Here is a 55,729-nt window from a genome sequence, read left to right on the forward strand (position 1 = left end):
ATTCCGTTCTGGCAGGCGGCTGTCGGAATCGGAATCACACTGCTCACCATTGTCATACTGGCCGTTATCGGCGCCAGAATTTATAAAGGCGGTGTATTAATTTACGGCAATTCAAGCGCGTTCAAAGCGATCAAACAAGCGCTTCGTTTAGCGAAAAACTGATTGGAAAACAGCCTGGGGATTCTCAGGCTGTTTCTTTATTGACAGAACGTGCATTCGTAAGAATTCGGTGCTAAAATAAGGGTACTTCATCCTGGAAAGGAGCAGAATGTTGACTGATCTAACCTTTATTCATGCGGCAGATCTTCATCTTGACAGCCCGTTTTACGGGATATCGCATCTGCCGGAGCCGATTTTTGCCCAGATTAAAGAAAGCACGTTTGCAAGCGTGAGACATATGATAGACGCCGCAGTGAGAGAGCACGTTGATTTCATTTTACTTGCGGGAGATCTGTTTGATGAAGCCAATCGAAGCTTAAAGGCTCAGCTCTTTTTGAAAAAACAGTTTGAAAGACTCAGAGAGTGCGGAATTTCGGTATACGTCATCTTTGGGAATCACGATCATCTTGGCGGGGAGTGGACGCCGATTGAATGGCCTGAGAATGTCCATATTTTTTCGTCCGCTGTTCCAGAAGAAAAATCATTTTTTAAAGAAGGCAGGCGCATAGCAAGCATTTACGGCTTCAGCTATCAAGCCAGAGCAGTGACGGAAAACCAAGCCGCCCGCTATCGGAGATCAACTGACGCACCGTTTCATATCGGCATGCTCCACGGCACGCTGTCAGGATCTGAAGGACACGATCCGTATTGCCCGTTTACACATGACGACCTCGTGAAAAGCGGGATGGATTATTGGGCGCTTGGCCATATACATAAACGCCAGGTTCTATCTGCCGAGCATCCGGCAGTCATTTACCCGGGAAACACGCAAGCACGCCATATGAAGGAGACGGGAGATAAAGGCTATTATCTCGTTCATGTGACAAACGGAGATATATCTTATGAATTTCAGAGAGCGCATGATGTCCTGTGGGAAAAAGAGGCGGTTGATGTAACGGAGGCAAAGAATATGACCGCCCTCTTCCAAATGGTGGAGAACACGTTTTCGAAGCTGCGGAAAAAGGGGAGCCCTGTTTGTGTAAGGCTTGTTTTACAAGGGACGGCGCCGGAATGGCTGCTGGAGGCGCCAAAAGGCACCTTGGATGAGTTTCTTGAAGCTCTTCAGGAACAAGAAGCGGAGGAGGAACTTTTCGTTTGGCCTCTTAGATTGGACGATGAGACAGAAAACGAAGCAAACCTAACAAACCTTGATCCTTTTTTTGGCGGTTTATTTGAAGACATTGATCGCAGCGATCTGTCAGACGTGCTGGAAGGGCTTGAGCGGCATCCAGTGTATAGAAGGCACGCGGACCGGTTTAGCCAAGAGGAAGTAAAGGAAATAAAAGAGCAGGCACAGATATTATTGAAAAAACAGCTTAAGGTGCTTGATACATGAGGCGGTGACAGCTTTGCGAATTATATCTTTACATATCTACCAATATGGAAAATTTTCCAATCGGACCTTTCACTTTTCCGCCTCTCCTGTCCAAGTAATTTACGGATTAAATGAGGCAGGAAAAACGACGATGATGTCATTTATTGAAAGTATGCTGTTCGGTTTTCCAAAAACAAAAAAATATGAACCGAAAACAGGCGGTGTCTACGGCGGTGTTCTTGAAGCTGAACATCCTGAATATGGGGTGCTGAAGATCGAACGGACGAAAGGGACTGCCGAAAAACTAAGCGTGTACACAGAAAAGGGCGAAGTAAAGCAGGGAGATGTTTTAAAGCAGCTGTTCCAGGGCACAGACAGGTCGTTGTACAAAGCCATATATTCGTTTGACGTATTCGGGCTGCAGGAAATTCACGCCTTTAATCGGGATAAGATAGGGGAATTTTTGCTCTTTTCCAGCTTGTTTGGTGCTGAAGCCGTATCAAAGCTTGATTCAAGGCTGACGAAGGAAAGCGAAAGGCTCTATAAACCAAATGGGCGAAACCCTCAATTGAATCAGGAGCTGGAAACGCTTAAGCAGCTGGCAGTGAAGCTAAAACAGGCTGAAGCAGAGGAAGCGGGCTATCATCAGCTTCTCGGGGAAAAACGAACGCTTGAAGCCCGCCTTGCAGCCGCGGAAACCGAATTGAAAGAGACGGCGGGACATATCCGAATGATTGAGGGAGCGATTGAGCGAAAACCATTGCTAAATGAAAAAGCGACACTCGAACAGGTGATTGCAGAATTTCCGGAACATGTAGGACAATTTCCTGCTGACGGACTGCATCAGCTGGAAAAATATGAATCCCATCTGCACCCGAAATCAGCACAGCTTGAGGCGCTTCGGGTGAAGATGGCGGAGTTGGACAAACAGAGGCAAAAGCTTATCCCCAATAAAGAACTATTGGCGAAAGAAACGCTGATACAAGAGCTTTCGGCAGCGTTTCATATGTACCAATCCTGGGGAGAACAGCTGGCAGCCATTCAGGCACAGCTGCGCCAGACGTCTGCGCAGACAGCGGCAGGACTGGAACAGCTTAATAAAACGGATGAAAATGAGCTCCTGAATATGAACACCTCATATGATTATGAATGGCAGCTTCAGCAAGCGGTGCAGCAATATGTACAGGCAAGAGACAGAAAACGGCAGCTTGACGAGACGTTTGAACTTGCCCGGCAAGAGCTGGAAGACGCGGAAAAGGCCGTTCGTGCCGCTTCGTCCGCGATTCTTGAAAACAGCCAAAGAAAAGATAAAGAAGCAGCTCTTAGAGCATATGATGAAACACAGGGGCAGCACCAAGAGCAAGCGAAGCTCAGAGAACAGCTAACGTTTTTTGAAAGACAGCAGGCTAAACAGAAAAAGACTATCATTGCAGCTGGTATGTTGTTCATCGTTCTCTTTTCTCTGCTGCAGCAATGGATTCCCGCCATAAGTTTCGGCGCTGCACTTATTGTGTATTGGCTTGTATCAGGAAAACCGTCTTCTCGAAACAGCCGAGAGACAAGACAGCCCATGACGGATATTTCACCAGCAGAAGCTGAAATGCTTAGAGGAGCGTTATGGGAGGATGACCGCAATAAGCAGCACCTTCTCACACAGCGTGCAGCGCTCCAGCAAAAAGAGGCGGCGTATGAAAGGGTCATCCAGCAGTTTGAACAGTGGGAAGCCGAAATGGCGCCGTCTTTTACACAGGTTGAGCGTTTTATGAATGAGCTCGGATTTAAGGAAGATCCATCATTTTTGCTTGATGCATACAGCTTAATGAAGGATGTTAAAAAAGAAGTGAAGAAAAAGCATGAGCTGACCATTGAAGCAGGCAGGCTGAAAAAGCACCGGAGAACATTCGAAGAACGCGTCAGTATGCTTCGTCCCGTGAATCAGAGTCAGGATATCTCCATTTCGGACGCCCTTCACACATTGCGGAAAAACATTGAACGTGAAAAAGAAATTGAGAAGCAAAAAAAGGAAATTGAAACAGATATTCATTATACAAAGGAACAGATGCTTGAACTTGAGCAAGAAATACAGTATTTCCACGCACAGATCGAACAGTTATTTGCCGCGGCTGCTGCAAAAGACAGAGATGCGTTTTTTGCCATAGCCGACATCAGCAGGCAATTGAAGGATACGGAGAACAAGCTTCATCACATAAACGCACAGCTTCAAGGCGGACACCCGGAGGAACTTGAACTGGCAGATTCCAATACGCTTTCTGAATTGAAAGATAAGCAATTTGTTGAGAATGAAAGAAAAGAGCGGCTGACTGAGGAGATCGAGCGGCTCCGCAGCCAAATCGCACTGCTCTCAGTCAAACAGGAACAATTAGAGGCCTCGGGATTGGTCTCAGATCTCAAGCTTCAAACCGAAATGCAAAAAGAACGTGTAAAAGAAACGGCTAAAAAATGGGCCTCCATACAAATGGTCAAACAGGTGATCAGAAACAAATTGGAGCGGCATAAAAAGGTTGAGCTTCCGCGCCTTCTGGAGACGGCAGGAGAATTCTTCCGCCCCCTGACTGACGGAAGCTACCAAACCATTTATTTTTCCGAAACGGATGATTCGATCATGGTTATGCATCGCGATGGAACTGTCTATCATGCGGAAGAGCTGTCACAAGGGACATGTGAACAGCTGTATACAGCGATCCGATTTGCTTTGGCCGTTACGCGCCAGGATGGGTCAATGCTTCCGTTTCAGCTTGATGACAGTTTTGTTCATTTTGATCAGGAAAGGCTGAAACGTGTATTACATGTTCTGTATGATTTATCCAAAGGCGGTAGGCAGATTTTGTATTTTACATGCCATGAGCACGTAAAAGATGCATTTCATAGCAGCCAAATCATCCATTTGGTGTCATAAAAGAGGTTCTATAGCTGAAAATCGGTATGTGATATACTGGTATTATGTAAGATACGGAGGGAGCTTTAATAGAATGGCTAAAGGGATTATGCTACATGAGGTTGGCGAACAGGTGGACCAGTATCTATTGATTAAATCCTCGACGAAAGGGATTGCAAGCAATGGAAAACCGTTTTTGACGCTGATGCTGCAAGACCAGTCAGGCGATATTGAAGCGAAGCTGTGGGATGCCAAGCAAAGTGATGAAGTGACCTATGCGCCGCAGACGATTGTCAAGGTCGTCGGCGATGTTCACCATTATCGCGGACGCACCCAGCTGAAGCTGAGAAATATCAGACCGGTAAGCGAGCAAGAAAACGTCAATATTGATGATTTTTTAGAAACCGCGCCGATTCCGAAAAATGAAATGATGGACACCATCACTCAATATATATTTGAAATGAAAAATCCGAATATCCAGCGAATCACAAGGTTTTTGGTTAAAAAACACGAAGCTGAGTTTATGGATTATCCGGCGGCTACGAAAAACCACCATGAGTTTGTCTCAGGTTTGGCGTATCATGTTGTCTCTATGCTGAACCTGGCGAAAGCAATAGCAGATTTATATCCGTCTCTTGATCGTGATCTGCTTTATGCCGGTGTCATCCTGCATGATCTTGGAAAAGTGAAGGAGCTGTCCGGCCCTGTTTCCACTTCATATACGGTTGAAGGCAATTTGCTCGGCCATATTTCAATCATGGTGACAGAGCTTTCAAAAGCGGCTGAGGAGCTTCAAATCGATTCTGAAGAGGTGTTAATTCTTCAGCATTTGATTTTGAGTCACCATGGCAAAGCAGAATGGGGCAGCCCGAAACCGCCGATGGTGAAAGAAGCGGAAATTCTTCACTATATAGACAATCTGGATGCAAAAATGAATATGATGGACAGAGCGCTTGAGCGCGTGAAGCCTGGCGAGTATACTGAACGTGTATTTGCACTGGAAAACCGTTCCTTTTATAAACCGACATTTCATAATTAACTTAAAAAGGACTGATGCTGACATATTCAGCTCAGTCCTTTTTGATGCGTCTTTCCCGCACATAACTCGTCTCATTCCCGCATATGCTTAAGAATAAAGAATCTATGCAAAGGGGGAGGAGCCCGTGTTATTTTTTCCGTGGTGGGTGTATCTTTGTATTGTAGGCATCATTTTCAGCGCATATAAACTTGTGGCGGCAGCCAAAGAGGAAGAAAAAGTAGACCAGGCTTTTATTGAAAAAGAAGGGCAGATTTATATGGAGAGGATGGAAAAGGAGCGAGAACGCCGCAGTTCTCAGCAGCATGAAGAAGAAAATCAAAACCATTCCATCGCATAAAAAAAGCTGTGCGGCTCAATGAGCCTGCACAGCTTTTTTATTATTTGGAACTGCTTGAAGATGAAGAAGTGCTGTTGCTTGTTGAAGATGTATTAAATGTGTCTTTCAGATCTTTATCTTTTACTTCGATGTCAGCCTTCTTCATGACTTTTTGAACAGCTTCCTGAACGGCATTGCTGTCATTTAGTTTTTGTTCAAGCACTTCAGATTTCAGTTCTTTTTTCATATCATCGTATTTGCCGCGTTCTTCTGTCTTTTTAATGATATGGTAGCCGTATTGCGTTTTGACAGGGTCACTGACTTCACCTGTTTTTAATTTGAATGCAGCTTTGCTGAATGTTTCGTCCATTTGGCCTTCTTTTGCAAACCAGCCTAGATCTCCGCCTTGTGAAGCAGAGCTGTCTGTTGAGTATTCTTTCGCAAGATCTTCAAACTTCTCGCCTTTTTTCAGCTTTTTCTCTACTTCTTCAGCTGTCTTTTTATCAGCAACAAGGATGTGGCTTGCACGGATTTTGCCTTTTAAGCCTTCCCAGTACTCTTTGATATCGGCGTCTGTTACTTTGATGTTATCTTTAGCCGCTTTTTGTGTCAGCAATTCATATTTTACTTGTTCTTTTAGGTAATCCTTGCCATATTGCTTTTCGAGGGCAGTATATTGATCGCCAAGCTGCGTTTTGTATTCTTTCAGCTTGTTGTCAATTTCTTTATCCGAAACTTTATACTTCTTGTCCAATACTTTTTCTTGCACTAGCTGTGTCAGTACGCTTGCGCCAGCTGTTTTCTTCATGTTTGTGTAAAGCTCGCCTTTTGTGACATCGCCTGCGTCTGTTTTTGCGATAACTTCTTTGTCGCCGCTGCTGCAAGCACTGAGAGCGAGGATGCTTGTAGCAGTGATAGCTGCTATTGCGATTTTCTTCATTGTTTTCAAACACTCCTAATCATTCCAAATTAAATTACCTATGCGTATCATAACATATTGTGGCTTTCTGTAAAAAGATTTTAAATAAAGGGCATTCGTCTAGTCAAACTTTTGCTGATGACATACTTATATATTGATCAAGAAAAGGAGGTATGTAACATGAGCGGAGGATACTCTAACGGATTCGCGTTGCTCGTAGTACTGTTCATTTTGCTTATCATCGTAGGTGCAGCTTACATCTACTAAGCAGCCCGAGGATCGCTTGCAACATAAGCGATCCTTTATTTTCACTAGCGCCTAATCGTTTCAAACATGAATTGCATAACATGTAATTGGTAAATAAAGCTTATTACAGGAGGTGCTTTTTAAGATGGGTGAAGTATTTGCAGGCGGATTCGCTTTATTGGTTGTGTTATTTATTTTATTGATTATCATCGGCGCTTCTTGGCTGTACTAATCAACATAAAAAAGCATAGCTGCTTAATCAGCAGCTATGCTTTCTTTCGTATTTACACTGTAAAGGAGATCTCCACAAACGAAGAGATCAGTAAAATTAATATAGATACATTAATAAATCGGAATACCTTATCTTGCCGCTCTTCAGGAATCTCTCTGACAAGGCATAATGTATTGGTGAGCCTGTTTATGAAATATAAAATAAACACGGCAGCCACGATAAAATAGAATAAAATGATGGGAGATTCCCCCTCTCTCTGAACTGTCCCATATTACATTACCAAATATTTATTAAAAAAGATAGAATGCAAATTGAAAAATCGCCATCAGCACCAGGGTTTGACTACTTTTCAACAAGAATATCCAAGCCGTCTGCTTCCTGATCAATAAAAGCGGTTTTCGGTGCTTTTACCAGCTTGAGAGCCAGCAGGAAATCAGGCAGACAGTAGCCGGCGTGAATGCCCGAGATCATGCAGAAATAATGAGCATGATTCGGAAATGCCAGTGCTGCGTAAAACAATACCGGTGTAATTAGCAAGAACGGGCTTACTAGTGAAATGAGCATTGTTGTTTTTGGTATACGTTTCCATGTGCGCATGCGCAATATGTAAAACTTTTTTTCTATTTTTCTTTTTTTGCAGATGATTGGCAGGACATGGATGACTTTATGTACAAATAAAATAACGACGAGCAAACCGCCGAATAAAGATACATATTCATCGCTTAAGCTTGTGCCAGGCCGCAGCAGCTCAAAAGCTAAAAAGGTAGATATAAAAACCAAAATCATAAAACATACAGCAGTTAATATTATGCGAACGGCGCCATAATCCTTCATGAGATTTATGGTCTTCCAGCAATTCATCAAAGTCATCCTTCCATACATCTTGAATAGAATCTCAAAATAATTTACTCCTCCCAAGAGAAAAAATCAATGCTTTTTTAAGAAAAAATATCATCCGGCAGGTATTTTTTTGAAACAAGCAAACAAACTGCGAAATATGGGGTTAGAACTTTCTTCTCAGTGAATTATCAGCTAAAATAAGATTAAAGATAGAAAGAAGTGGTGTGGATGGATTCGATGGATCATCGCATTGAGCGATTAGAATATTACATACAATTATTAGTGAAAACAGTAGATATGGACAGGTACCCCTTCTATGCGCTTCTCATTGACAAAGGGCTGAGCAAGGAAGAAGGGGAAGCGGTTATGAGGATATGCGATGAATTGTCGGAAGAGCTGGCAACACAAAAAGCGCAAGGATTTGTAACCTTTGATAAGCTCCTTGCGCTTTTTGCCGGACAGCTGAATGAAAAATTAGATGTTCATGAAACGATTTTTGCCCTGTATGAGCAGGGGCTTTATCAAGAGCTGATGGAAGTCTTTATCGACATCATGAAGCATTTTGATTAACTGTTTACAGGTTCAAGCTCTTCAGCCGGTTCATCCGCCGCACTGTCCTTTGCTTTTTTCTTCAGTTTTCCGTTTACGCTTTCAAAGTCATTGTCAATATTGGTGAGTGACGTTTCGAAAATTTCCATAAAATCATCGCCGTAGATATGGCGTATCATACACATCATTTCTGCCACTTCAGGAAATTTTCCGAATAAATGATACAAAGGCTGTGACCCTTTAAAAACAGCGTTGCGTGTCGGATCAAATTCCTCAAGCAAGCTCCAGAATACCTCGGTACCTTCCTCAGTCAATTGGACATATGTGTTCCGTTTATCATTCAGCCGTTTGGAGAACCTTAAATATCCCCGTTCTTCCAGCTTTTTTGAAAAGTTGAATGCGGTTGATACGTGCATGACCCCGAACTTCGCGATTTCAGAAATGGAAGCTCCATTCAATTGATACGCAATCCATAAAATATGATGCTCATTAATATTCAGGTCATACGGTTTGAGCCATTGCTGCCAATCCTTCTCGATTGATTTCCAAAGAGCCTTGCTAAGCTGAGCCATTTTCTGGGTGAAGACTAGAGCTTCTTTCACATCATAGGGCGGTTCCACTCGATTCATTACGTCACCTGCTTCTCTTTTTCTTTTTCTCTATTATGCCAATAAAATAAAGATTAATAAAGATGAAAATGTAAGAATTTTTTAATAAATTCACAAACCATTGCGACGAAAGGGTTTTTCGGCCAAAAAAAATACGGGCCCACTTTTGGCCCGCATTTTTTTCTTTTGAATAGGATATTAGTTTTGTAAGGTTTTCTCCAGCTGTCTGATTTTCTCTTCGATATCGGCAATTTCTTTTTGCAGATCCTGCTGGTGAGGCTTGATCTCTTCCTGCCATTTTTTAATTGACGTTTGGAGCTCGCCGCCCACGTCTTTAATAACATCCGTGCTTTCTTTTGCCGCTTTGATCAGCTGGTCTTTTAATGCAAGCCCGTCTGACTTTAAGCGTTTGATTGTTTCTTCAAAAGAATCATAATTGGTTTTCATTTTTTCACGCAGCTGCTTTCCTGAGGAAGGTGCAGTAAGAAGAACCGCTGCTCCTCCAATGATGCCGCCTACGAATAGTCCTGTTAATAGAGAACGTCCGCTCGCCATTACAATCACCCCGTCTTTTTCTTCAAAATAGGATTCATTCAGCATTTTTCATTTTTGTTGAAAGCCTGAACTTCTATACATAGCTTGCTTTATTTTAGCATATTTTTTAAGTGAAAAGGAGGGAGAAGGTTGTCTGTCTTTTTGATTGTATTATCCTGCATCACACTTGCCTTCGCTTCAGGCGCTGTTTACTATATCAAACTTCTCAGCCAGGCTGCTTCTTATCCGCCCAAGAGGGTTATCCGGCAGAAAGCGCTTGTTTGTTCAACCGGAACCGCCTTTACACTATGTCTTATCTTTTTCACAAAACTCCTCGCTTAAAACATGCTGACATGCTGCGGGCGCTCTGTTCAAAAAAACCTCTCCCGGAAGCGGAAGAGGTTTTGTGTGACAATTATTTAGCAGCTTCCATAAAGCTTGAACGCCTTAAAATGGTTTGCACAATCGGATAAATAATGATCATTGAGATTGTATTCAGCACAGCGGCCGGCAGAACAACAGCCGCAAACAATGCGGCGAAACCGCCCGGCAAACCGACGATCAATAAAGCTGACGATAGAAACACAATTCCCGATAAGATGGTCCCGATCACTGTCAGCACAGCGGCTGCACCTGTTTTTCGGCTCTTTCTGAACAAGAGAAACAGGGAGAAGAACAGAAACGCTGATACGGGTTTATCAATGATGTTAGGGATCTGTCCGGCTGGAAACGCGGTTGTAAGCGCGGAAATGATTCCGGTCACAATCCCGATGACGAGTACATTTTGCACCCGCGGGAACAGCAGAATGCCCATGAACATCATGATCAGCATCATATCTGGTTTCATGCCGCCTAAAAAGGGCGGAATAATGGAATGAAGCGCTGCGCCGATTGCGGCAAACAGAGCCATAATGACTAACTCTTTTGTTTTCATAACTATGCTCCCCTCTGCTAAGCTTTTTGCCCTCCAATAATATGCTCATCATTTATTGCGAAGGCTTTACAGAATGTATTATGCAAACAGTATACCAAACGGACGGTTTGCATAGCCAGACTTTTTACTCATTTTCCTGCTGGAATTTCTTCATGAACGCAGCTAATTTTTCACAGTCTTCGAGAGAGACCGCGTTATAAATAGAAGCGCGGCAGCCTCCAACCGAACGGTGTCCGCCAAGGCCGATCATCTTCGCATCTTTTGCTTTCTGGACGAATGTTTTCGTTAATTCGTCATCCCGAAGCGTGAAGGTGACATTCATGCGTGAGCGGCTGTCCTTTCTGGCATGTCCTTTATAGAAGCCGTTGCTTTCATCAATACAGCTGTAGAGAACCTGCGCTTTTTGTTCATTGCGCTGTTCAGCAGCTTCCACACCGCCGTTTTCCTTGAGCCATTCCAGAACGAGGCTCAGCATATAAATCGCAAATGTCGGCGGAGTGTTGTAGAGTGAATCCGCTTTGACATGTGTGGAATATTTCAGGATTTTTGGGACGTTCGCATTTTCATTTTTCAGCCAGTTTTTTTTCATAATGACTACAGTCACGCCGGAAGGGCCGAGGTTCTTTTGGGCGCCTCCGTAGATCACATCAAATTTGGACACATCGATTTTTCTGCTTAAAATATCGCTGGACATGTCGGCTACGAGCGGAATAGGAGAATTCGGAAACTCCTGCCACTGAGTGCCGAAAATTGTATTGTTGGATGTGATATGTAAATATGCGCCGTCTTTTACATCCGTAAGGTCAACCTCAGGAATATAGCTGTAATTGTCTGTTTCACTTGTAGCGGTGATAGACGTGTTCCCGAACAATTTCGTTTCAGCCAGTGCTTTTTCAGACCAAGCGCCTGTCATGACAAAATGTGCGGTTTTTTCAGGTGTTAAAAAGTTCATCGGAAGCATTGAGAATTGAAGGCTTGCCCCGCCTTGAAGAAACAAGATATCGTAATCTTCCGGAATGCCCATCAGTTCGATTAATAGGCTTTTCGCTTTTTGGTGCACCGCTTCATACTCTTTGCTGCGGTGGGAAAGCTCCATAACAGACATGCCGGATTCGTTAAAATCAATAAATTCTTTCTGTGCTTTTTGCAGAACTTCCAGTGGCAGCGCTGCAGGACCTGCGTTAAAATTCGTTGTACGTTCCATTATGATCTCTCCCTGTTTTCCACGTTAATGTATAAAATAATACAATTATCCTATCACAAAAATTCAGTTTTTTGATAAAAAATTAGAATTATCAAAAGAAATTGACGGATGTTTGCGAAATGTTCACAAAATAAAATAACCTCATCTTATGATGAGGCCAGGCGTTTTGCGATAGAGGAAGAGATGTTCTGCAGATCCTCCGGTTTATAATCATCAGCATGCGTTTTCCAAACCGCTCCGAATCCATCTCCTTTTCCGTAGCGAGGGATAATATGCATATGGTAGTGGAACACAGATTGTCCAGCTTTTTCGCCGTTATTGTTCAGCGTATTTAAGCCGATCGGTTCAAATTCATCCCGGATAGCGCGGGCGATTTTCGGAACAGCATGGAAATATTGTTTTGCTAATTCATCTGTAAATTCATATACATTCTCAATATGTGTTTTCGGAATGACAAGCGTATGGCCTTTTGTAACTTGGCTGATATCAAGAAAGGCAAGTACATGTTCATCTTCATACACCTTTGCGGATGGAATGTCGCCGGCGATAATTTTACAAAAGATACAATTCTCTGCACAATGCATGAGGGTTCCTCCTTATGAAATTGTTTAGTATGTATACACTCATCGTACCACAGAAATGCAGAAAATAGAAAACAGGATGAACGGCGAGCGTTCACCCTGAATGCAGAGGAAGAGCTTATATGAAGAAAATGTGTTATGCCTTTGGTAAGCACCTCATTTGTCAATAAAATGAAGACTTGTTTAATGCCTAACGATTCCTGCGATAAACACCTCATTTGACAATTTGCTTCATACATGAAGAATTCATCAATTCAGTGAAGAGAAATGGTTTGAGCATTGGACATGTTTATTTTCTATCCAACTGTTTCTAAGACGTCTTTGACAAACACCTCATTTTTCAGTTGATATGCTTTTCCTCTACAACTTTTATGATGTCCAGAACCCTGTCTCTTTATGACAGCAAATTCATCATTTGTTAAAAGGGAATTGTTTCAAATCAGGCCTTGTTTTTGGTACTATGAAGAAAAACACTATAAGGGGAGAAACTATGTCTCTGCTATCGGTAAAAGACTTGACCGGCGGATATACAAGGAATCCGGTTTTAAAAAACGTATCATTCACCCTTGAACCGAATCAAATTGTCGGCTTAATCGGGCTGAATGGTGCTGGTAAAAGTACAACAATCAGACACATCATCGGGCTGATGGACCCGCATAAAGGTTCAATCGAATTAAACGGTAAAACGTTTGCTGAGGATCCGGAAGGCTACCGTTCACAATTTACCTATATACCTGAAACACCTGTTTTATACGAAGAATTGACGCTGATGGAGCATCTTGAACTAACAGCCATGGCATATGGACTGTCAAAAGAAACGATGGAGAAAAGGCTGCCTCCGCTTTTAAAGGAATTCCGAATGGAAAAGAGGCTGAAGTGGTTCCCGGCCCATTTTTCTAAAGGAATGAAGCAGAAGGTTATGATTATGTGCGCATTTTTGGCAGAGCCTGCGCTCTACATTATTGATGAGCCTTTTCTAGGGCTTGATCCGCTTGCCATTAACGCGCTGCTTGAACGGATGAATGAAGCGAAAAAAGGCGGGGCGAGCGTGCTGATGTCAACACACATTTTGGCAACGGCAGAACGCTATTGCGATTCGTTTATTATTTTACATAACGGCGAGGTGCGGGCGCGCGGCACGCTGTCAGAGCTCAGAGAGCAGTTTGGAATGAAGGACGCGGCGCTGGACGATTTGTATCTTGAGCTTACAAAGGAAGACGCTGGCCATGAATAATATGCTTGATATTTGGCAGTCGCGGCTGCAGGAGCATATCAAAGAAACAAGAACATACATGAAATATATGCTCAACGATCACCTCGTCATTGTTTTGATTTTTTTTCTAGCGGGCGCTGCAAGCTGGTACAGCAAATGGATACGGGACATTCCCGCTCACTTTCCGTCCTTTTGGGTGATGGCCGCGCTGTTTTCGCTCGTGTTGACAAGCTCTTATGTGCGAACGCTTTTGAAGGAGGCTGACCTTGTTTTCTTATTGCCTCTTGAAGCAAAAATGGAGCCTTACTTGAAGCAGGCGTTTGTCTACAGCTATGTGTCTCAGCTGTTTCCGCTTATTGCGCTGAGCATCGTTGCGATGCCGCTTTATTTCGCAGTCACACCGGGGGCTTCGCTCGTATCGTATGCCGCGGTCTTTGTCCAACTGTTGCTGCTGAAAGCGTGGAATCAGGTAATGGAATGGCGCATGACTTTCCAAAACGACCGCAGCATGAAACGGATGGACGTCATCATTCGCTTTGCGGCGAATACACTCGTTCTTTATTTTGTTTTCCAATCTGTTTATATGTATGCGCTTCTCGTCTATGTCATTATGGCTGTTCTTTATCTGTATATGTCTTCCGCAGCAAAACGGAAAACATTTAAATGGGAGAGCCATATTGAGTCCGAATTGAGACGAAAGCAGCGTTTCTATCGGATTGCCAACCTGTTTACTGATGTGCCGCATTTGCGAAAGCAAGCCAAACGCAGAGCTTATCTCGACTTTTTGCTGAGGCTTGTGCCGTTTGAACAGCGCAAAACTTTTGCCTATATGTTCACCCGCGCCTTTTTACGTTCGAGTGATTATTTGGGCATTCTTGTCAGATTAACGATCGTTTTCGCGCTGATCATTATGTATATCTCAGCCAGCCCGCTGATTGCCGCGGTTTTGACTGTGTTTGCCATTTTCATTACGGGCATTCAGCTTCTGCCGCTCTTCGGCCACTTTGACCATCTGGCGCTTCAAGAGCTGTACCCTGTGAAAAAAGAAACAAAGCTGAAAAGCTATTTCTCTCTATTAAAAACTGCACTTAGTATTCAAGCGCTGCTGATGTCTGTTGCATCTGCCTATGCAGCCGGCTTGACCGGTTTTCTGTACGCGCTGATCGGTTCTGCCGTTCTGATTTTTGTTGTTTTGCCTGCTTATATGACAACCAGGCTGAAAAAGCACGGAAAGCTGTGAACTGAAAAGAGGTAATCAAATGACAGATAATCAGCTGCTGATGCAGGAAGCTTTGGAATGGAAAATGCATTTTTTGCGAAAGGATTCCATGTTTGAACGCTTTTCGAAGCGTGTCCAGACGAAGGTGAATGAACGGATTCCTGAAAAAATCCATACGGTCGTCACCGAGAGTGTGAGAAAAATGGTAGAAGCGACAATGGCCGGCTCCAATATCATCACTTATAAAAAGGATACAAGTGCACTGTCGCTCAGTGAAAAAAATGAATTGGCGAAAAAAACGATTGTTTCTTATCAGAAAGTGGCAGCTGCTGAGGGAGTCGGCACCGGAGCGGGCGGCATTTTTTTAGGCATTGCTGATTTTCCGCTGCTGCTTTCAATTAAGATGAAGTGTTTATTTACCTTGTCTTCCATTTACGGCTTTAATGTCAAGGATGCACAAGAAAGGATGTTTTTGCTGCTCGTGTTTCAGCTTGCGTTTTCGAGTGATGATGGCCGTAAATCGCTTTTTTCTGTCATCGAAAATTGGGAGACGGAGAAAAAGAGCATCGACTGGAGAGTGTTCCAGCAGGAATATCGCGATTATATCGACGTCGTGAAGCTTTTTCAGCTTTTGCCGGGCGTAGGAGCGGCAGTCGGCGGAATTGCCAATTATAAGCTGCTTGCTCAGCTTGGAGAGACGGCAAGACATGTTTTTCATCTGAGGATATTAAAGGAAACAGCCGGAGAATAAACACTCCGGCTGTTTTTTTATAGCTGATGATAGGTGATCGCAGCGCCGGCAAGGACCTTGGCCGCTGTCAGCATTGCTTTTTCGTTGATATCAAATTTCGGATGGTGGTGGGAATAGACTCGCTCTGGCTGTTCGGGAGCGGCGCCTGTAAAGAAAAAAGTGCCCTTCACGTTTTGTAAGTAATAAGCAAAATCCTCGCCGCCCATTTGCGGTTCACCGTCAATGACCTGCTGAACGCCCTCGGTATTCTTTGCGGTGCTCACCAAGTGGTTCGTTTCTGCAGGATGGTTCACAACCGCCGGATAACCCTGTTCATAGGTGTACTCATAGGACGCGCCGTGCATGCTGCATATTCCTTTTACAACCGCTTCAATTTCTTTCTCCAGAATGTCCCGGACATTTTCATCAAAAGAACGCGCTGTGCCGATGAGTACTGCTTGGTCTGCGATGACATTAAACGGATTGTCGGCGATGAAGGAGCCTGTCGAAATGACGGCGGATTGAATCGGATTGACTTTGCGGCTGACAATGTGCTGCAAAGAGGAAACGATTTGCGAACCGATCAGGACGGCGTCTTTTGTATCATGCGGATGAGCGCCGTGGCCGCCCTTTCCGAAAACTTTAATCGTAAATCGGTCCGCCGCCGCCATGACGGCGCCGGGGCGGCAAAGAATAGTTCCGAGCGGCTCAGTTGCCCAAAGATGAGTGCCGAATATCACATCCGCGTTTTCGAGACAGCCGTCATCAATCATTGGCTTTGCGCCTCCCGGATAATATTCTTCTGCATGCTGGTGGATCATCACAAATGTTCCCTTCAGTTCATGTCTGTTTTGGTGAAGGACCTTGGCCACTGCGAGAAGAGCTGCGGTGTGGCCGTCGTGGCCGCATGCATGCATGACACCAGGCACTTTGGAGGCGTAAGGGACATCTTTTTCATCTTGAATGGGGAGAGCGTCAAAGTCGGCCCGCAAAGCGACTGTAGGGCCTGGTTCGCTTCCTTCTATATATGCTAAAACCCCTCTGCCGCCGACGTTCGTGCGGATTGGGACTCCTAACGATTCATAATAGGAAGCAATAAATGCGGCGGTTTTTTCTTCTTGAAATGAGAGCTCAGGATACATATGAAAATGGCGCCTGATCTCAACCATTTCTTCAAAACAGCCGTCGAGCTGTTTGTTTATCTCTTTCTGCAGTGTGGATATGGACAAAGCCGCTTCCCCCTTTTCTATGCTTTTCCATGATTGTATAGAAAAAGTCTGAATATTTCAACTCATGCTGTTTCAAAGCATCATCACAGCTGCGAGGGTTGTCACCAAAAGGCCAATCGCGACTGGAATGAAGTTTTTTCTGGCAAGCTCAAAAGGATCAACTTTGCAAATGGCCGCGGCGGGAATCAACGCCCATGGGACCAGTGTGCCTCCGCCCACCCAGATGGCAGAGATTTGTCCGAGCGCGGTCAGAACGGCGGGATCGGCATGGAGAGCGGACGAAAAGAGCTTTGCGATGGAGCCGGCGAGAGAAATGCCAGAAAATCCTGAGCCGTCAAGGCCTGTTATGGCTCCAGCGGCAGTTAATGCAGCGGCGGCAAGCTCCTTTGACATAGGCATCATATGGGATAAAGCAATGCCAAGATCGTTGACAATGCCGTGGGAACCTTTAGGGAGTGAAGTGCCCAGTATGCTCTCATAGCCTGAGTCGCCAAGATAAAAGAAAGCGGCAATCGGGATGACGGGGCCGAAAACCTTAAAACCGAACTTAAATCCGTCAATAAAATAGCCGGTGATTTTTTCAAGCCCTTTATGCTTATACACGAAAAAATGAACGGTAAGGAGGATACAGATTGCAGACCCGCCAATTAACGCGGTGGCATCATTTCCTTGTAGGTTAAACAAGAGCATGCAGGCAATATCTGCAAGAAAGGCAAGCGGAATCAAAAAAGCCAGTATGGACCGCAGGCGTTTTGGCAAGTACAGCGAGTTGTCTTGTTCACCGGAAAGAACGGGGGAAAAAGAAGCGGGAGGCTCCTGTTTTTTGCGTTCGCGCTGAATCATGATAAAGGCAGCGGTTGTTGTTGTCACACCCATAATCAGCACAAGCGGAATGCTGGCCGAGACGACATCACCGACTGGAATGCCTGCTGCATCTGCAGTCAGCTTTGGCGCCGCCTGAATGACAAAGTCTCCTGACAGGGCAAAACCGTGTCCGAATAAGTTCATGGCCATGGCCGCGGCAAGAGGCGTCAAACCGGCACGTGCGGCTGCGGGGAGCAGGACGGCGCCGATCAAAGCGACACCTGGAGAAGGCCAGAAGAAGAGAGAAATGGCGAACATCAGGCCTCCAATCAGCCAATAGGCAGTCACAGGCCCTCTCACAAGGCTTGCAAAGGGAGAAATCATCGCTTCATTTATCCCTGTTTTTGTTAACAAATCACTCATCGAAACGATAAAGCAAATGATGAAAATCGTGGGCAGCAGTTCGCCGGCCGCATAGATAAAGCTGTGGAATAAACTGCTGACAGAAGCTGAAAGTGAATGGCTGGCCCATAGCGATATGATAAAAATGCCGAATAGAGAAATAAATGTCGTGTCTTTTCTCAGCAGCATAAATAGGATAATTGCTCCGATAAAAAACACATACAGAACATGGACAGACAAAATCCCGACTTCCATCATCGATCACTCCTTCCGCTTACAGATTATTCATAGGCGGGCGGAAGGTGCCGGGACAGAGGGGAGGGTTATGATGGAAGATGAACATTGATCTGTTTCAGCTGCTCAATCAGATGATGCCTTAATACTCTATTCGCTTTTTGCAGATGTTTTGGGAAGCATTCAGGAGAAAAAATGATGCACAATTCAGCAAGCCAGTTTTTTCTATAGGCGATGATGCTTTCCGATGGTTCTAAATATGAACCATCCTCGTGCTGCATCTCGTAATCAGCAAATTCGAACTGAAAACCGCAGCACGGGCAGATTTCATGAGAATGATTGCCTTCATGATCATATGGCGGTTCAGCCAATCCCTTAAACCCGCAGACTGGGCAAGTATGCTTCATTTTGCTTTCCTCCCAATAAAATAAGCTGCCGGACATGCCGGCAGCTATTCGACAGCGAAATATGTGGTGACATAGGAAGGCCGGGAGAAGATCGACGTTGTGTCAATTCCGGCAGATGTATCGCGTTTTTTGTGGGCTTCTTTGTAAGAACCGGACTGCTGCCAGTCTTGAAAGGCGCTTTCCGTTTCCCACAAGGTCAGAATGACATAGGTGTCACTGTCAAGCGGACGGAGCACTCGAATTGCTTCAAAGCCAGGCTCATTTTCGACTTTTCCCGCTCTGTTTTTAAATCTGTTTTCAAACAGCGGACGCCCTTCCTGAGTGACGGCAATATTGTTCAATACTGCAAAACCGGGATGCTTGATCTCTCCGACTTGGTCAATGACTTCATAAGCGTGTGGTGCCTGGAAAACGGTTTCTCCGTTTGTTTCATGAATCAAAATGGCGTTTTCCTGCCCCTGCATCAAAAGGATATTTTCTGAGGGATACTTTTCTACGATTGTTTTTAAAAAATCGGCTGTCCCATATGTAATATAAACCTTCATATCAGCCACCTCCTGCTTGCTAGTATATCAAAACAATGGTATAAGTTTCTATTGGCGAGTGCTTCGAACATAATTCCAAACAATTTTTCCCATACTACCTTTAGAAAGGCGAGGTGAGTTCATGTTTAAGATAAAGAAAAAGAAACTTTTTATACCTATCATTATTTTAGTGTTAACTGCTTTTCTCGCTTTAATAGGATATATTTCAATTATTTTTCTCGGCCATTATGTCATAGATGAAAAAAAGCTTATTCTTCATGCTTCTTCAAAAATTGTTGATCAAAACGGAGATGAGGTTGCAAGCCTGTATACAGAAAATCGCGAGCCGGTCTCGATCAATGAGATTCCAAAGCAGGTCAGAGAAGCGTTTATCGCTGTTGAGGATAAAAGATTCTATGAGCATCACGGCATTGATGCAAAATCTGTCGGAAGGGCAGTGTATCGCGATATATTAGCAGGCGGAAAGGTGGAAGGCGGAAGCACGATCACCCAGCAGCTTGCCAAAAATATTTTTCTGACACATGACAAAACGTTTCTAAGAAAAACAAAAGAAGTGATCATTGCGATCAATCTTGAACGGGATTACAGCAAGGACAAGCTGCTTGAAATGTATTTAAACCAGCTTTACTTCGGACACGGGGTCTACGGCATACAAGCGGCGTCCCACTATTATTTTAATAAAGAAGTAAAAGATTTGACTGTATCTGAAGGCGCTGTTTTGGCCGCTATTCCGAAGGCGCCTTCTACGTACTCTCCGATTTTGCACCCTGATAAAAATAAGGAGCGGCGTGATACAATTCTAGGTATGATGAATGACCAAGGCTATATCAGTGCGAAAGAGGCTGTCACCGCACAGGGCCGAACGCTTGGACTGCATGTGAAGAAACAGTCGGAAACACCTTGGTTTGACAGCTACATTGACCTTGTGATCAAAGAGGCGGAAGACAAGTATTCCATTTCTGGAGAGCAGCTTCTTCAAGGCGGATACACGATCAAGGTGCCGCTCGATTCGAAGCTGCAGAAGACGGCTTACCAGGTGATGAAAGAGGGAAGCTATTATCCCGGAACAGATCAGAATGCCGAGGGAAGCGCGGTCTTTATTAATAACAAGACAGGCGGTGTAGAAGCGGCCATCGGCGGAAGGGATTACACATCCAAAGGATATAACCGTGTCACAGCTGTCCGCCAGCCGGGTTCCACATTTAAGCCGCTTGCCGTATACGGACCGGCGATGCAGGAAAAGAAATTTAAGCCATATTCCCTATTGAAGGATGAGTTGCAGTCCTACGGAGATTATACGCCGAAAAACTACGACAGCCGGTATGAGGGCGAAGTCACTATGTCTGACGCCATTACGTACAGCAAAAACGCGCCGGCTGTCTGGACGCTGAATGAGATCGGCGTTGAAACAGGAAAATCTTATTTGAAAGCAAACGGCATTGATATCCCTGATGAAGGCCTTGCTCTTGCTCTAGGCGGCTTGGAAAAAGGCGTTTCACCGCTCCAGCTTGCGGGGGCATTTCATACATTTGCCGCGAACGGAACGTATACTGAACCCTTCTTTATCTCAAGCATAATAGATGAAGACGGAGAAACAATAGCCGATCATAAAGAAGAAGGAAAGCGGGTATTCAGCAAGCAGACGTCTTGGAATATGACGAGAATGCTGCAGCAGGTAGTCAAAAAGGGAACGGCTACGTCCGGCACCTATCACGGCGACCTGGCGGGAAAAACAGGTTCTACATCTTATACAGGCGTCTCCGGCGCGACAAAGGACGCCTGGTTTGCAGGCTATACGCCGAAAATAACCGGGGCAGTCTGGATGGGCTATGACAAAACGGATCAAAGCCATTATTTGAAAGCCGGGAGCTCATACCCGACGCGGCTGTTTAAGGATATTTTGACACAGGCAGGAGAAACCGGTCATGTGTTCACAAAGCCTAAAAACGTTAAAGAACTGGAAAGCCCGATTGAGCTGAAGCCGGTCAAAACACTCACAGCCGATTACACATTTAAAGCAGCGGGGCTCTTTACTATTGAATTAAAGTGGAACGCTCAAGAGGATGATCGGGCCGTATACAGAATTTATGTAAACAAGGACGGCAAGGAGACGCTTCTTGATTCGGTTGAAGGGAAGGGAAGTTATGAAATCCCTTATGCCAACTTATTTTCGGGCGCGTCTTATAAAATTGTGCCTTATAATACACAGACAAAAAGAGAAGGGGAAGGAACCGATTACGTTCAGCCGAAATTGTTTTCCTCTTAATGGAATTCGGCGATTTTTTGAACTTTGAGCTACATTTCTATACCATTTGCCTAAAACAAGGTATAGTGTAATAAGTCAAGAAATACGAACGTATGGTTGCCGTATGAAAGGTGGAAATCAGATGAGTAAACGAGAAACGTTTAACGAGACGTTTTTAAAAGCTGCGCGGGGAGAAAAAGCGGATCACACGCCTGTGTGGTATATGAGGCAAGCAGGGCGCTCACAGCCGGAATACCGCAAGCTGAAGGAAAAGTACGGATTGTTTGAGATCACACATCAGCCCGAACTTTGTGCGTATGTCACAAGACTGCCGGTTGAGCAATACGGAGTCGATGCTGCAATCCTTTATAAAGATATCATGACGCCGCTGCCGTCAATCGGTGTGGATGTTGAAATCAAAAACGGGATCGGTCCTGTGATTGATCAGCCAATCCGGTCTCTGGCGGACATTGAAAAACTTGGCCAAATTGATCCGGAACAGGACGTGCCGTACGTGCTTGAGACAATTAAACTGCTTGTCAATGAGCAGCTGAACGTCCCGCTCATCGGTTTCTCAGGTGCGCCTTTTACGCTTGCAAGCTATATGATCGAAGGCGGCCCGTCAAAAAACTACAATAAAACAAAAGCCTTCATGTACAGCTTGCCAGATGCATGGAATCTGCTGATGTCCAAGCTTGCCGACATGATCATTGTGTATGTGAAAGCGCAGATTAAAGCAGGCGCAAAAGCGATTCAAATCTTTGATTCGTGGGTCGGCGCATTGAATCAGGCAGATTACCGAACATACATCAAACCCGTAATGAACCGGATTTTTTCAGAGCTCGCAAAGGAGAATGTGCCGCTGATCATGTTTGGCGTCGGCGCAAGCCATCTCGCAGATGATTGGCATGACCTTCCTCTCGATGTTGTCGGGCTTGACTGGAGACTCGGCATTGATGAAGCCAGATCAAAAGGAATCACTAAAACAGTGCAGGGCAACCTGGACCCGTCCATTTTGCTTGCGCCATGGGAAGTCATTGAGAAGAAAACGAAGGAAATACTTGATCAGGGTATGAAATCAGACGGCTTCATTTTCAATCTTGGCCATGGGGTATTTCCTGATGTCAGTCCCGAGGTTTTGAAAAAACTGACAGCGTTTGTCCATGAATATTCACAAAACAAAAAAATGGGTCAATATTCCTAAGCATATCTTTTGGTATCTTAATGATATCCTGTCAAAATGTTTGTATCAGATCATTAAAGAGGGTGTAAACAGTGAGTAGAAAGAAAATGGGGCTTCTCGTTATGGCGTACGGCACGCCTTATAAGGAAGAAGATATTGAACGTTATTATACACATATCAGAAGAGGCAGAAAGCCTGAACCTGAAATGCTTCAAGATTTGAAAGACAGATACGAAGCGATTGGCGGCATTTCACCGCTTGCCAAAATCACAGAAGAGCAGGCGCATAATCTGGAACAGCACTTGAATGAAATTCAGGATGAGATTACGTTTAAAGCGTATATCGGACTGAAGCATATCGAGCCGTTTATTGAAGACGCCTTAGCAGAGATGCATAAGGATGGCATTACAGAAGCAGTCAGCATCGTGCTGGCGCCGCATTTCTCCACGTTCAGCGTTCAGTCCTACAACAAACGTGCCAAAGAAGAGGCTGAAAAACTCGGCGGCTTAACGATTACGTCAGTTGAAAGCTGGTACGATGAACCGAAGTTCGTGAAATATTGGGTTGACCGAGTGAAGGAAACATATGCGTCAATGCCTGAGGATGAAAGAGAAAACGCGATGCTCATCGTATCCGCACACAGCCTGCCGGAAAAAATCAAAGAATTTGGAGACCCGTATCCGGACCAGCTGCATGAATCGGCGAAATTGATTGCTGAAGGCGCAGGCGTTTCCGAATATGCTGTCGGCTGGCAAAGTGAAGGGAACACGCCTGATCCTTGGCTCGGACCCGATGTTCAGGATTTAACACGTGATTTATTCGAACAAAAAGGCTATCAAGCATTTGTATATGTTCCTGTTGGATTTGTCGCGGATCACTTAGAAGTGCTTTATGATAATGATTATGAATGCAAAGTGGTTACTGACGATATCGGCGCAAGCTATTACCGGCCGGAAATGCCAAATGCCAAGCCTGAATTTATTGATGCTTTGGCAACAGTCGTATTAAAAAAATTAGGACGTTAAAGAAGGCGATGAACATGAGTGACGGCAAAAAACATGTAGTCATCATCGGCGGCGGCATTACCGGTTTAGCCGCCGCCTTCTATATGGAAAAAGAAATCAAAGAAAAGAATCTGCCGCTTGAGCTGACGCTTGTTGAGGCAAGTCCGAGAGTCGGCGGGAAAATCCAGACTGTCAAGAAAGACGGCTATATCATCGAAAGAGGGCCAGACTCATTTCTGGAACGAAAGAAAAGCGCCCCGCAGCTTGTTAAAGACTTAGGTCTTGAGCATTTGCTTGTCAACAATGCGACCGGACAATCCTATGTGCTTGTAAACCGCACCCTGCATCCAATGCCGAAGGGCGCTGTAATGGGGATACCGACAAAAATTGCGCCGTTTGTTTCTACGGGTCTGTTTTCTTTGTCTGGGAAGGCGAGAGCTGCTATGGATTTCATCCTGCCTGCAAGCAAAACAAAGGATGATCAGTCATTGGGAGAATTCTTCCGCAGACGTGTCGGAGATGAAGTGGTCGAGAACTTAATCGAGCCGCTTCTATCAGGGATCTACGCAGGCGACATTGACAAGCTCAGCCTGATGTCGACATTCCCGCAATTTTACCAGACGGAACAAAAGCATAGAAGCCTGATTCTCGGCATGAAAAAAACAAGGCCTCAAGGCTCAGGCCAGCAGCTGACGGCAAAAAAACAAGGGCAGTTCCAGACTCTGTCAACCGGTTTGCAGACCCTTGTAGAAGAGATCGAAAAGCAGTTAAAGCTGACGAAGGTGTATAAAGGCACAAAAGTGACCAAACTCAGCCGTGGCGGCTCTGGCTATTCGCTCGAACTGGATAACGGCGTCACACTTGATGCTGATTCAGTAATTGTGACTGCTCCGCATAAAGCGGCTGCGGGAATGCTTTCTGAGCTTCCTGCCATTTCTCATTTGAAAAATATGCACTCCACATCCGTGGCAAACGTCGCTTTAGGTTTCCCTGAAGGCTCCGTCCAAATGGAGCATGAGGGCACGGGTTTTGTCATTTCAAGAAACAGTGACTTTGCGATCACAGCCTGTACGTGGACGAATAAAAAATGGCCGCACGCAGCGCCGGAAGGCAAAACGCTGCTTCGGGCATATGTTGGAAAAGCCGGAGACGAATCCATTGTCGATCTATCAGATAATGACATTATCAACATTGTGTTAGAAGACTTAAAAAAAGTCATGAACATAAACGGCGTGCCGGAAATGACATGTGTCACCCGATGGCATGAAAGCATGCCGCAGTACCATGTCGGCCATAAGCAGCGTATCAAGGAGCTGCGTGAAGCACTTGCATCTGCATATCCGGGTGTTTATATGACAGGCGCTTCTTTTGAAGGTGTCGGCATTCCCGACTGCATTGATCAAGGAAAAGCTGCCGTGTCTGACGCGCTTACCTATTTATTCAGCTAAAACCTCCGCTTTATCGCGGAGGTTTTTTTTGATGTTCAATGGCAATATTGTGTAAAAAAATGATTGAATTGAACAGCAGGTTATGATACATTTGCATATGTACTTAATGACTAAAATGTTCAAACGGTCAGTTTCGAGGTGAATACAATGTCAATAGATCGAAAAAAGCTCATTTTGGAGGCGGCTACAAAGTCTTTCACGCAGTTCGGGTATAAAGCGACGACAATGGATCTTGTCGCAAAACTTGCGAACGTGGGGAAGGGAACCATTTATACTTTTTTCAAAAACAAAGAAGAGCTGTTTGACGAGATTTTCACTACTTTATTAAAGGAAATGAAGCAAAAAGCGGATGAAGCGATGGAGCCGAACCTTCCGTTCCATGAAAATGTGCACAGAGCGCTGTTTGCCATTCTGGAGTTCAGGAAAACACATCAGCTGACGATTAAAATTTTCCAAGAGAATGCCGAGATTGGTACAATGGCTGTTCAGGAAGTGATCCAGAAAATGGAGCGAGCCATACTGTCTTATATCAAAAGTAAGATTGAAGACGGGATCAAAAGCGGCGCAATCAAGCAGTGCGACCCTGAACTGACAGCCTTTGTGATGCTGAAGCTTTATATCGCGCTCATTTTTGACTGGGAAAAACAACACCCCCCGCTTGATAAAGAGACAATTGCGGGACTGCTTGAATTGTATGTTGTCAAAGGATTGTCAGCGAACTAGATAATCCTTTCTCTTTGCAAGAAAATGACCATTTTTCATGATGAGTCAGTTTTAGAATGGAGGCATCAGGATGAACACAATACGAAGTCAGTGGAAAGACATCGTAACAAGTAAAAAATTATTGATTCCCATCATCGCCATTTTGTTTGTCCCGCTTATTTACAGCGGCGTATTCTTAAAGGCTTATTGGGACCCTTACGGCACAGTTGACCAGCTGCCTGTCGTTGTCGTCAACCAAGACAAGGGAGCAACGTATGAAGGAGAAAAACTTCAAATCGGTGATGATCTGGTCAAAGAATTAAAGGATAATAACAACTTTGATTGGCATTTTTCCAATGATCTCGACCAATCGTTAAAGGACTTATTGAATCAAAAATATTATTTAGTTGTCGAGATTCCTGAGGATTTTTCTAAGAATGCCAGCACTGTATTAGACAAAAATCCGAAAAAATTGGATCTGAAATACCACACAAATGCAGGTTCTAACTATGTAGGTGCAACGATCGGCGAAAAAGCGATTGATAAACTGAAAGCCTCTGTTTCAAAAGAAGTGACCGAGCAATATACGAAAGTTATTTTTGATAACTTTAAAGATATCGCAAAAGGTTTGAGCGACGCGAGCAGCGGCGCGAAAAAAATTGATGACGGCACAAAGGATGCGAAAAACGGAAGCGCACAGCTGAAAGAAAATCTGGCGAAGCTGAAGGAAAGCACCGCTACCATCAGTGACAAAACAGCGCAGCTTGCAGATGGAGCGGCTCAGGTGACGAGCGGCATCCAATCACTTGATAGCTCGCTCGGTAAATTCCAGGACAGCAGCAACCAGATTTATGATAAATCTAGTCAGCTTGCAGCAGGATCAGGCGAACTGACAAGCAAGATGAATGAACTTCTTGCTGGACTTCAAAATGTGCAGAAGGGTGCGCCTAATCTTACTAACGGGCTGGATCAGCTCAACAGTAAAGCCCAAGAAGGTTCTGAGAAAGCAGCAAAAGCGGAAAAGCTCATTAATGCGCTCGATTTAACGAAGCTTGAAACTGCTGTAAACAATCTGGAAAAATCAGAAACTGCGATGAAGGAATTTAAAAAACAGCTGTCTGACTTTGAAAACAGCTTAAAAAACCGTGATCAGGCATTCAAAAATCTCATCAATTCGAGTGATTTCTTAACAGCGGAGCAAAAAAGCCAGTTGATCAGCTCTGTTGAAAAGCAGCTTCCGAAAGTTGATGCGCCTGATTTTGATGAAATTTTAAGTGGGCTTCCTTCAGCTGATCAGCTGCCTGACATCGCAACGATAAAAAGCTCTCTTGAAGACGTGAAAGCGCAGGTGGCGCAGGTGAAAGCCATGCCGGAAGCTACATCTAAGCTTTATAACGGCGCAAAAACAATCCAAGATGCAATTGACAGATTAACTGAGGGAGCTGATAAGATATACAATGGTTCACAGAAGCTGACAGATGGCCAAACTAAACTGACAGCGGGCATCGGTGAATATAATAAGCAGTTCGCAAAAGCAAAAGCGGGCTCAGAGCAATTGGTGACAGGAAGCAGCCAAGTATCCGGCGGATTGTTTAAGCTGTTAGACGGGTCTAAACAGGTCCAAAGCGGATCATCAAAACTTGCAGACGGATCTGCATCACTTGATACAGGTTTAGGCAAGCTATTGGACGGCACAGGAGAGCTGTCTAGTAAGCTGAAGGATGCGGCTGATCAAACAGGAGATATCGATGCTGATGATCAAACATACGGCATGTTTGCGGATCCGGTTAAAACCAAAGATGATGCCATTCATTCCGTTCCTAACTACGGTACAGGGCTGACACCTTATATCCTGTCAATGGGCTTATATGTCGGCGGCATCATGCTGACGGTTGTCTTCCCGCTGAAGGAAGCGTCGGGACGTCCGAGAAACGGTTTTGAGTGGTTCTTCAGCAAATTCAATGTCATGATGCTTGTAGGAATCATTCAATCATTGATTGTGGCGACGGTTCTTCTATTGGGAATTGGTCTCGAGGTAGAGAGCACGTGGAGATTTTACGTGTTTACGATCATTACGAGTCTAGCTTTTCTAGCGATAATTCAATTTTTGGCTACAACGATGGGCAACCCGGGACGATTTATCGCAGTCATTATTTTAGTGCTGCAGCTGGGAGCGAGCGGAGGAACCTTCCCGCTTGAATTGCTTCCGAATTTCTATCAAGTCATCCACGGCGCATTGCCGATGACCTACAGCATTAACGGATTCAGAGCGGTCATTTCAAACGGTGACTTTGGCTACATGTGGCAGATGGCCGGCGTCTTAATCGGCATCGCCCTCGTCATGATTGCACTAAGCATTACTTACTTTACAATGTTAAGCCGGAAGGAAGAAACATCAGAAGAACAGCCGGCTTCATAAAGAAAAAGAACTTGTTTCCTTGGAAACAAGTTCTTTTTTTGTTACATTCCCCATTTAATAAGCAATCCTGTATAGGTTAATCCGCCGCCAAACCCGAAAAGCAAAACGATTTGATCTTTTTTCAGCTTCCCGGCTTTCACTGCGAGATCAAGCGCCAAAACAATTGAAACCGAAGATGTGTTTCCGTAGTGCTCAACACTAGTGAGCGTTTTTTCAATCGGGAACGGTGTTTTTTCACAAATTGACTCGATCATGCGCAAGTTCGCGCTGTGAGGAACAAACCAATCGAGATCATCAGAGCTGAGTCCTGCTTTATGTAAAAGCCGTTCAAATTCGCTAGGGACAGTTCTTGCGGCCCATTTATATACCTCGCGTCCGTTTTGCACCATTTTTCCAGAACCGACAAGCTGCACACCGTTTATTTCATTTCGCAGTCCGGCACGATACAAAATATCGCCGCCGTTCCCGCTTGTTCCTTGTACAGACGCAAGAAATCCCGGCGTTTCTTCATCTCGTTCTACTAACAGCGCACCCGCGGCATCGCCGAACAGTACGCATGTCGTTCGATCGGTATAATCGGTTACCTTTGATAACGTCTCTCCGGCGATGACGAGAATTTTTTGATGAAGGCCAGATGTGATCAATCCATTTGCCAAATGGAGGCCGTATGTCAGCCCGGCGCATGTCGCATTAATATCCAGCGCGCCGGTGCTTTCCCAGCCGAAATATTCCTGTACGCGGCATGCCGTACTCGGAAAGGCGTAATCGGATGTGGTTGTGGCAACGAGGATCATATCGACATCATCAAGTGTTCCTTTATAACTGCTCTTGAGATTCTTCACCGCTTCTATGCATAAATCAGAGGTAAATTGATGTTCATCCGCAATCCGGCGTTCTCTCATTCCTGTGCGCTGAACGATCCATTCATCAGAGGTATCAACGATCTTTTCTAAATCTGCATTGGTTAAACGTCTGCTCGGCGCATAGGTGCCGATAGCTGTAATTTTTGCTTTTGACATATGAATCACTCCTTATGGTCAGATTATAACACTAGATATTAGTATCTGGTACTAAAAAGAAGGTTTTTTTACAAAAAAAGAGAAGTGTAGAATAGGGAATCTATGAAAAAGAAAAAGGAGGCTGAAAAATGGTCAGTCAAGAAGCAGTAGTCTTTTTGGCATTATCCGGGGCTATTGCGTTTCTGTTGCCAATCGGGCTGATTGTATGGTTTAAGCGAAAGTATGGCGCCTCGCTTAAAGTGTTTTTTATTGGCGCTCTCACGTTTTTTGTCTTCGCTCAGCTGCTGGAAGGCGGCGTTCATGTTTATGTACTGCAAGTGAATGAAATGACGAAAGAAGCGATGCAGCATCCATTATGGTATGGCATTTACGGCTGCTTGATGGCGGGAATTTTTGAGGAGTGCGGAAGGTATATGATGATGCGATTTTTTATGAAGCGCCATCATACTTGGGCAGATGGTCTGGCTTTCGGGGCAGGCCATGGCGGGCTTGAAGCCATCCTGATTACAGGCTTGTCCTCTATCTCACTTATTGTATATGCATTTGCTATCAATAGCGGGACGTTTGAACAGCTTTTGGTCAATGGCGACATCAAACAGGCGCTTTTGCCGATACAAGAGCAGCTGCTGCATACTCCTTCGTATGAATGGATGCTGGGCGGAATAGAAAGAATCAGTGCCATTGCCGTCCAAATTGGTCTGTCTCTGCTTGTTTTGTACGCGGTTAAAAGCCGCCGGCCGCTGTTTTTGTTGTATTCTATTCTTTTACATGCACTGTTTAATGTACCGGCGGTTTTATATCAAAGAGGAATCATAGAGCATGCTGCTGCTGTTGAAATCATTGTTGCTCTTATAGCGGCTTTATCAGTTTATTGGATTGTAGAAGCAAAAAGAGTGTTTCAATAAAAGGTCCAAGCAGCAGCAATGCCCGCTTGGAAAAATGTGAATGGAAATATTCATTAAGCATGGGTTATCAGAATATTTCTGATTCAGTCTTTAGCAATGACAGCAAGAATGTCTGTGTTTTTTACAAGAGAAACAATGGTGTTTCTTTTTCTTCTTCTCGCAAGGGTCATGGCATTCTTTCTTTTTCTTGCAATGGTCGTGGAAATCTTTATCGAACCACTCGTCAAAGAACCAAAAATCATCGAACCAATCGTGACAACGACATTTCTGTTCATGTGAATGACGACAGCACATAGAAATCCCTCCTCTTCCCATGCTCTCTACAGCATATGAGAGATTGATAGGAAAAGATTGGACGGGTCCCTCGGGAAAAGAGTATATTTTAAGTAGAAAATAAAAGGAGGAATGCCCTATGACGTCCGTACGTAAAACGATGGAGCTCATTAAAGAACTTGTATCGATCCCAAGCCCGACAGGAAATACATATGAGGTGATCAATTATATTGAAAGCCTTTTAAAAGAATGGAAGGTAGAAACGGTTCGGAACCACAAGGGCGGCTTAATTGCAACGCTTCCAGGACGCGACACATCCCGGCATCGCATGCTGACAGCGCACGTTGACACCCTCGGTGCTATGGTGAAGGAGATTAAAGCGGACGGCCGGCTGAAAATCGACTTAATCGGCGGGTTTCGCTACAACTCAATTGAGGGGGAGTATTGCCAAATTGAAACCGCCTCGGGAAAAACGTACACAGGCACCATTTTAATGCATCAAACGTCTGTGCACGTATACAAAGACGCGGGAAAGGCTGAGCGGAATCAAGAGAATATGGAGATCCGCCTAGATGAACCTGTTCACTGCCGGAAAGATACGGAGGAGCTTGGCATTGGCGTCGGAGACTTTGTGTCGTTTGATCCCCGTGTCGAGATCACATCAAGCGGATTTATTAAATCGCGCCATTTGGATGACAAAGCAAGCGTCGCCTTATTGCTCCGCTTAATTCATCAAATTCAAACGGAAGACATTGAGCTGCCGTATACAACCCATTTTCTTATTTCCAATAATGAAGAAATCGGATACGGCGGGAATTCGAATATTCCTCCAGAAACAGTTGAATATTTGGCGGTTGATATGGGGGCTATCGGTGACGGGCAGGCGACTGATGAATATTCAGTATCAATCTGTGTGAAGGATGCGAGCGGGCCGTATCATTATCAGCTCAGAAAGCATTTAGTTCAATTAGCCGAGAAGCATCATATCGACTATAAGCTTGATATATATCCGTACTACGGGTCTGATGCGTCAGCAGCGATCAAATCCGGGCATGATATTGTGCATGGCCTCATAGGGCCCGGAATTGACGCTTCCCATGCATTTGAACGCACTCATAAATCATCTCTTCGCCATACCGCTAAGCTTCTGTATTACTATGTACAGTCACCAATGGTATAAGGGGGAGGGCCAATGAAGATTTATAAGCTGAAAAGCACATTCGGTTGGGAAGGTGATGACGGGTTGGGAGAACAGCTGATTCAGCAGATCCTTGCCGGAGAAAAAACCGCCACGTGCGCGCCGAAATCATTGTATTCAAAAGATGAATTGAGGGACGTTTATCAAACAGCGGGTCAGCTTGTTACCGTTTATGATAAACATGACAATCCAAGATGCAATATAAAAGTAACAGATGTCTTTGAAACCATCTTTGGTGCGCCTGATATGAGGTTAGTCAAAGGAGAGGGCAATGGAGACCGAATTGAGGAGTTTCAAGAGGATCATCGGATGGCATGGGCGGAACTGATCAAAAGCGGTGAACTGGAGCTGAATGAGGATACTGTTTTGATTACAGAGTTGTTTGTGCTTGTTAAAGATTAAAAAAGCCTGCGGGGCAAGAACCCCGCAGGCTTTTCATTAACCAGAAATGGTTGCGTTTTGTTCTGTTTTCGATTGGGACATAACAGTTTCTGCTTTCGCAGGATTAAACATGCCTTCCCATTTAGACATCACAACGGCAGCAAGCGCGTTACCAGTCAGGTTGACAACTGTTCGTGCCATATCCATGATGCGGTCTACGCCGGCAATAAAGGCAAGTCCTTCAGCTGGAACGCCGATGGTGCCAAGCGTTGCAAGCAAGACAACAAAAGAAGTACCAGGCACGGCAGCCATCCCTTTAGATGTCACCATTAAGACGAGCACAAGCGTAATCTGGTGCCAAATCGTCAAATCAATGCCATATACCTGTGCTAAAAAGAGTGCGGCAATAGATTGATAGAGAACGGAACCGTCTAAGTTAAACGTGTATCCGATCGGAATGACAAATGAAACAATGCCTTTCGGACATCCGATTTTCTCCATTTTTTCCATGATGCGCGGAAGAACCGTTTCAGAGCTGGACGTACTGAACGCCAGTAAGATTTCGTCCTTCATGTAAGCAAGGAACTTGAAGATGCTGATGCCGGCAATTTTTGCGACAATCCCGAAAATAACAATTAAGAAGAAAGCAAGCGCGACATAAACCAATCCGACGAGCTTTCCGAGAGAGATAAGAGAACCGAGTCCGAATTTAGACACAGTCACTCCGATAAGAGCGAAAACGCCGAATGGCGCCACTTTCATCACAAGGTTTACAACGTGGAACATGGCATGGGATACACCTTCAAAAAAGGCTAATACAGGCTTGCCTCTTTCACCGATCGCGGAAATACCCAATGCAAATAGTACTGTAAAGCAGATGATGGCTAGAAGATCCCCTTCGACCAATGACTGGAAGAAGTTTGTCGGCACAATATGGAGGAACGTTTCCGCCACTGATTTATTACTTTGTTCTTTTTCAGTTTCAACATATTGACTGATGTCCGATTTTTGAGCTTCGTGTATATTAACTCCTGTACCCGGATGGAAGATGTTTGCAAGGGCTAGTCCGAGAATAATGGCAAAAGTCGTGATGATCTCGAAGTACAGAATCGTTCTGAAGCCTAATTTACCGACTTGCTTTCCATTTCCTGCACCGGCTACACCGATGATTAAGCTGGAGACAACAATAGGAATCACTATCATTTTGATTAAGCGTAAAAAGAGATCCCCGATTGGCTGCAGGTAAGTAGGCAATGCTGGGTTGCCATACCAAATGACGCCAACAATGACACCTAGAATAAGTCCAACGAATATTTGTGTGGCTAATCCAAACTTAATTCTTTTCATAGATTACCTCCCAAAAAACAAAGTATCAACATATATCATGAATAGACATATATTTAATCTCACTATTAGATCAAATTATAATAGATAAGAAATCAATTCGTCTATAGTAAATTATATTTCGAAAATAAAGAATATTCAATGACATTATGATAATCACCAGAATTATCTAAAAACAGGTGAGCTTTGACCTAACCTGACTATTATTTCAAAATTAAGAGATATGTGAAAAAATAAGAAAATCCCACGCGTAAGGCGCGGGATTTTCGCTCATTACAAATCGTTTACTTTTATACAGTCATTGCAGATATTACCATAGCACTCATGCTGCTCTTCTATCTTTTTCCCGCATTCCGCACACTTTTTCGAAGGCAGGTTTCTAAAAAATTCTGTGATTTTCCCCAGCATAACCAATCCCTCTTTCCCCTTTGTAGTGATTTCATTGTAGTATAACAGATTGCAAAAATCAATAACTGTTTTGATACAATGTTTAAAACATGCTTTTTTCAAGAAAAATGGGTATATTGAAGGAGGATCAATTTTTTTGAAAAGATAGGAGGACATTATGAAAGTTACAGTTATCGGATGCTATGGCGGTTTTCCAGCCGCAAATGAAGCGACGTCAGGCTATTTGTTTCAGTCAGGTGATTACTCTCTGCTTGTTGATTGCGGCAGTGCCGTATTGTCTAAGCTGTTCGGATATGTGCCGGCGGAAAAGCTGGATGCGGTCGTTCTGTCTCATTATCATCATGACCATATCGCTGATATCGGGCCGCTGCAATTTGCCAAGCAAGTCGGTTCGTTTCTCGGCAAAGGAGAGCATACGCTTCCGATTTACGGACATGATGCTGATATAGAACAGTTTCAAAAGCTTACATATAAAACACATACAAAAGGGATCGCCTATCAGCCGGATCAGCCGCTGACTGCCGGTCCGTTTACGATCACCTTTTTAAAAACGATTCACCCGGTGACGTGCTATGCCATGCGGATTACTGACGGCAGCCACACTGTCGTTTATACTGCTGATTCCAGCTATCAGGATTCATTTATACCGTTTTCGAAAGATGCTGATTTATTGATCTCGGAATGCAATTTTTATGCCGATCAAGACGGAACAAGTGCAGGCCATATGAACAGCCTGGAAGCCGGGCGCATTGCAAAAGAAGCCGGAGCGGGAGAACTGCTGCTGACACATTTGCCGCATTTTGGCGTGCATGACAATCTTCGCAAAGAAGCGAAAACCGTTTTTAACGGAGAAGTGAATATTGCGAAATCAGGTTTTGTGTGGGAAGGATAAAGGAGGAGCACCATGTTATTTATAGACAATCAAAATATCAATGATCCGCGGATCAATCTTGCTATCGAGGAGTACTGTGTAAAGCATTTAGACCCTGAACAGCAATATTTGCTCTTTTATGTGAATCAACCGTCTATTATCATTGGGAAAAACCAAAATACAATAGAAGAAATCAATACAAAATATGTTGAGGAAAACGGGATTATCGTCGTCCGCCGTTTATCAGGCGGGGGCGCTGTGTACCATGATCTAGGGAACTTGAACTTCAGCTTTATTACCAAGGATGACGGGGACAGCTTTCATAACTTTAAAAAATTCACTGAGCCGGTGATTCAGGCGTTACATCAGCTTGGAGTTGAAGCCGAATTAAGCGGCCGGAACGACATTGTAGTGGATGGCCGGAAAATATCCGGAAACGCTCAGTTTGCAACGAAAGGCCGTATTTTCAGCCACGGCACCCTCATGTTTGATTCAGCCATTGATCATGTTGTATCAGCATTAAAGGTGAAAAAGGATAAAATTGAATCAAAAGGCATCAAATCGATCAGAAGCCGAGTAGCAAACATCAGTGAGTTTCTCGATGATAAAATGACCACCGAAGAATTCCGCAGCCATTTGCTTCGCCATATTTTTAACACAAACGACATTGGAAACGTGCCGGAGTATAAGCTGACGGAAAAAGATTGGGAGACCATTCATCAAATTTCGAAAGAGCGCTATCAGAATTGGGATTGGAACTACGGCCGCTCGCCGAAATTTAACCTTAATCATTCGAAACGTTATCCGGTTGGATCGATCGATTTGCGCCTAGAGGTCAAGAAAGGCAAAATCGAGGACTGCAAAATCTTCGGAGATTTCTTCGGTGTCGGTGATGTATCTGAAATTGAAAACCTGCTGGTTGGAAAACAATACGAACGCAGCGTCATCGCTGATGTGCTCGAAGGTGTGAATCTCAAGCATTACTTTGGGAACATTACGAAAGAGGATTTCCTTGATCTGATTTATTAAGGCAAAACACATCGTTTGAAAGAGCGGTTGTGTTTTTGAAATAATGGAGGCAGGAGGGATTCACATGAAAGTGTTTTTAATCGGAGCGAACGGACAAATCGGGCAAAGACTCGTCTCTTTATTCCAAGATAATCCTGATCATTCCATCAGAGCGATGGTCAGAAAAGAAGAACAGAAAGCGTCTCTTGAAGCTGCCGGTGCAGAAGCTGTGCTTGCGAATCTGGAGGGCAGCCCGGAAGAAATCGCCGCTGCGGCAAAAGGCTGTGACGCGATCATTTTCACAGCCGGTTCCGGCGGCAGCACAGGCTATGATAAAACGCTGCTGGTGGATCTTGATGGAGCGGCAAAAGCCATTGAAGCTGCGGACATTGCCGGAATCAAACGGTTTATTATGGTCAGCGCCCTGCAAGCCCATAATCGTGAAAATTGGAATGAGGCACTCAAACCTTATTATGTGGCCAAGCATTATGCTGATAAAATTCTGGAAGCGAGCGGTTTAACCTATACGATTATCCGTCCGGGAGGCCTTCGCAATGAGCCTGGAACGGGAACTGTTTCAGCAGCGAAGGATCTGGAGCGGGGATTTATTTCCCGTGATGACGTTGCAAAAACGGTCATTGCCTCTTTAGATGAGAAGAATACGGAAAATCGGGCCTTTGATCTGACAGAAGGAGATATGCCGATTGCCGAAGCATTGAAGAAACTATGACAGTACTGACACTCAGGGCTTTTTGCTCTTGAGTGTTTTTTTCTGTTTCTCTATAATGGAGGAGAAAGCTTGGCTTCAATAATGAATGACTATTCATTCACTTTAAGGGGTGGGAGAATGAATCTTGTTTCAAAATTGGAAGAAACAGCATCTGAGAAGCCCGACAGCATCGCATGCAGGTTTAAAGATCACATGATGACGTATCAAGAGCTGAATGAACATATTCAGCGATTTGCGGACGGCCTTCAGGAAGCCGGTATGGAGAAAGGGGACCATCTAGCTTTGCTGCTTGGCAATTCGCCTGATTTTATCATCGCGTTTTTTGGCGCTTTAAAAGCTGGGATCGTGGTTGTTCCCATCAATCCGTTGTACACGCCGACAGAAATTGGTTATATGCTGACAAATGGTGATGTAAAGGCAATCGTAGGCGTTAGCCAGCTTTTGCCGCTTTATGAGAGCATGCATGAATCGCTGCCAAAGGTTGAGCTCGTCATTTTATGCCAGACGGGGGAGGCCGAGCCGGAAGCCGCGGACCCAGAGGTCAGGATGAAAATGACAACGTTTGCAAAAATATTGCGGCCGACATCTGCCGCTAAACAAAACCAAGAACTTGTCCCTGATGATACCGCGGTTATTTTATATACGTCAGGAACGACTGGAAAACCGAAAGGCGCGATGCTGACTCATCAGAATTTGTACAGCAATGCCAACGATGTCGCAGGCTATTTGGGAATGGATGAGAAGGACAATGTAGTCTGCGCTCTTCCCATGTTTCACGTGTTTTGTTTAACCGTCTGCATGAATGCACCGCTGATGAGCGGCGCAACTGTCTTGATTGAGCCTCAATTCAGTCCGGCATCTGTTTTTAAGCTTGTTAAGCAGCAGCAGGCGACCATTTTTGCCGGTGTACCTACGATGTATAATTACTTGTTTCAGCATGAAAACGGAAAGAAAGATGATTTTTCTTCCATCCGGCTGTGCATTTCGGGAGGCGCGGCAATGCCAGTCGCGTTGCTGACGGCGTTTGAAGAAAAATTCGGCGTTACCATTTTGGAAGGCTACGGGCTCTCGGAAGCATCACCCGTTACGTGCTTTAACCCGTTTGACAGGGGCAGGAAGCCGGGCTCCATCGGGACAAGTATCTTACATGTCGAAAACAAGGTCGTAGATCCGCTCGGACGCGAGCTGCCCGCTCACCAGGTCGGCGAATTGATCGTGAAAGGCCCCAATGTGATGAAGGGCTATTATAAAATGCCGATGGAAACAGAGCATGCATTAAAAGACGGGTGGCTTTATACGGGGGACTTGGCAAGACGGGATGAGGACGGCTATTTTTACATTGTTGACCGGAAAAAAGACATGATCATTGTAGGAGGATACAATGTGTATCCGCGGGAGGTGGAGGAGGTGCTTTACAGCCATCCGGACGTCAAGGAGGCGGTTGTCATCGGCGTGCCGGACCCCCAAAGCGGGGAAGCGGTAAAGGGATATGTGGTGCCGAAACGCTCTGGGGTAACAGAGGAGGACATCATGCAGCACTGCGAAAAGCATCTGGCAAAATACAAGCGGCCTGCCGCCATTACGTTTCTTGACGATATTCCGAAAAATGCGACGGGGAAAATGCTCAGACGGGCACTGAGAGATATTTTGCCCCAATAAAATGAAAAAGCGAAGCGGTTAGCTTCGCTTTTTCATTTTCAATCCTTTGCTTCTTTTTTAATAATATTTAGCAGCGCCTTTGTATCATTTTTGCTTAATTTGTAGTATGTGCCATCCTTCAAAAAAACGGCTTGCTGGCTTCCGTCAATCCATAGTCTGAATGAGTCATACCGGTCTTTATGAAACTTGATTGTCCCTTCGTAATCAGGGGCTGATGTTTTTTCTGTCTTCACCTGTTTTCCCTGATTCATAATATCCAGCATATCTTTGACGTGCTGTCTTTTTTCAATCTCGATATCTTCCTGGCCGCTTGAAGACAGTGTGATCAAATCCGCGTCTACCGATTGATACACATCGCCTGATCGGCTGTAAAGATAAAAAAATGCTATAAACACAAGACCGATTACCACGATGGCTGCCACTATTTTTTTCATTTGCATCACTCCAAACATTGTTAGTTTTCCCAGCGATCGGGTTTTCCATGCTTAAAAGGATGGAAAAGTGCGGAACACAGCTTGGTTCTAAGAATTTGAATTTATGATTACAATAGAAGTAACGGGTTGATGTGAGGAGTGAGGCGTTATGCGCAAGTGGATTGCGGCAGCAGGACTTGCTTACGTGCTGTACGGGCTGTTTTTTTATTGGTATTTTTTCCTGTCGGGTGATTCTGCAATACCGGAAGCCGTGAAAGGGACGCAGGCTGATCCGGCTTCTTTCATGAAGCCGTCTGAGTTGGCAGTGGCCGAGCAGTATTCGAATGTCAAGAATTTTTTATTTTTTATCGGGGTACCACTTGATTGGTTTCTGTTTTTTGTTCTGCTGGTCAGCGGTGTTTCAAAGAAAATCAAGAAATGGATGGAAGCGGCCGTGCCTTTTCGCTTTTTGCAGACCGTTGGTTTTGTGTTTGTGCTTTCGCTGATTACAACATTGGTGACGCTGCCTTTAGATTGGATAGGCTATCAAGTATCGCTTGACTATAACATTTCCACACAGACTACGGCCAGCTGGGCTAAGGATCAGGTTATCAGCTTTTGGATCAGCTTTCCAATCTTTACGCTTTGCGTTCTCGTATTTTATTGGCTGATCAAAAGGCATGAAAAAAAATGGTGGTTATACGCCTGGCTGTTAACAGTGCCGTTTTCGCTGTTTCTGTTTTTTATTCAGCCGGTCATTATCGATCCTTTATACAATGATTTTTATCCGCTGAAAAACAAAGAGCTTGAAAGCAAAATTTTAGAGCTGGCAGATGAAGCCAATATTCCGGCTGACCATGTATATGAAGTGAACATGTCAGAAAAAACAAATGCGCTGAATGCCTATGTTACAGGAATCGGGGCCAACAAACGGATTGTATTGTGGGATACGACGCTGAACAAACTTGACGATTCAGAAATTCTGTTTATTATGGGCCACGAAATGGGCCATTATGTCATGAAGCACGTTTACATCGGTCTGGCTGGCTATTTGCTCGTGTCGCTCGCCGGATTTTATGTCATTGATAAGCTTTACAAGCGGACGGTTCGCCTAACCCGCAGCATGTTTCATTTAGAAGGGCGGCATGATCTTGCGGCACTTCCGCTGTTATTGCTTTTGTTTTCTGTTTTGAGCTTTGCGGTGACGCCTTTTTCTAATGCTGTCTCGCGTTATCAGGAGAATAAGGCTGACCAGTATGGGATCGAGTTGACAGAGAACAGAGAAGCCGCTGTTAAAACGTTTCAGGATTTGGCCGTGACGGGGCTGAGCCAGGTTGATCCTCCGGTGCTTGTGAAGATTTTCAGAGGCAGCCATCCGTCGATCATGGAACGGATTCAACATGCGGAGAAAGAAGAGAATGCGCCGGAACATCAGGATGCTGACAAATAAAAAGAAGCAGGTATGGAGGAACCTGCTTCTTTTTACTATTATTGTGCAGCTGCTTGTACGTTGATTAACCCTTTTCCATAGTAGAAAGAGTTTCCAAGATATGTTGCAGTGCTTTCTAAACGATCACGGACTTGCGCGTTTGTCCAAGTCGGGTGCTTAGAAAGAATTAACGCTGCTGCTCCGGCAACGTGAGGAGTCGCCATGGACGTGCCGTTGTAAGCACCGTAAGTGCCTCCAGGAAGTGTGCTTTGGATGGATACGCCAGGAGCCATCACATCAAGCTCAGAACCTGCGCTTGAGAATGAAGCTCTTTGGTTGCTGCTGTTTACCGCACCTACCGCAATAGTAGAAGGATATTTTGCAGGGTAGCCGACTGTGCTTGAGCTTCCGGACGAACCTTCGTTTCCGGCAGCGGCAGCAACGACGATACCGCTGGAAACGGCTTTATCAACGACTGTTTTCAGCGCTGTAGAACCAGTAGGTCCGCCAAGGCTCATGTTGATAACATCCATATTGTTGGAAATGGCCCACTCAATGCCGTTAATAATCCAGCTATATTGGCCGCTTCCTGTTGAATCAAGCACTTTTACTGCATATAATGATGCGCTTGGCGCTACGCCCAGAACACCGATTGAGTTATTAAGAGCGGCAATCGTACCGGCTACATGCGTACCGTGAGAACTGCCGTCCTGGTATGGGTTTGTTTCAGAAGGTACGAAGCTTGCTCCGCCTCTGACGTTTAAGTCAGGATGAGAAGAGTCAATTCCGCTGTCAATAACAGCTACTTTTACGTTAGAGCCTGTGTAGCCTTGAGAGTGAAGAGCCGGCGCTTTAATTTGAGAAATGCCATAAGGAACAGATTGCGCATATTCATGTGCAATATGATCTTCTTCCACATATGCAACGCTCGGATCTTTTTTCAATTCTTTTACAGCTTTTTCATCCAATGTTGCTGCGGCCGCGTTAACATACTTAAATTGCTTTTGAACCTTTCCGCCTTTTTCAGAAATAACATCCTTTTTCTTGGCGGAACTCATGGCACTCATTGTCTGCTTAAATCCGACAATGTATTTCTTTTCTGTACTGCTTTTTCCGGCAGCCTGCGCAGACATGTTGCTGAACGCCATCGTAAAGATTAACGTTAACGCAAACAACAAGCTGATCCACAATTTTTTGCTTCTCACTCTTTACCCTCTCCTTTTAAAAAATTCAGAGTAGACTTACTTAAAAGACTATTCTGTGAATTTATTGTAATAGATGGAATAATATTTTAGTAGACCCATTTTTTTGAGATGATTTTATCTCTATTTAGGTATATCATCTCTCGCTATTTCCGTAGAGACTCGAAATAACTATTTTCATACAGAAAAGAACGAAAATAGACATGAGTAAATGTTCATTATGCTGAAATGTCATGCTTTTTTAGGTTAAATGCTCCTGAGTCCCTGCAAATTCCTGTCGAAAAAATTCGTTCAAATGACCTGCATATGCTTCCGTGAGAACAATGGATATTATCGTGATATTTTTTCAAAGCATGATGATAAAAGTATTCTGAAAAATAAACTTTACAGAAAAGGGATAGAATAAAAAAATTATTGAGAGGGAGGAAGAAATGAGATGAACATTCGCCAAGCAAAGACATCAGATGCAGTAGCCCTCGCGCCGCTGTTTAACCAATATCGGGAATTTTATAGACAGGCATCCGATTTGCAAGGGGCGGAGGCTTTTTTGAAAGCTCGTTTGAAAAATCACGAGTCTGTTATTTTGATAGCAGAAGAAAATGGAGAATTCATAGGCTTTACCCAGCTCTATCCAACGTTTTCTTCTGTGTCAATGAAAAGGATCTACATATTAAATGACTTATTTGTCGTTCCTCATGCGCGTACAAAGGGAGCCGGCGGCCGGCTGCTTTCTGCCGCAAAGGATTATGCAGAGGAAAACGGGGCAAAATGTTTAACGCTTCAGACTGAGCACCACAACCGGAAGGCAAGAAGCTTGTATGAGCAAAACGGCTATGAAGAGGATACCGGATTTGTCCATTATTCTCTCAATGTGCCGGCGAAGTGAAAGCTGTGGCTTGATGATTTGGTTTTTTGAACGTTCTTCGGTTACGATATAAATGAAAAGGAGTGTGCCGAATGTCAACGTTATTTCAAGCATTGCAGGCTGAAAAAAATGCCGATGATGTTTCAGTCCATGTGAAAACCATATCAACAGAGGATTTGCCGAAGGATGGTGTCCTGATTAAAGTTGCTTATTCCGGCATCAATTACAAAGATGGTCTGGCCGGAAAAGCAGGAGGCAATATTGTCAGAGAGTATCCGCTTATTTTAGGCATCGATGCTGCGGGTACGGTCGTTTCTTCCAATGATCCGCGTTTTGCGGAGGGGGATGAGGTGATCGCGACAAGCTATGAGCTCGGTGTCTCACGTGATGGCGGATTAAGTGAATACGCTTCGGTGCCTGGTGACTGGCTGGTGCCTTTGCCACAGAATCTTTCGTTAAAAGAAGCGATGGTGTACGGAACGGCGGGATTTACTGCGGCGTTATCAGTTCATCGGCTTGAACAGAACGGTATGTCTCCGGAAAAAGGCAGCGTGCTAGTCACAGGAGCAACCGGCGGTGTCGGCGGAATTGCGGTATCGATGCTGAACAAGCGGGGCTATGATGTTGTGGCAAGCACCGGAAACCGGGAGGCGGCTGATTATTTGAAACAGCTCGGTGCAAGCGAAGTAATCAGCAGGGAAGATGTCTATGACGGAACGCTTAAGGCGCTGTCCAAGCAGCAATGGCAGGGAGCGGTTGATCCAGTCGGCGGAAAACAGCTTGCCTCGCTTTTAAGCAAAATTCAATACGGCGGATCTGTCGCAGTGAGCGGCTTAACCGGCGGAGGAGAAGTTCCGGCAACGGTGTATCCTTTTATTCTTCGCGGAGTAAGCCTGCTCGGAATCGATTCAGTATACTGTCCGATGGACGTCAGAGCCGCTGTTTGGGAGCGCATGTCTTCTGATCTCAAGCCTGATCAGCTGCTGACCATCGTGGACAGGGAAGTATCATTGGAAGAAACGCCGGGTGCGTTAAAAGATATTTTGCAAAATCGCATTCAAGGAAGAGTGATTGTGAAGCTATAACAAGATCAGCTTGCAGAGAATGTTATTTTTCTGCAAGCTTTTTTGTGGACAGGATGATCAGCTGCTGAACTGCTGTGTCGCGAAACAAGATTTTCATGTAAGCGGAACTTTCTCTTCCCATTTTAAAAATAATTGGTGATAATGATTCTCATTCCGTGTTATACTACTCTTGGACATCTTAACCATAGAAACTACCAACAGGAGAGACTGGAACATATGAAAAAAACACTGATTATTCTTACAGTTTTACTTCTTTCTGTCTTAACGGCTGCTTGCTCGTCTTCAAGCGGCAATCAAAACAGTAAAGAACATAAAGTGGCGGTAACACATGATTTAGGGAAGACAAATGTGCCTGAGCATCCGAAGCGGGTTGTTGTTCTTGAGCTTGGTTTTATTGATACACTGCTTGATCTCGGCATTACGCCTGTCGGGGTTGCCGATGACAACAAAGCGAAGCAGCTGATCAACAAGGATGTGCTGAAGAAAATTGACGGCTACACATCTGTCGGCACTCGCTCACAGCCAAGCATGGAAAAAATCGCTTCATTAAAACCCGATTTAATTATTGCTGACACGACCCGGCATAAGAAGGTGTACGATCAGCTGAAAAAAATAGCGCCGACGATTGCGCTTAATAATTTAAATGCTGATTATCAGGATACAATTGACGCTTCGCTTACGATTGCAAAAGCAGTCGGCAAGGAGAAGGAAATGGAGAAAAAGCTGACGGCGCATGAAGAAAAGCTTAGCGAGACAAAGCAGAAAATCAGCGCGAACAGCCAGTCCGTGCTTTTGATCGGAAATACAAATGATACGATTATGGCCAGGGATGAAAACTTCTTTACATCGAGACTTTTAACACAGGTCGGCTATCGATATGCAATCAGTACGTCAGGCAATAGCGATTCAAGCAATGGCGGCGACTCTGTGAATATGAAAATGACACTGGAGCAGCTGCTGAAAACAGATCCGGATGTGATCATCCTGATGACAGGAAAAACAGATGACCTCGACGCCGACGGTAAACGCCCGATCGAAAAGAATGTCCTTTGGAAAAAGCTGAAGGCAGTGAAAAACGGGCATGTATACCACGTGGACCGTGCGGTGTGGTCTTTGCGCCGCAGTGTAGACGGGGCGAATGCCATTTTGGACGAGCTTCAAAAAGAGATGCCGGCTGCTAAGAAATAAAAGAAAAGACAGGCAAACGCCTGTCTTTTTCTTATTTGATAAAGCCGGATAAGTGGCTGTTGATATTATAGTCTTTTATCCGCCATTTTTCTTCTGCAAATTCAATGTTGCTGAGGCAAGCGTTGACGAGGCGCGTGCTTTGAAGCTCCGGGTCACCGCCCGATATTTCCGTCAGCAGTGCGTGAATTGCCGCACCGTGCGCCACGATCAGTACCTTCTGGTTTGGGTACGCCTGGTTCACTTTTGCCAAACCGCCCATCAGCCTGTCAGTGAGTTCTTCTAACGTTTCCATATTCGGATAGATGTTATCCGGATAGCGCTTTGTCCGTTCCTCCAGCGGCATGCCCTCCGCGTCGCCGTAATCGCGTTCCTTAAAATCATCCATCTCGACAATCGGAAGATGCAGATATTCATTAATAATTTCCGCGGTTCTTTTCGCTCTTTTCAGCGGGCTCGTCACGATAATATCCCAAGAAAAGTCCTTTACATATTCTCCGGTTTCTCTTGCTTGGCGTTCACCTGTTGTGTTTAGCGGAATATCGGTTTTTCCTTGGCATTTTTGCTGCAGGTTCCAATCGGTTTCTCCATGTCTTACTAAGCAAACGGCTGTCATAAAATCCCCTTCCTGACTTTATTCATATCGCTATTATACTAAATCGAAAGCATGCATCCTATAAAAAAGCCTATGCAAGAACTTCAAATAATAAAGCCAGCCCGATTCCGCCGCCGCTTCCGATGGCTGCAACAGCATATTGACAGTCTGTCCGTCTTTTCGCTTCATAAAACAATCTGGTTACCAGAGCTGCACCTGATGCACCGTATGGATGGCCAAGAGCTAATGCGCCGCCGCGCACATTGATTTTTGAAAAGGGAATGCCGAGTTCTTGCGAGCAGACACAAATTTTGACGGCAAAGGCTTCATTGATTTCAAATAAATCGATATCATCAGGTGTTACATCGTGTGTATGTAAGAGATTACGGATCGCATCAACCGGTGCCGCGGGCGGATAGTTGGGGTGAATCCCGCTGACTGCGCTGCCGATAAACCGGAGCACAGGCTTAAGTCCCAGGGCTGCCGCTTTTTCTTCTTCCATTACTAAAAGAGCCGCTGCTCCGTCTGCTATGCCGCTGCTGTTGGCTGCTGTGACTGTTCCGGAGCTGGTGTCGAAAACCGGCTTTGCGCGGGGAATAATCGCTTTTATCGGACGTGTTTTCAAAAATGCTTCGTCTGTCTCCAATTCCCCGAGAGGAACAATTTCTTCACGGTAAAATCCTCCATCATGCGCGTTCCTGCTGCGTTGATGGCTGAGAAGCGCGTACTCATCCTGCATGTTTCTGCTGATGGAATAGCGTGCTGCCGTATATTCTGCTGCGATGCCCATGTCGGGATCGCCGATGGCATCTGGAGAAAAGCGGGCCCGTTCTGAAAAAGGGGATTGGCTGCTGCTTTCTGAGCCGCCCGCGATATACACCGTGCCGGCTCCCGCTTGAATAAGGCTGCAGGCATAGCGCACAGCTTCAAGGCCGGAGCCGCACTGTCTGTCAATTGTCATTCCGGGAACCGATAAAGGCAGTCCGGCTTGAAGGGCTGACAGTCTGGCGAGGTTGCCGCCTCTGCCGGTAGCATTTCCGAGAATAACCTCGTCAATTTGATCCTCTAGCTTTCGGCTGAGACAGCGGATGATGGGAGCCGCCAAATCCTCCGGCAGGAAGGGCTTCAGCAGTCCGTTTTGATTTCCAAAGATCGTTCGTTTTGCATCAACAATAACCGCATTCAATTATACTGTACACCCTCTTCCAGCCATTTTTTCACGCTGGAACGGGCAATTTTTCCGCTGCTCGTTTCCGGCAAGCTGTCTGCAAACACCCATTTTTTCGGGATTTTATAGGAGGCTAATTTCTGTTTACACAAGGCTTTCAGTGTTCTGGCATTAGCGTTTCCATGAATGACAGCTACAGCGATTTCCCCCCAATACTCGTCGGGAATGCCAACGACAGCCGCGCTTTCAACCTCTGGGCAGGCGAGAAGCACACGTTCAATTTCTTCTGGGAAAATATTTAATCCTCCGTACACGATCATCCCGTTTTCTCTTCCTGATATGTATAGAAAGCCTTCTTCATCAACATAGCCCATATCATCCACTGTCATCCATTCATCTGGTGTGCTGCCATTCACATAGCCGGAAAACCGCATCGGGCTTTTGACAAATATTTTTCCGACTTCCCCTGGCTGACAGCGTTCTCCTCCAGCGTTGCGGATTTCGATCCGGACATTATGAAAAGGGCGGCCCGCTGAATGCGGCTTCCGTTTGCTGTCTTCCGGTGAAGAAAACGTCACAAAACTAAGCTCTGATGTGCCGTAAAAATCGTACAGCTTGAGATGAGGCCATGCAGCGGCAAGCTTCTCCTTGGATTCTGCCGGCCAGTCTGCGCCGGATGAAATGATTTTGACGGGACTGTCGGGAAAACCCTTAATCCTTGTGAGGGCGTCTGTCATCGTCGGTACGGTATAGAGAATACTGATGGATTGACGGCACAGCCATTCCTTCGCTTTGGCAGGAGAAAACTTTTTCAGCAAACAAACGGTTCCTCCGAGAAACAAAGTGCTGACTGCCCCGTATAAGAAGTGAGAGGACATTAACGTCCCGGGAATCAATACCGTGTCATTTGATGAAATCGAAAAATCTGTTTCCGTACAGGTAAAGCTCTCCATCCATGAGCGGTGAGATCGCGTAAAGGCCTTTGGTTTTCCTGTCGAGCCCGACGTAAATCCCATATAAAAAGGGTGCTCCGGATCAATGGTAGGCAAGGGATCAGCGGCTGCCTCAGAAATATCTGCCATACAGTTATCCAGCAAAACAACAGGTGTCTGGCTATCTGTCAGTTTGTTTTTAAAAAAGGCTAAAGTAACCACAAGATCCGCATCACCTATGGACAGGCGTTCCTTACATTCTGCCGCGCTCCAGCGTGTGTCGATGGGAATGGCCGTGCATCCAGCCGCTGCGGCTCCGGCAAACAGCTGTAAAAACGCCAGACTATTTGGGAGCAGGATCGCCACACGATTCGGCATGCTCGGCTGTGACCGCAGCCAATTTGCGGTTTGAGAGACAAGCCGATCCCAATCATGGTACGTGATTTGCTCCGATTCAGTCTGGATCGCTACACGGCCGGGCGATGTTTCGGCAGTAGATGAATAGGTATGAGTAATTGTCATGTAGTGTCATCCTCCTTTTGTAAACATCGTATCAGAAAGAGACAAGGCTTGAGTGATTTTTATCGCCAGAAATGCAGATACAGCCGCTTTTATCAAATCACCAGGCACATATGCAAGGCTCATGAAGGCGGCCTGTGACAAATCAATATGCATGATAAAAGCTTGTACCGGTATACCAAGCAGATAAATAAAGATGATGCCGAATACGATATGAGTGAAAAAGAGACGCAATACTGTCACCTTCCGCAGCCTGTTAGCGGCTAAACTGATCAGCCATGAAGCGAGGGGATAAGCAATCAAAAAGCCTGCGCTCGGTCCGAAAAACACACCAAAACCGCCTCGTCCGCCGGGCAACAGCGGCGCTCCGAAGGCGACGAGCAGCAAAAAGACAAGCTGGCTTAAGAAAGCAGACTTTGGCCTGAGGATGCTGCCTGCCAGCATGACACCAAGTGTTTGCAATGTAATCGGAACAGGTGTAAAGGATAAGAAGAGAGGGGGCATAAAGCCGAGCACTGCCATCAGTGCGGTGAAAATCGCAATATGCATCATGTCGATTAATTTCAGCATGTGAAATCCTCCAAACAGTAATCAAATATGGTTATACAATAAATGCAGGCAATTATTATGTCAACCGATTTTTAATTTAAGTTTACATAGTGAACGCAGAAAAACCGGCCGTATAGCAGACCGGTTTTTGATGGTTATTCTTCTGTCAGGATGACAAGCGAATCAACGGAAGCGGCCACATGGGAAACGGCGCGGCTGACTTCCTGAAGCCCTCCAAGAAAGGCTTGCAGATCGACGTCGATTTTGCCTGATTGCTCTTTGCTGATTTTCATGCTGTGGACGATTTCATCGAATAAGCGGTTAATTTGCGTCATTTTTTCTTTACTTTCGCTGACTAGCTCATTCACGTCTTTGATATGCTTCGATACAATGTTGATTTGTGTATTCGTATTGTTCACAAGCTCAGAAACAGTAGAGACGGTTTTTTTCGTATCCTCAGAAAGCTTCCGCACTTCATTTGCCACGACAGCAAAGCCTTTGCCGTGTTCTCCGGCGCGGGCGGATTCAATAGATGCATTGAGCGAGAGAAGGTTTGTTTGTTCAGCTATGCCTGTGACGATGCCGAAGATTTTTTCAATTTGCTGCGCGATTTCATCCAGCTTGACCATTTCTTTTTCGATTTGGACAAGGCTTGTGTCAATTTTGTTCATCTGTTTTTGCTGGACTTCTAGCTCTTTTTTTCCGCCGATCGACTTTTCTTCAACAGTGCTGGATGTTACAGTGCCGGCTTTGGATGCTTGAGAAATGCCTTCAGATTTGTCCACAAGCTCTTGAACTGACCTGCTTGTTTCTGAAAACAGATTGGCAATCGATCCAGAGGTTTCTTGAATTTTCTGATGAAGAAGGTTTTTCTTTTCTTCTTGTTCATCACGGGTCTGGTTGTACTCGCTTTGAAACGCTTCAAGGACAAGCTGCTGTTCTAAGTTCAAGATTTTTGTTGTTGCTTTAATGGCTTTCAGCAGTTCTTGCTGATTTGTAATGGACGCTTCATAAATGTCAATCATTGACAAAAGGAGCTCTTGAAACGCACCCATATACCATTTTGGCAAAAGGCCGATTCTTAAATGGATGGAGGCGATTCGGTTACGCTTTTCAATAAATTCATCATCGATAACGCCTGCAAACATTTCCTGAATATGCCGTTTTAACGTTTGTTTTAAGCGGTCAACTGAGCTGTGATCATTAATGATATCCATCAATGAGCTTTCATGGTCAAGGTTTTTATAGAACGCATCGACGATGTATACGATATTTTCTTGAATGAGTGGCTGAAGCTGCTCTAACACGTAAAGCTCAGCATCTCCCAACCTGACCATTTTGAGCTGTTTTTTGACATCTGCATGTTTGTTTGTGAGCTGAATGCGGTTTTTTTGCTGTCCGTTTGAATCTGAAAAGTAAGCTGTTTCTTGTTTTCTGTCTTTTTTAAATAACAATACAATGATCCCCCTTGGGAAAAATATAATTTTTACTTTTTGGCTTTTTAAGCCTTTTTCTTTTTTATCGGCCAAGGGAAACATGAATGAAGCTGCAGATGAAAAATATTTGAAAAACCGTTCATTAAAATGAACGGTTTAATCGAGATCTATTTGTTTTAATGGTTTAATGGCCGGACCCTCTACAACTTCGCCAGATGGCTTAAAGCGTGATCCGTGGCACGGACAATCCCACGTATGCTCACTGTCGTTCCACTCGACCTCGCAGCCTAAATGGGTACAAGTCGTATCAACGAGATGGAGGCAGCCTGTCTCATCCCGAAATGCTCCCGCTCGCCTGCCGTTTATGGTGACGGCTTTCCCTTCTCCTGACGAAATGTCTTCAAATTGGACATCAGGCTTTTCAAGCTTTCCTTTGATCAAATGCTTGGCGACATCGGCATTGTAGGAAATCACTTTCTGCAACCCGGGATTCAGATGGAAACGGGACGGCGTGAAAATGCTTTCGTATGGATTGTCTTTTTTCTCCACAAGGTCTGACAATAGAGTGGCTGCGACTGCTGAGGACGTCATGCCCCATTTTTTGAACCCGGTCGCTACTAGAATATTGTCCTCATTTTCCGACATCGGCCCGATAAACGGGATTTTGTCGATCGTCACTAGATCTTGGGTGGACCAATAATATGGAATGCTTTCGATGCCGATGGTGCTTTCAGCCAGTTGTCTTAGTGTTTCATAATGTGTAGACATGTCTTTTCCCTGGCCTGTTTTATGGCTTACTCCGCTGAAGAGAATCAGCTTTTCACCGTTTACAACCGTATAGCGGAGCGCCACTGACGGCTGATCGATACTCAAATACATGCCCTCGGGATACTCGATCTTCGGCTTGATGGCAAGGACATAAGATCTGTCGGAGTACATTCTCGCAGCATATAATCCGCCTCCGTCATAAAAAGGGAAGTGGGAACAGCATATGATAAAGCGGCTCTTAATGGCGTGCCGGCTTTTTGTTACCACTTCGGGCCTTTCGCCTTTTTTGATATCAAGCGCAACGGTCTCTTCATAAATTCGGCCGCCTTTTTGAACAATTTGCTCCAGAAGCGCTTTTAAGTATTGCAGCGGATGAAATTGAGCTTGATTCTTCATGACAAGCGCCAGCTTAGAACCTAAGGGAATTGGAAGATTTTTGATAAGGTCTCTTTCAATTCCGAGCTTTGTGTATGCCTCATGCTCGGTGCGGATTTTTTGAACGGCGTTTTCATTTGCCGTATAAAGATATGCGTCTTGCTCGATCCATTCGCAATCAATTTGATGTTCATCCACAATGCCTTTTATGTAATCAATTGCGTTTTGGTTTGCTTCATAATAAAGCCTCGCATGGTTTAATCCGAAATGGCGGATAAATTCGTCGTATATCATGTCGTGCTGTGCGGTAACTTTAGCAGTTGTATGCGCAGTGGTTCCGTTAAGAACCTGATTTGCTTCAATCAAAACGACACGGAAGCCTCTCTTCGTAAGTTCATATGCCGTTGTGATTCCCGTAATCCCGCCTCCGATAATGGTGACGTCACATTCAGTGTCCTCTTGAAGCGCAGGAAAAGAAGGCAGGTCAGTTGATGTTTTCCAGTATGTTTCAGGTGCTTCCTTTGCAAAATGTTGATTAGCCAAGCCGTTATACCTCCAATCAGATTTATTCTTAATTTTTCCATATTCTATCTTTTCATACATAGGAAGCAGGCATTGTTCATAACATAATAAGGTTGAAAAGGAGTGATTTCATTGGCGAATCAAAAAAAGAAAACATTACCGCCTCAGCACCAGAACCAGCAGCCTGGTTTTGAATATCTCATGGACCCGCGTCCGGTTTTTGATAAGCCGAAGAAAGCGAAAAAATTAGAGGGCAAAACCGCTATTATTACTGGAGGAGACAGCGGAATTGGACGCGCTGTATCGGTGTTATTCGCAAAAGAAGGGGCTAATGTGGTCATTGTGTATTTGAATGAACATCAGGACGCCGAGGAAACAAAGCAGTATGTAGAAAAGGAAGGGGTAAAATGCCTGCTGATTGCAGGAGATGTCGGGGATGAAGCGTTTTGCAATGATGTGGTCGGGCAGGCAAGCCAAGTGTTTCCATCCATTGATATATTGGTTAACAATGCAGCTGAGCAGCATGTCCAGCCCAGCATTGAAAAAATCACCAGCCACCAGCTGATCAGAACCTTCCAAACAAACATTTTTTCCATGTTTTACTTAACAAAGGCAGTGCTGCCTCATTTAAAAAAAGGGAGCTCTATTATTAATACCGCTTCTATTACCGCCTATAAAGGCAATAAAACGCTGATCGATTATTCAGCGACAAAAGGCGCGATCGTTACGTTTACAAGGTCCCTTTCCCAATCGCTTGTTCAGCAGGGCATACGGGTCAATGCAGTGGCACCGGGGCCCATTTGGACACCGCTTATCCCGGCCAGCTTTGCCGCAAAAGACGTGGAAGTGTTTGGTTCAGACGTGCCGATGGAACGCCCGGGACAGCCGGTCGAAGTGGCGCCAAGCTATCTATACCTTGCCAGCGACGATTCCACATACGTCACAGGACAGACGATTCACGTCAATGGCGGAACAATTGTGAACGGATAATAAAAAGCCAATCCTTGAAGGATTGGCTTATTCGCTCTGCTTGAGCGCTGCATATTCTTTAGAGAGCGTAAGAAACGCATCTTTATCTTTTTCGTCCAAGGCTTTGTTAATTTGGTCTGTCAGCATGGCAAGCCGACGGTTATACAAGGATTCATCGAGCACCATTTGAATGTAAATATCCGTCATTGTGACATCGAATTCTTTTGTTTTTTGCGTGTTGCGGGACTTCATGAGCTCAGTGTACGATTTTTTCTCTTTCATAAAGAATCCCCCCAATGCCTTTTTTATAGTATATGGATAACGGTCGAAAAAATCAATAAATTTTTATAATTTTTAGACAACTAATACTTGGCAATCTATCGACATATCCTGCAAAATGCCGTAAACCGGCAAGTCCTATGAAAGTAAAATCGGGTTATTACTAGTAATTTAGTACCATTAAATATCATTAAAAGATGATTTTATCTTAAATGTTAAAAAAACCTGTCGTTTTATAAAAACAGATGATAGATTATTAGTATAAATTTTGCAGAAAAAGGATGGAGGCCATAATATGAGTCAGAAAACAGACGCACCTTTAGAATCGTATGAAGTGAACGGCGCAACAATTGCCGTGCTGCCAGAAGAAATAGACGGCAAAATCTGTTCCAAAATTATTGAAAAAGATTGCGTGTTTTATGTCAACATGAAGCCGCTGCAAATTGTCGACAGAAGCTGCCGATTTTTTGGATCAAGCTATGCGGGAAGAAAAGCAGGAACTTATGAAGTGACAAAAATTTCACACAAGCCGCCAATCATGGTGGACCCTTCGAACCAAATCTTTTTATTCCCTACACTTTCTTCGACAAGACCCCAATGCGGCTGGATTTCCCATGTGCATGTAAAAGAATTCAAAGCGACTGAATTCGACGATACGGAAGTGACGTTTTCGAATGGGAAAACGATGGAGCTGCCGATCTCTTATAATTCGTTCGAGAACCAGGTATATCGAACAGCGTGGCTTAGAACCAAATTCCAAGACAGAATCGACCACCGCGTGCCGAAAAGGCAGGAATTTATGCTGTACCCGAAGGAAGAGCGGACGAAGATGATTTATGATTTTATTTTGCGTGAGCTCGGGGAGCGGTATTAGAAAATAGAAAGGAGCTGACCCACAGGGCAGCTCCTTTCATAAACCTATGCCGTCGGAATTCCTCCGGTGATTCCATATACCTGAGATGTCACATAGCTTGAATTCTCTGAAGCTAGAAATACATAAACATCGGCCAATTCCACTGGCTGTCCAGCGCGATTTAATGGAGCTGGCGGCGTGCCTTGTCCGAATTTCGGGATGTTTTCCGTCGGCTGTCCGCCGGAAATTTGCAGCGGTGTCCAAATTGGTCCGGGCGCAACTGAATTTACTCTGATGCCTTTGGAAGCAAGCTGTTTTCCCAGTCCGACGGTAAAGCCGATAATGGCGTTTTTCGTTGCTGCGTAATCTAACAGCATCGGGCTTGGATTATAGCCTTCAACTGAGGTAGTTGTGATAATTGAAGCTCCCTCCGGCAAATACGGAAGCGCTGCTTTTACAACCCAGTAAAGGGAAAAGACGTTCACTTCAAATGTTTTATAGATTTGTTCAGTAGGCAGATCTTCGATGTTTTCGACCGCTTGCTGTTTGCCTGCAACGAGCGCTAGCACATCAAGTCCGCCGAGTTCGTGATGCGACTGTTTGACTAGATCTTGGCAAAAGGATTCGTCGCTCAAATCTCCGGGGATCAGCACTGCTTTTCGGCCTTCTGCTTCAATCAGCTCTTTTACCTCTTCAGCATCTGGCTGTTCCTCGGGCAAGTAGTTAATGGCCACATCGGCACCTTCTCTGGCGTAAGCAATCGCGGCAGCGCGGCCGATACCGGAATCGCCGCCCGTGACAAGCGCTTTTCGACCCGTTAGTTTACCTGATCCTTTGTAGCTTTTTTCTCCGCAATCAGGGACAGGCTTCATGTTCTTTTGCAGGCCTGGCGGTTCTTGATATTGTTCGGGAAATTCATCATGAAAAAATGCTTTTATAGGATTCGTAAGATTTGAATCAGACATCAGCAACGCTCCTTTTCTGTTTGGTGTACATTCGTATGTGTACCCCTGAGCATAAGCAGAAAAACATGTTTTGGCAGTTTGAATAGTGAAGGAAAAAGAAAACAAGAAAAAACAAACCCTTCTTCCATATTTATCTTGTCAAATAAGACTATATGAATTATGATAAATTCGATCTATAAATCAACTAAATATTGGGTATTGGGGGAGTGAATCGTGAAAAAAGCGGCGGCGGTTTTGCTGTCACTCGGTCTCGTTTTCGGTTTTTCATACGGAGCTGACCATGTGGCGGAAGCTAAAACAAAGGTGAAGGTCTATAAGAACTGCAAGGAGCTAAACAAAGTATACAAAGGCGGGGTGGCCCGCACATCGAAGGTGAAAAACAAAGGCGGAAAAACGAAGTACAAGCCTTACGTCTCTAAGGCGCTTTATGATGCCAATAAAAATAAAGACCGCGATAAAGATCTTATCGCCTGTGAACGTTAAACAAGAAAAAGCAATCTGATGACCAGATTGCTTTTTCTATTGCTTAGGCCGCCTGATCGGCCGCAGCGCTTTTCGCCTTCCTTGTCATAAGGCTGACTGCCATCATGACCGTGATATTCAAAAGCAGGGCGACGATGCCTACATTCAAGTCTTTTGCGGCTTGCGGCAGAGCCGGAAATAAAGTGCCGATCGTCGTTTCAGTCATTGTAATATAAGTAACTGCTCCAACACCTGCAATAATGCCGGCGAAGGCCCCCTGTTTTGTCACCATATTATGCTTGAGCAGGCTGAACAAAAGGGAGGGGAATAGCTGTGTGACAAGGCTGTAGCCCATCAAAAGCAGCGTAACGATGGTATTCCCGCCTTTGAAGGTAAAATAAACCGAAATCAGCGCAATCACCGGCACTAAAAACTTAGCAAGAGCTGATACCTGCTGTTCTGTCGTGCGGGGCGCGATTACCTTGTACACATTTTTTGCAAACAGTGTGGAGGCGGACATTAAGATCATAGACCCTGGCACAAGTGCTGTCAGCAGTCCGGCAGCACCGATAATTCCGACAAACCAAGGGTCAAATGCTTGCAGGGACAGTCTCAAAAGCGATAGATCCCCGTCTGCGCCTTTCAGATCTGGAACTTGCAGGATAGCCGCAAAGCCGACGAAAAGGACGAAGAGCAGGACCAGCTGGTACAAAGGCATGATGATGGCGTTTTTGCGAAAGACTTTTGGGTTTTCGGCTGAATACGAAGCGGAAAACGTGTGAGGCCACATGTAAAAACCAAGTGCTGTCAAGAGTACGGTTGAACTGAACCATGCCGCACTTTGTCCCGATTCGGGGAGCGTAAGAAAGCCAGGCTTTGCCGTTTCAATCTGCTGAAACATGTCTTGAAATCCACCGTAGTAATGAATTGGCAAATACACACCTAAAAACAGAACGACAACCAGAATCATGATGTCCTTCACAACCGATATCCAGGCAGACCCGTGAATGCCGGAAACCATAACATAAACCGTGATGGAAATAGCGCCGATCCAGATGGCGGCGGTCGGGGTGATTTTGCCGTACGAGGTTTCCGATACAATCAGCCCGAGGCCTTTCAGCTGCAGCACAAGATAGGGAATGAGTGCGGCGATGCCGACTAGTGAAACGAGAATGCCAAGCAGCGGACTGTTGTATTTTTTTGTGA

At 44.9% G+C, this 55,729-nt stretch carries 58 protein-coding genes and 2 pseudogenes (2 of these 60 running past the window's edge); 32 read left to right on the top strand and 28 right to left on the bottom strand.

Translation table 11 applies throughout. From position 1 onward, the window contains the following. The 5 genes from AC07VD_RS05960 to yhaL all read left to right on the top strand — a co-directional run. Positions 1–162 carry the 3' portion of an ABC transporter permease gene (locus AC07VD_RS05960; protein ID WP_003244912.1) on the top strand. 1,098 nt of this gene lie to the left of the window's left edge, so the window shows 162 of its 1,260 coding nt (coding positions 1,099–1,260); the start codon falls outside the window, past its left edge; it ends in the stop codon at positions 160–162. 106 nt (positions 163–268) lie between these two features. Continuing rightward, a complete protein-coding gene (locus AC07VD_RS05965; protein WP_217017438.1) occupies positions 269–1,495 on the top strand; it encodes a metallophosphoesterase family protein in 1,227 nt (408 codons plus the stop codon). Between the two features lie 4 nt (positions 1,496–1,499). After that, positions 1,500–4,391, top strand: coding sequence for a DNA repair/recombination ATPase SbcE (gene sbcE, locus AC07VD_RS05970; protein WP_349611961.1), 2,892 nt, complete (start codon positions 1,500–1,502; stop codon positions 4,389–4,391). Positions 4,392–4,464: 73 nt separating this feature from the next. After that, entirely contained in the window at positions 4,465–5,409 is a 945-nt protein-coding gene (yhaM, locus tag AC07VD_RS05975) for a 3'-5' exoribonuclease YhaM (protein WP_041052771.1), read from the top strand. Between the two features lie 124 nt (positions 5,410–5,533). After that, entirely contained in the window at positions 5,534–5,746 is a 213-nt protein-coding gene (gene yhaL, locus AC07VD_RS05980; RefSeq protein ID WP_003233252.1) for a sporulation protein YhaL, read from the top strand. Positions 5,747–5,786: 40 nt separating this feature from the next. Here the strand turns inward: yhaL and prsA are convergent, their stop codons facing one another. Next, positions 5,787–6,665: a peptidylprolyl isomerase PrsA gene (prsA, locus tag AC07VD_RS05985; protein ID WP_024571668.1), complete on the bottom strand. Its 879-nt coding sequence runs from the start codon at positions 6,663–6,665 to the stop codon at positions 5,787–5,789. A 159-nt stretch (positions 6,666–6,824) separates the two neighbouring features. Here prsA and yhzE1 point away from each other — a divergent pair, with 159 nt between their 5' ends. Next, positions 6,825–6,911, top strand: coding sequence for a sporulation protein YhzE1 (yhzE1, locus tag AC07VD_RS05990; protein WP_003327753.1), 87 nt, complete (start codon positions 6,825–6,827; stop codon positions 6,909–6,911). Positions 6,912–7,035: 124 nt separating this feature from the next. Then, positions 7,036–7,122, top strand: a complete 87-nt coding sequence (yhzE2, locus tag AC07VD_RS05995; RefSeq protein ID WP_003155248.1) for a sporulation protein YhzE2 — start codon at positions 7,036–7,038, stop codon at positions 7,120–7,122. A gap of 52 nt (positions 7,123–7,174) precedes the next feature. Here yhzE2 and AC07VD_RS06000 read toward each other — a convergent pair whose 3' ends face one another. After that, the gene (locus AC07VD_RS06000) at positions 7,175–7,357 is read right to left on the bottom strand and encodes a hypothetical protein (RefSeq protein WP_024571667.1); all 183 of its coding nucleotides are present in this window, start codon (positions 7,355–7,357) and stop codon (positions 7,175–7,177) included. A gap of 107 nt (positions 7,358–7,464) precedes the next feature. Beyond that, a complete protein-coding gene (locus AC07VD_RS06005; protein WP_024571666.1) occupies positions 7,465–7,983 on the bottom strand; it encodes a DUF3267 domain-containing protein in 519 nt (172 codons plus the stop codon). A 207-nt stretch (positions 7,984–8,190) separates the two neighbouring features. Here AC07VD_RS06005 and AC07VD_RS06010 point away from each other — a divergent pair, with 207 nt between their 5' ends. Beyond that, the gene (locus AC07VD_RS06010; protein ID WP_009966921.1) at positions 8,191–8,532 is read left to right on the top strand and encodes a YhaI family protein; all 342 of its coding nucleotides are present in this window, start codon (positions 8,191–8,193) and stop codon (positions 8,530–8,532) included. On the opposite strand, the gene AC07VD_RS06015 is transcribed toward AC07VD_RS06010, so the two are convergent. Then, complete coding sequence (locus AC07VD_RS06015) at positions 8,529–9,140, bottom strand: HTH-type transcriptional regulator Hpr (RefSeq protein WP_003239501.1); 612 nt, start codon at positions 9,138–9,140, stop codon at positions 8,529–8,531. The two genes, AC07VD_RS06010 and AC07VD_RS06015, sit on opposite strands and share 4 nt — an antisense overlap. A gap of 177 nt (positions 9,141–9,317) precedes the next feature. Continuing rightward, a complete protein-coding gene (locus AC07VD_RS06020; protein ID WP_003245875.1) occupies positions 9,318–9,674 on the bottom strand; it encodes a YtxH domain-containing protein in 357 nt (118 codons plus the stop codon). A 129-nt stretch (positions 9,675–9,803) separates the two neighbouring features. Between AC07VD_RS06020 and yhzF the strand changes: the two genes are divergently transcribed. Continuing rightward, positions 9,804–9,995, top strand: a complete 192-nt coding sequence (gene yhzF, locus AC07VD_RS06025) for a membrane protein YhzF (protein ID WP_003233238.1) — start codon at positions 9,804–9,806, stop codon at positions 9,993–9,995. A 73-nt stretch (positions 9,996–10,068) separates the two neighbouring features. Here yhzF and trpP read toward each other — a convergent pair whose 3' ends face one another. The 3 genes from trpP to AC07VD_RS06040 form a co-directional block, all read right to left on the bottom strand. Further along, a complete protein-coding gene (trpP, locus tag AC07VD_RS06030) occupies positions 10,069–10,587 on the bottom strand; it encodes a tryptophan transporter TrpP (RefSeq protein ID WP_003233236.1) in 519 nt (172 codons plus the stop codon). Between the two features lie 124 nt (positions 10,588–10,711). Then, the gene (serC, locus tag AC07VD_RS06035; RefSeq protein WP_032725316.1) at positions 10,712–11,791 is read right to left on the bottom strand and encodes a 3-phosphoserine/phosphohydroxythreonine transaminase; all 1,080 of its coding nucleotides are present in this window, start codon (positions 11,789–11,791) and stop codon (positions 10,712–10,714) included. 146 nt (positions 11,792–11,937) lie between these two features. Next, positions 11,938–12,375, bottom strand: a complete 438-nt coding sequence (locus AC07VD_RS06040; protein WP_003233231.1) for an HIT family protein — start codon at positions 12,373–12,375, stop codon at positions 11,938–11,940. A 487-nt stretch (positions 12,376–12,862) separates the two neighbouring features. Here AC07VD_RS06040 and ecsA point away from each other — a divergent pair, with 487 nt between their 5' ends. From ecsA to AC07VD_RS06055, 3 genes are read left to right on the top strand one after another with little or no spacing between them, the layout of a single operon-like run. Next, on the top strand, positions 12,863–13,606 hold the full coding sequence (gene ecsA / locus AC07VD_RS06045; protein ID WP_003233230.1) for an ABC transporter ATP-binding protein EcsA: 744 nt from the start codon (positions 12,863–12,865) through the stop codon (positions 13,604–13,606). Then, the gene (gene ecsB, locus AC07VD_RS06050) at positions 13,599–14,825 is read left to right on the top strand and encodes an ABC transporter permease EcsB (RefSeq protein ID WP_151870308.1); all 1,227 of its coding nucleotides are present in this window, start codon (positions 13,599–13,601) and stop codon (positions 14,823–14,825) included. The genes ecsA and ecsB overlap by 8 nt, the downstream gene beginning before the upstream one ends. A 19-nt stretch (positions 14,826–14,844) precedes the next feature. Then, positions 14,845–15,555: an EcsC family protein gene (locus tag AC07VD_RS06055; RefSeq protein WP_024571661.1), complete on the top strand. Its 711-nt coding sequence runs from the start codon at positions 14,845–14,847 to the stop codon at positions 15,553–15,555. 17 nt (positions 15,556–15,572) lie between these two features. On the opposite strand, the gene sndC is transcribed toward AC07VD_RS06055, so the two are convergent. From sndC to hmoB, 4 genes and pseudogenes are all read right to left on the bottom strand, one after another. Then, on the bottom strand, positions 15,573–16,763 hold the full coding sequence (gene sndC / locus AC07VD_RS06060; RefSeq protein WP_041052746.1) for an N-acetyl amino acid acetylase SndC: 1,191 nt from the start codon (positions 16,761–16,763) through the stop codon (positions 15,573–15,575). 72 nt (positions 16,764–16,835) lie between these two features. Beyond that, complete coding sequence (locus AC07VD_RS06065) at positions 16,836–18,227, bottom strand: hypothetical protein (RefSeq protein WP_080263060.1); 1,392 nt, start codon at positions 18,225–18,227, stop codon at positions 16,836–16,838. A gap of 65 nt (positions 18,228–18,292) precedes the next feature. Continuing rightward, positions 18,293–18,610: pseudogene (locus tag AC07VD_RS06070) on the bottom strand (hypothetical protein). A 44-nt stretch (positions 18,611–18,654) separates the two neighbouring features. Beyond that, positions 18,655–19,155 carry a heme-degrading oxygenase HmoB gene (gene hmoB, locus AC07VD_RS06075; RefSeq protein WP_086343651.1) on the bottom strand — a complete coding sequence of 167 codons (501 nt, stop codon included), beginning with the start codon at positions 19,153–19,155 and terminating at the stop codon, positions 18,655–18,657. A 121-nt stretch (positions 19,156–19,276) separates the two neighbouring features. On the opposite strand from hmoB, the gene AC07VD_RS06080 reads away from it, so the two are divergent. The 6 genes from AC07VD_RS06080 (at position 19,277) to AC07VD_RS06105 (ending at position 28,156) form a co-directional block, all read left to right on the top strand. After that, positions 19,277–21,421, top strand: coding sequence for a transglycosylase domain-containing protein (locus AC07VD_RS06080; protein WP_217017447.1), 2,145 nt, complete (start codon positions 19,277–19,279; stop codon positions 21,419–21,421). A 121-nt stretch (positions 21,422–21,542) separates the two neighbouring features. After that, positions 21,543–22,604 (top strand): uroporphyrinogen decarboxylase, encoded by a 1,062-nt coding sequence (gene hemE / locus AC07VD_RS06085; protein WP_130572175.1) that lies wholly within the window; start codon positions 21,543–21,545, stop codon positions 22,602–22,604. Positions 22,605–22,675: 71 nt separating this feature from the next. Then, positions 22,676–23,608: a ferrochelatase gene (gene hemH, locus AC07VD_RS06090; protein WP_213419314.1), complete on the top strand. Its 933-nt coding sequence runs from the start codon at positions 22,676–22,678 to the stop codon at positions 23,606–23,608. A 14-nt stretch (positions 23,609–23,622) separates the two neighbouring features. After that, positions 23,623–25,035 (top strand): protoporphyrinogen oxidase, encoded by a 1,413-nt coding sequence (gene hemY, locus AC07VD_RS06095; protein WP_086343655.1) that lies wholly within the window; start codon positions 23,623–23,625, stop codon positions 25,033–25,035. Positions 25,036–25,182: 147 nt separating this feature from the next. Further along, positions 25,183–25,758, top strand: coding sequence for a TetR/AcrR family transcriptional regulator (locus tag AC07VD_RS06100; protein ID WP_017695359.1), 576 nt, complete (start codon positions 25,183–25,185; stop codon positions 25,756–25,758). A gap of 70 nt (positions 25,759–25,828) precedes the next feature. Continuing rightward, a complete protein-coding gene (locus tag AC07VD_RS06105) occupies positions 25,829–28,156 on the top strand; it encodes a YhgE/Pip family protein (protein ID WP_494721642.1) in 2,328 nt (775 codons plus the stop codon). Positions 28,157–28,197: 41 nt separating this feature from the next. On the opposite strand, the gene fabHB is transcribed toward AC07VD_RS06105, so the two are convergent. Continuing rightward, on the bottom strand, positions 28,198–29,175 hold the full coding sequence (gene fabHB / locus AC07VD_RS06110; protein ID WP_217017453.1) for a beta-ketoacyl-ACP synthase III FabHB: 978 nt from the start codon (positions 29,173–29,175) through the stop codon (positions 28,198–28,200). Positions 29,176–29,303: 128 nt separating this feature from the next. Between fabHB and AC07VD_RS06115 the strand changes: the two genes are divergently transcribed. Then, positions 29,304–30,080 carry a YhfC family intramembrane metalloprotease gene (locus AC07VD_RS06115; RefSeq protein WP_217017455.1) on the top strand — a complete coding sequence of 259 codons (777 nt, stop codon included), beginning with the start codon at positions 29,304–29,306 and terminating at the stop codon, positions 30,078–30,080. Between the two features lie 83 nt (positions 30,081–30,163). On the opposite strand, the gene AC07VD_RS06120 is transcribed toward AC07VD_RS06115, so the two are convergent. Continuing rightward, a complete protein-coding gene (locus tag AC07VD_RS06120; protein WP_003245634.1) occupies positions 30,164–30,355 on the bottom strand; it encodes a hypothetical protein in 192 nt (63 codons plus the stop codon). A 137-nt stretch (positions 30,356–30,492) separates the two neighbouring features. On the opposite strand from AC07VD_RS06120, the gene AC07VD_RS06125 reads away from it, so the two are divergent. Both AC07VD_RS06125 and AC07VD_RS06130 read left to right on the top strand, forming a co-directional pair. Further along, complete coding sequence (locus AC07VD_RS06125) at positions 30,493–31,533, top strand: M42 family metallopeptidase (protein ID WP_038428732.1); 1,041 nt, start codon at positions 30,493–30,495, stop codon at positions 31,531–31,533. A gap of 12 nt (positions 31,534–31,545) precedes the next feature. After that, positions 31,546–31,953, top strand: a complete 408-nt coding sequence (locus AC07VD_RS06130; protein WP_015252434.1) for an ASCH domain-containing protein — start codon at positions 31,546–31,548, stop codon at positions 31,951–31,953. A gap of 36 nt (positions 31,954–31,989) precedes the next feature. Here AC07VD_RS06130 and gltT read toward each other — a convergent pair whose 3' ends face one another. Next, the gene (gltT, locus tag AC07VD_RS06135; RefSeq protein WP_003245579.1) at positions 31,990–33,279 is read right to left on the bottom strand and encodes a glutamate/proton symporter GltT; all 1,290 of its coding nucleotides are present in this window, start codon (positions 33,277–33,279) and stop codon (positions 31,990–31,992) included. A 270-nt stretch (positions 33,280–33,549) separates the two neighbouring features. Next, positions 33,550–33,684: a protein YhfH gene (gene yhfH, locus AC07VD_RS06140; protein ID WP_003244802.1), complete on the bottom strand. Its 135-nt coding sequence runs from the start codon at positions 33,682–33,684 to the stop codon at positions 33,550–33,552. 157 nt (positions 33,685–33,841) lie between these two features. Here yhfH and AC07VD_RS06145 point away from each other — a divergent pair, with 157 nt between their 5' ends. From AC07VD_RS06145 to lcfB, 4 genes are all read left to right on the top strand, one after another. Continuing rightward, entirely contained in the window at positions 33,842–34,576 is a 735-nt protein-coding gene (locus AC07VD_RS06145) for an MBL fold metallo-hydrolase (protein ID WP_003233185.1), read from the top strand. A 12-nt stretch (positions 34,577–34,588) separates the two neighbouring features. Further along, complete coding sequence (gene lplA, locus AC07VD_RS06150) at positions 34,589–35,584, top strand: lipoate--protein ligase (RefSeq protein ID WP_014479356.1); 996 nt, start codon at positions 34,589–34,591, stop codon at positions 35,582–35,584. Between the two features lie 64 nt (positions 35,585–35,648). Continuing rightward, on the top strand, positions 35,649–36,293 hold the full coding sequence (locus AC07VD_RS06155) for an SDR family oxidoreductase (protein WP_101172515.1): 645 nt from the start codon (positions 35,649–35,651) through the stop codon (positions 36,291–36,293). A 117-nt stretch (positions 36,294–36,410) separates the two neighbouring features. After that, complete coding sequence (gene lcfB / locus AC07VD_RS06160) at positions 36,411–37,952, top strand: long-chain-fatty-acid--CoA ligase LcfB (RefSeq protein ID WP_024572532.1); 1,542 nt, start codon at positions 36,411–36,413, stop codon at positions 37,950–37,952. Positions 37,953–37,990: 38 nt separating this feature from the next. Here lcfB and AC07VD_RS06165 read toward each other — a convergent pair whose 3' ends face one another. Further along, positions 37,991–38,386, bottom strand: coding sequence for a YhfM domain-containing protein (locus AC07VD_RS06165; protein WP_003245187.1), 396 nt, complete (start codon positions 38,384–38,386; stop codon positions 37,991–37,993). 148 nt (positions 38,387–38,534) lie between these two features. Between AC07VD_RS06165 and AC07VD_RS06170 the strand changes: the two genes are divergently transcribed. Further along, the gene (locus AC07VD_RS06170; RefSeq protein ID WP_086343660.1) at positions 38,535–39,815 is read left to right on the top strand and encodes a M48 family metallopeptidase; all 1,281 of its coding nucleotides are present in this window, start codon (positions 38,535–38,537) and stop codon (positions 39,813–39,815) included. A gap of 38 nt (positions 39,816–39,853) precedes the next feature. On the opposite strand, the gene aprE is transcribed toward AC07VD_RS06170, so the two are convergent. Next, complete coding sequence (gene aprE, locus AC07VD_RS06175; protein WP_029726299.1) at positions 39,854–40,999, bottom strand: subtilisin AprE; 1,146 nt, start codon at positions 40,997–40,999, stop codon at positions 39,854–39,856. A 433-nt stretch (positions 41,000–41,432) separates the two neighbouring features. Here aprE and AC07VD_RS06180 point away from each other — a divergent pair, with 433 nt between their 5' ends. The 3 genes from AC07VD_RS06180 to AC07VD_RS06190 all read left to right on the top strand — a co-directional run bounded on the left by AC07VD_RS06180 (position 41,433) and on the right by AC07VD_RS06190 (position 44,134). After that, on the top strand, positions 41,433–41,882 hold the full coding sequence (locus AC07VD_RS06180) for a GNAT family N-acetyltransferase (RefSeq protein ID WP_167560024.1): 450 nt from the start codon (positions 41,433–41,435) through the stop codon (positions 41,880–41,882). 71 nt (positions 41,883–41,953) lie between these two features. Next, on the top strand, positions 41,954–42,946 hold the full coding sequence (locus AC07VD_RS06185; RefSeq protein ID WP_029946220.1) for an NADPH:quinone oxidoreductase family protein: 993 nt from the start codon (positions 41,954–41,956) through the stop codon (positions 42,944–42,946). Positions 42,947–43,162: 216 nt separating this feature from the next. Next, on the top strand, positions 43,163–44,134 hold the full coding sequence (locus tag AC07VD_RS06190) for an ABC transporter substrate-binding protein (RefSeq protein WP_003233159.1): 972 nt from the start codon (positions 43,163–43,165) through the stop codon (positions 44,132–44,134). 31 nt (positions 44,135–44,165) lie between these two features. Here the strand turns inward: AC07VD_RS06190 and phoE are convergent, their stop codons facing one another. From phoE to AC07VD_RS06225, 7 genes and pseudogenes are all read right to left on the bottom strand, one after another. Then, the gene (gene phoE, locus AC07VD_RS06195; protein ID WP_088325529.1) at positions 44,166–44,747 is read right to left on the bottom strand and encodes a phosphatase PhoE; all 582 of its coding nucleotides are present in this window, start codon (positions 44,745–44,747) and stop codon (positions 44,166–44,168) included. A 70-nt stretch (positions 44,748–44,817) separates the two neighbouring features. Beyond that, the gene (locus AC07VD_RS06200; protein ID WP_129092374.1) at positions 44,818–45,912 is read right to left on the bottom strand and encodes an acetyl-CoA C-acyltransferase; all 1,095 of its coding nucleotides are present in this window, start codon (positions 45,910–45,912) and stop codon (positions 44,818–44,820) included. Next, positions 45,909–47,348: an acyl-CoA synthetase gene (locus AC07VD_RS06205; protein WP_129092375.1), complete on the bottom strand. Its 1,440-nt coding sequence runs from the start codon at positions 47,346–47,348 to the stop codon at positions 45,909–45,911. The genes AC07VD_RS06200 and AC07VD_RS06205 overlap by 4 nt, the downstream gene beginning before the upstream one ends. A 6-nt stretch (positions 47,349–47,354) precedes the next feature. Further along, a complete protein-coding gene (locus AC07VD_RS06210) occupies positions 47,355–47,915 on the bottom strand; it encodes a biotin transporter BioY (protein WP_003233151.1) in 561 nt (186 codons plus the stop codon). A 134-nt stretch (positions 47,916–48,049) separates the two neighbouring features. Then, on the bottom strand, positions 48,050–48,565 hold the full coding sequence (locus tag AC07VD_RS06215) for a methyl-accepting chemotaxis protein (protein ID WP_326255844.1): 516 nt from the start codon (positions 48,563–48,565) through the stop codon (positions 48,050–48,052). Positions 48,566–48,805: 240 nt separating this feature from the next. Beyond that, a pseudogene (locus AC07VD_RS06220) lies at positions 48,806–49,432 on the bottom strand (protoglobin domain-containing protein); the annotation flags it as partial. Between the two features lie 54 nt (positions 49,433–49,486). Further along, positions 49,487–51,016, bottom strand: coding sequence for an FAD-dependent oxidoreductase (locus tag AC07VD_RS06225; protein WP_494721643.1), 1,530 nt, complete (start codon positions 51,014–51,016; stop codon positions 49,487–49,489). 111 nt (positions 51,017–51,127) lie between these two features. Between AC07VD_RS06225 and AC07VD_RS06230 the strand changes: the two genes are divergently transcribed. Next, positions 51,128–51,985, top strand: a complete 858-nt coding sequence (locus AC07VD_RS06230; protein ID WP_003245662.1) for an SDR family oxidoreductase — start codon at positions 51,128–51,130, stop codon at positions 51,983–51,985. 27 nt (positions 51,986–52,012) lie between these two features. Here AC07VD_RS06230 and AC07VD_RS06235 read toward each other — a convergent pair whose 3' ends face one another. Then, positions 52,013–52,246: an IDEAL domain-containing protein gene (locus tag AC07VD_RS06235; protein ID WP_003233142.1), complete on the bottom strand. Its 234-nt coding sequence runs from the start codon at positions 52,244–52,246 to the stop codon at positions 52,013–52,015. 292 nt (positions 52,247–52,538) lie between these two features. On the opposite strand from AC07VD_RS06235, the gene comK reads away from it, so the two are divergent. Continuing rightward, entirely contained in the window at positions 52,539–53,117 is a 579-nt protein-coding gene (gene comK, locus AC07VD_RS06240; protein ID WP_003245329.1) for a competence transcription factor ComK, read from the top strand. A 44-nt stretch (positions 53,118–53,161) separates the two neighbouring features. Here comK and AC07VD_RS06245 read toward each other — a convergent pair whose 3' ends face one another. Continuing rightward, on the bottom strand, positions 53,162–54,061 hold the full coding sequence (locus tag AC07VD_RS06245) for an SDR family oxidoreductase (RefSeq protein WP_003245421.1): 900 nt from the start codon (positions 54,059–54,061) through the stop codon (positions 53,162–53,164). Positions 54,062–54,274: 213 nt separating this feature from the next. On the opposite strand from AC07VD_RS06245, the gene AC07VD_RS06250 reads away from it, so the two are divergent. After that, positions 54,275–54,544, top strand: a complete 270-nt coding sequence (locus AC07VD_RS06250) for an excalibur calcium-binding domain-containing protein (protein ID WP_021479615.1) — start codon at positions 54,275–54,277, stop codon at positions 54,542–54,544. Positions 54,545–54,587: 43 nt separating this feature from the next. Here AC07VD_RS06250 and AC07VD_RS06255 read toward each other — a convergent pair whose 3' ends face one another. After that, positions 54,588–55,729, bottom strand: the 3' portion of a protein-coding gene (locus AC07VD_RS06255; protein ID WP_494721644.1) for a sodium:solute symporter family protein. The gene runs 328 nt beyond the window's last position; 1,142 of the gene's 1,470 nt are visible here — the last part of the coding sequence; the start codon falls outside the window, past its right edge; it ends in the stop codon at positions 54,588–54,590.

It is taken from the genome of Bacillus sp. GW821-FHT01G09 (genome assembly GCF_059422205.1).

What these genes read in the sequence shown, in the direction of transcription:
- AC07VD_RS05965 (WP_217017438.1), top strand. Translation starts at nt 269, where the DNA reads ATGTTGACTGATCTAACCTTTATTCATGCGGCAGATCTTCATCTTGAC.
- yhaM (WP_041052771.1), top strand. Translation starts at nt 4,465, where the DNA reads ATGGCTAAAGGGATTATGCTACATGAGGTTGGCGAACAGGTGGACCAG.
- prsA (WP_024571668.1), bottom strand. Translation starts at nt 6,665, where the DNA reads ATGAAGAAAATCGCAATAGCAGCTATCACTGCTACAAGCATCCTCGCT.
- yhzE1 (WP_003327753.1), top strand. Translation starts at nt 6,825, where the DNA reads ATGAGCGGAGGATACTCTAACGGATTCGCGTTGCTCGTAGTACTGTTC.
- yhzE2 (WP_003155248.1), top strand. Translation starts at nt 7,036, where the DNA reads ATGGGTGAAGTATTTGCAGGCGGATTCGCTTTATTGGTTGTGTTATTT.
- AC07VD_RS06005 (WP_024571666.1), bottom strand. Translation starts at nt 7,983, where the DNA reads ATGAATTGCTGGAAGACCATAAATCTCATGAAGGATTATGGCGCCGTT.
- AC07VD_RS06010 (WP_009966921.1), top strand. Translation starts at nt 8,191, where the DNA reads ATGGATTCGATGGATCATCGCATTGAGCGATTAGAATATTACATACAA.
- AC07VD_RS06015 (WP_003239501.1), bottom strand. Translation starts at nt 9,140, where the DNA reads ATGAATCGAGTGGAACCGCCCTATGATGTGAAAGAAGCTCTAGTCTTC.
- AC07VD_RS06020 (WP_003245875.1), bottom strand. Translation starts at nt 9,674, where the DNA reads ATGGCGAGCGGACGTTCTCTATTAACAGGACTATTCGTAGGCGGCATC.
- trpP (WP_003233236.1), bottom strand. Translation starts at nt 10,587, where the DNA reads ATGAAAACAAAAGAGTTAGTCATTATGGCTCTGTTTGCCGCAATCGGC.
- serC (WP_032725316.1), bottom strand. Translation starts at nt 11,791, where the DNA reads ATGGAACGTACAACGAATTTTAACGCAGGTCCTGCAGCGCTGCCACTG.
- AC07VD_RS06040 (WP_003233231.1), bottom strand. Translation starts at nt 12,375, where the DNA reads ATGCATTGTGCAGAGAATTGTATCTTTTGTAAAATTATCGCCGGCGAC.
- ecsA (WP_003233230.1), top strand. Translation starts at nt 12,863, where the DNA reads ATGTCTCTGCTATCGGTAAAAGACTTGACCGGCGGATATACAAGGAAT.
- ecsB (WP_151870308.1), top strand. Translation starts at nt 13,599, where the DNA reads ATGAATAATATGCTTGATATTTGGCAGTCGCGGCTGCAGGAGCATATC.
- AC07VD_RS06055 (WP_024571661.1), top strand. Translation starts at nt 14,845, where the DNA reads ATGACAGATAATCAGCTGCTGATGCAGGAAGCTTTGGAATGGAAAATG.
- AC07VD_RS06065 (WP_080263060.1), bottom strand. Translation starts at nt 18,227, where the DNA reads ATGATGGAAGTCGGGATTTTGTCTGTCCATGTTCTGTATGTGTTTTTT.
- hmoB (WP_086343651.1), bottom strand. Translation starts at nt 19,155, where the DNA reads ATGAAGGTTTATATTACATATGGGACAGCCGATTTTTTAAAAACAATC.
- AC07VD_RS06080 (WP_217017447.1), top strand. Translation starts at nt 19,277, where the DNA reads ATGTTTAAGATAAAGAAAAAGAAACTTTTTATACCTATCATTATTTTA.
- hemE (WP_130572175.1), top strand. Translation starts at nt 21,543, where the DNA reads ATGAGTAAACGAGAAACGTTTAACGAGACGTTTTTAAAAGCTGCGCGG.
- hemY (WP_086343655.1), top strand. Translation starts at nt 23,623, where the DNA reads ATGAGTGACGGCAAAAAACATGTAGTCATCATCGGCGGCGGCATTACC.
- AC07VD_RS06100 (WP_017695359.1), top strand. Translation starts at nt 25,183, where the DNA reads ATGTCAATAGATCGAAAAAAGCTCATTTTGGAGGCGGCTACAAAGTCT.
- AC07VD_RS06105 (WP_494721642.1), top strand. Translation starts at nt 25,829, where the DNA reads ATGAACACAATACGAAGTCAGTGGAAAGACATCGTAACAAGTAAAAAA.
- fabHB (WP_217017453.1), bottom strand. Translation starts at nt 29,175, where the DNA reads ATGTCAAAAGCAAAAATTACAGCTATCGGCACCTATGCGCCGAGCAGA.
- AC07VD_RS06115 (WP_217017455.1), top strand. Translation starts at nt 29,304, where the DNA reads ATGGTCAGTCAAGAAGCAGTAGTCTTTTTGGCATTATCCGGGGCTATT.
- AC07VD_RS06120 (WP_003245634.1), bottom strand. Translation starts at nt 30,355, where the DNA reads ATGAACAGAAATGTCGTTGTCACGATTGGTTCGATGATTTTTGGTTCT.
- AC07VD_RS06125 (WP_038428732.1), top strand. Translation starts at nt 30,493, where the DNA reads ATGACGTCCGTACGTAAAACGATGGAGCTCATTAAAGAACTTGTATCG.
- AC07VD_RS06130 (WP_015252434.1), top strand. Translation starts at nt 31,546, where the DNA reads ATGAAGATTTATAAGCTGAAAAGCACATTCGGTTGGGAAGGTGATGAC.
- gltT (WP_003245579.1), bottom strand. Translation starts at nt 33,279, where the DNA reads ATGAAAAGAATTAAGTTTGGATTAGCCACACAAATATTCGTTGGACTT.
- yhfH (WP_003244802.1), bottom strand. Translation starts at nt 33,684, where the DNA reads ATGCTGGGGAAAATCACAGAATTTTTTAGAAACCTGCCTTCGAAAAAG.
- AC07VD_RS06145 (WP_003233185.1), top strand. Translation starts at nt 33,842, where the DNA reads ATGAAAGTTACAGTTATCGGATGCTATGGCGGTTTTCCAGCCGCAAAT.
- lplA (WP_014479356.1), top strand. Translation starts at nt 34,589, where the DNA reads ATGTTATTTATAGACAATCAAAATATCAATGATCCGCGGATCAATCTT.
- AC07VD_RS06155 (WP_101172515.1), top strand. Translation starts at nt 35,649, where the DNA reads ATGAAAGTGTTTTTAATCGGAGCGAACGGACAAATCGGGCAAAGACTC.
- lcfB (WP_024572532.1), top strand. Translation starts at nt 36,411, where the DNA reads ATGAATCTTGTTTCAAAATTGGAAGAAACAGCATCTGAGAAGCCCGAC.
- AC07VD_RS06165 (WP_003245187.1), bottom strand. Translation starts at nt 38,386, where the DNA reads ATGAAAAAAATAGTGGCAGCCATCGTGGTAATCGGTCTTGTGTTTATA.
- AC07VD_RS06170 (WP_086343660.1), top strand. Translation starts at nt 38,535, where the DNA reads ATGCGCAAGTGGATTGCGGCAGCAGGACTTGCTTACGTGCTGTACGGG.
- AC07VD_RS06180 (WP_167560024.1), top strand. Translation starts at nt 41,433, where the DNA reads ATGAACATTCGCCAAGCAAAGACATCAGATGCAGTAGCCCTCGCGCCG.
- AC07VD_RS06185 (WP_029946220.1), top strand. Translation starts at nt 41,954, where the DNA reads ATGTCAACGTTATTTCAAGCATTGCAGGCTGAAAAAAATGCCGATGAT.
- AC07VD_RS06190 (WP_003233159.1), top strand. Translation starts at nt 43,163, where the DNA reads ATGAAAAAAACACTGATTATTCTTACAGTTTTACTTCTTTCTGTCTTA.
- phoE (WP_088325529.1), bottom strand. Translation starts at nt 44,747, where the DNA reads ATGACAGCCGTTTGCTTAGTAAGACATGGAGAAACCGATTGGAACCTG.
- AC07VD_RS06205 (WP_129092375.1), bottom strand. Translation starts at nt 47,348, where the DNA reads ATGACAATTACTCATACCTATTCATCTACTGCCGAAACATCGCCCGGC.
- AC07VD_RS06210 (WP_003233151.1), bottom strand. Translation starts at nt 47,915, where the DNA reads ATGCTGAAATTAATCGACATGATGCATATTGCGATTTTCACCGCACTG.
- AC07VD_RS06215 (WP_326255844.1), bottom strand. Translation starts at nt 48,565, where the DNA reads ATGAACAAAATTGACACAAGCCTTGTCCAAATCGAAAAAGAAATGGTC.
- AC07VD_RS06235 (WP_003233142.1), bottom strand. Translation starts at nt 52,246, where the DNA reads ATGAAAGAGAAAAAATCGTACACTGAGCTCATGAAGTCCCGCAACACG.
- comK (WP_003245329.1), top strand. Translation starts at nt 52,539, where the DNA reads ATGAGTCAGAAAACAGACGCACCTTTAGAATCGTATGAAGTGAACGGC.
- AC07VD_RS06245 (WP_003245421.1), bottom strand. Translation starts at nt 54,061, where the DNA reads ATGTCTGATTCAAATCTTACGAATCCTATAAAAGCATTTTTTCATGAT.